This window comes from Halorubrum zhoui (assembly GCF_051194155.1).
In the GTDB taxonomy this organism is placed as follows: Archaea; Halobacteriota; Halobacteria; order Halobacteriales; family Haloferacaceae; genus Halorubrum.
This window is the reverse complement of the sequence record NZ_JBLZNJ010000006.1, coordinates 1-54,765: the sequence shown is the minus strand read 5'-3', so window position 1 is coordinate 54,765 and position 54,765 is coordinate 1. Positions and strand designations below refer to the sequence as shown.

The window sequence follows — 54,765 nt, the reverse complement described above, 5'->3', positions numbered from 1 at the left end:
GAACAGCGCGTCGAGGGTGTCGCCGGTCGCCGCGACGGCGACGTCGGCCGTGTGGTCGCAGAGTTCGTGCGGCACGACCGTTGCGTCGGCTCGCAGACGGCTTGGTCTTGTCGGGTTCGGCGCGGTGTCTGCGGACCGGGTCGTCGACCGAGCGACGCCTCCCGTGACCGCCGGCGGTGGCGTGCCGGTGGAGTTATATTCCGCAGACGTGTTACGTATTCGCAGTGAGCGTCGACGTACAGAAGCGAACGGATCCACCCGGGTCGGCGGACCACCTCCCCGAGGCCTGGGAGCTCAAACAACGTATCCAACGCACCGACGGGGTGCTCAGACAGCGACGAGGATTTTTTACCGACGCGTATCGCCGTTCGACGACGTACCTATTCGTGGCCGACGACGACGTGGTCGCGTTCGCCTCGGTCAGACGGGACGGGTACGTGCTGTTTCTCGCCGTCGACCCGGCTCACCGAGGACGGGGCTTCGGCGAGCGCCTGATCACGGACGTCGTCGCCGAGTACACCTCCGTCTCCTGTCACGCCCGCACGACGAACGAGCGCGCCCTCGGGTTCTACGAACACCTCGGCTTCGAGGTCGAACGCCGGATCGACGGCTACTACGAGGACGGCGGCGACGCCTACTACCTCACCCTCGGCACCGAGAGCCTTCGCGACCGACTCTCCGAGTTCGTGAGCCGGTGACTGCTCGTCTGCCAACACCGCTCCCCACCACGAGAATCGACACGCATTAGCACCCGCCACGACGAGACGGGCGCATGAGCGACTCCACACACGACGCCCTCCTCGCCCGCGTTCGAGACGGCGACCTCCGACTCCACGAACTGGAGGACCACGCGGACGCCGAGACGGCCGCGGCCGTGCGCCGGCAGGTCGTCGAGTCACGGTCCGGTGCCGACCTCGACGCCGTCGGAGACTACGGGTTCGACGCCGCGGCGGCCGCCCCCAACATCGACAACATGATCGGTGGGGTCGCGGTCCCGCTGGGCGTGGCGGGACCCGTGGCCGTCGACGGCGGCGCGTTCGCCGGCGACCGGTACCTCCCGCTGGCGACGACGGAGGGGGCGCTCGTCGCGTCCGTCAACCGCGGCTGCTCGGTGGTCGACGCCGCCGGCGGGGCGACCGCCCGGGTCACGAAGTCCGGGATGACCCGCGCGCCGGTGTTTCGGGTGGCCGACGTCGCCGAAGCAGAGGCGCTCGTGGAGTGGGTTCGCGCCAACGAGCCGTCGCTTCGGGAGGCCGCCGAAGCCACCACGAGCCACGGGACGCTCCTCGGTGTCACCCCGTACGTCGTCGGTAACAACGTCTACTTCCGGTTTCGATTCGACACGAAGGACGCGATGGGAATGAACATGGTCACCATCGCGACGCGTGCGGCCTGTGCGGTCGTCGAGGACGCGACGGACGCGACGCTCGTCGCGCTCTCGGGGAACCTTTGTTCGGACAAGAAGCCGGCCGCGATCAACGCGGTCGAGGGACGGGGGCGGTCGGTGACGGCCGATGTCGAGATCCCGCGCGAGGTCGTCGAAGACCGGCTCCACACCACCCCGGAGGCGATAGCCGAGATCAACACGCGCAAGAACCACGTCGGGGCCGCGAAGGCCGGTTCGCTCGGGTTCAACGCCCACGTCGCCAACGTGGTCGCCGCGATGTTCCTCGCCACCGGCCAGGACGAGGCGCAGGTGGTCGAGGGGGCCAACGCGATCACCACCGCCGAGACGACCGCCGACGGCGACCTCTACGTCTCGGTGTCACTCGCCAGCCTTGAGGTCGGCACCGTCGGCGGCGGCACGAAGCTCCCGACGCAGGCGGCCGGGCTCGACGTGCTCGGCGTTCGCGGCGGCGGCGATCCTCCGGGGACCAACGCCGACGCGCTGGCGGAGGCGATCGCGGTCGGCGCGCTCGCCGGCGAGCTCTCGTTGCTCGCGGCGCTCGGCTCACGTCACCTCGCGTCGGCACACGAAGCCCTCGGACGGTAGCAGACGCACGCGACCGCCCACGCTCTGAGTCCGACCATCCACCGTGGCGCGCGCCTCGCGCGGTCGCCGCCGGCGGCCTCGCGGGCGCGTGCGAGGGATGAGCGAGTCGCCGACGGCGACTCGCGAATCGGCTGGGGAGGGTGTGGCCAACTGGCGTCCGGCGGCCGCAGCGTTGCCGCGCCGATCACGCACCCACCACACGCGTATGTGAGCGAATCGCCTGGAGAGGGTGTGGCCAACTGGCGTCCGGCGGCCGCAGCGTCGCCGCGCCGATCACGCACCCACCACACACGTACGAGCGCGAATCGGATCGAAAGAACGTACCCACATACCGTTCGAGCGTCACAGCGTCGTCGTGCCGGCCACACACCGCGCCGACGAGTCACAGCGCTCGACGCGTCGGGTTCGAAGCCGTCCACCACACCCGTAGCTCGCCCTTACCTTGCCACCGGAGGTGGGCCCTGCCGGATTCGAACCGGCGATCAACTCGTTATGAGCGAGTCGCTTTAACCGGACTAAGCTAAGGGCCCGTACGACTACGTACCGGTTGTTTCCTCTTTAGGGTACCGGGTTCGAGCGCCACCGCTCGCGACGGTGACCCGACGAAATTGTCCGACGCCGAAGCCAGGACTCGAACCTGGGACCGCCTCGTTAACAGCGAGGCGCTCTACCAACTGAGCTACTTCGGCTCGACTCAGCGTACTCGGGACGATTTGATAGGGCTTTCGTTTCCGCCCGCCGGCGGCCCGTCAGCCGGTTTGACGAGCCTCGAACGCCCGCATGCACCACACACCGACCGACACGCTTTCGAGCGAACCAGGCGAACGGCGTCCATGGCCGACCTCGATTCGGTACTGTCGCACGTTCGCGACCGCGCCGTCCCGGACGACGCGGAGCGGGCACGGCTCCGAAGCGTGGCCGCCGAGCTGACGGCGCGTGCGCAGTCGGCGATCGCCGACCTCCCGGTCGACGCCGACGTCGTCCAGGTCGGGTCGACCGCTCGGGGGACGTGGGTCGCTGGCGACCGCGACGTCGACCTCTTCGTGCGGTTCCCCGCCGACCTCGGCCGCGAGGCGCTCGAAGAGTACGGACTCGCCGTCGGTCACGCGGTCCTCCCAGATGGCCACGAGGAGTACGCCGAACACCCGTACGTCAAGGGCGTGTACGACGGGTTCGACGTCGACCTCGTCCCCTGTCACGACGTCGACCGGGCGAGCGAGCTCGTCTCGGCGGTCGACCGCACTCCGTTTCACGACGCGTACCTCTCGGCTCGACTCGACGACGACCTCGCGACCGACGTCGTCCTCGCGAAGGCGTTCTTGAAAGGGATCGGCGCGTACGGGAGCGACCTCCGCACCGAGGGGTTCTCCGGCTATCTCACCGAGCTGCTCGTCGCGGAGTTCGGCGGCTTCGTCCCGCTCGTCGAGTCGGCACGGAGTTGGCACCCGCCGGTCGAGTTCGACCCCGAGGCGCACGCCACACAGACGTTCGACGACCCCCTCGTCGTCGTCGACCCCACCGACCCGACCCGCAACGTCGCCGCCGTGCTCTCGCCGGCGAACCTCGCCCGGTTCCAACACTACGCCCGCGATCTCCTCGACACCCCGCGCGTCGGGCTGTTCGAGCCAGAGACGCCGGCGCCGCTCGACGCGGCCGGGGTTCGCGACCACCTCGCGCGCCGCGAGACGACGCCGGTCGCGGTGGTGTTTCCCGCGCCGAACCTCGTCGACGACCAGCTGTGGCCGCAGCTCCGCCGCTCGCTCGATGGAGTCGTGCGCGGCCTCGACGACCGCGGGTTCGGTGTACTCCGTGCTCGCGCGATGGTCGAAGACGCGGCTACCACCGACGCGACTCCCACGCATACGACCACCACCGGCACGGCCACCACGCATACGACCACCACCGACGCAACGACCCCACGAATGGCGGCGCTCTACGCCGAACTCGAGACGGCGACGCGTCCGGCGGTCGAGCGCCACGAGGGGCCACCCGTCGCGGTGCGACAACACGCCGAGCGCTTCTACGAGACGTACGCCGACGACGTCGACCCAGAGACGTACGGACCGTTCATCGACGGCGACCGGTACGTCGTCGAACGCCAGCGCGAGTTCACCACCGTCCGCGAGTTCCTCGAGAGCGACGCCGCCAGTGACGTGGCACTCGGTGCCCAGGTGGAGGCGGCGTTCGCCGACCGCGACGTGCTCGTCGGCGAGGCGGTCGCGACGCTCGCGGACCGCTTCGGCTCGGCGCTCCGATCCTTCTACGAGCCCCACCCGTGAGTCCGGCCACGGCCGACTCTGCTCACCGCGACAGGCGGCCGAACCCCACGTAGACACCGACGAGCACCGCGACGACGACGGCGCTGAGCACGGTGAACAAGAGCGCGACCTGGGGAAACGCCAGCCACAACGCGACGTAAAACGAGAACGCGAAGGCGGTGAGCGCGGCGATCACGACCCCGCGCGTCGGATTCTGTGCGGCGGCGACGAACAGCCGCTGGAGCAGCGAGAGATCGGCGAAGTCGACGTCGCCGACCTCGCCTGGGGCGGCGTCGTTCGGGACCGCGTCGGCGTCGGGCACAGACGGTCCCGCTCCGTCGACGGAGACGTCTGCGCTCGCGTCGGCATCGGCGTCGGCGTCTGTCACGACTGCCGATACGCTCCGGTGGGTTCTGTACCTGTCGCTCCACCTGCGGTCACCACAGCACGAGGACGAACCGCGACCCGCCGACGGCACCGGCGACCGCGAGCAGCACGGTCCCGACGGCGAACCGCGCGGCGGTGCCCACGTCGCCGTCACCGGCGGTTCTGACGGCTTCGACCGCCAACGAGGAGAACGTGGTGAACGCCCCACAGAATCCCACGCCGGCGACGAGCACGAACGTGGGTCCGACCGGCGCGGCGAGAACGGCTCCGAGCGTGACGCTTCCGACGACGTCGACCGCGACCAGCGACCGCCGTCCGGTGAGCCGCAGTCCGACCGCGTGCCGGCAGACGGCGCCGGCCGCCCCGCCGCCGCCGACCGCGAGCGCCTGAAACAGCGGGGTGAGGCTCATCGACACCCGCCGACGGCGAGTCCGGCGGTCGCGGCGGCGAAGCCGAAGCCGTAGCTGAGAGCCACGTAGAGAGTCCCACCCGTCGCACCCAGCGCAACTGCGTCGGTCACGAACGTGCTGTACGTGGTGAACGACGCGATCAGGCCAGTTCCGACGAAGAGCCGCACCTGTGGCGTCGTCGTCCGTGCGACGAGCACCCCGAGCGCGAACGAACCGACGACGTTCACGCAGAGCGTCGCCACCCCGGCTACGTCCCCGAAGACGGCAGCGAGGCCGACGTCGACGGCGTACCGGCTCACCGCGCCGACGAACCCGCCGGCCGCGACGAGCGCGCCGCCCCGAATCGATCGATCCATACGGGGCAGACCGACCGGCGTCGCTTGGCGATTCCGGTGTCGTCGTGGCACGCGAGCGCGACGACTACCCGCCGGCCGCGTCGCTCGCCCGTGGGCTCCCGCCGCCGTGTGGCGTCCGTCGCTCGCGGATTCGGACGAGGTGAGCGGTCTCGCTGGCGTCGTCGACGACGAGCGCCTCGCCCGTCCCGCTCGGGAGTCGTGCGGCGAGGTCGCCGGTCAGGTACGTCGCCTCGGCGGCCGCGAGCGCCTCAACGTCCGGACCCGCCGTGAGCCGGTGGGCGATCAGCAGGTCCGCCTGTGAGACGGCGACGTCCGGCAGCGCGCTCGGTCGCTGTGTCGCACACACAAGCGAGACGCCAGGGGCGCGTCCGCGGGTCAATAGCGTCCGGAGCGCCGCGTCGGCCACCCCGCCGAAGAACGCGTGCGCCTCGTCGACGAGCAGCCACGGCAGCTGCGCTATCACCCCGGCCAGCCGCGCGTCGTAGAGCCCACGAGCGACGGCCCGAACGACTGCCCCGGCCGCCCGCTCGGGGACCCCTGCGAGATCGATCACGACCGGGTCGCCGTCGCGGACGAGCGCCGACATTGGCGGCGCCTTGGCGTCGAAGACCCCCCACGACGCCGCCAGCCGGAGGTGATTACAGACCGCCCGGCGCGTTCGGTCCGGGGCGTCTGCGGCCGCGACGCGGGCACCGATCGCCTCGAGAGACGGACATCGCCCCGCGTCCGGGCCGTCACCGACCGCGCCTGCACCGTCATCGACTGCGTCTGCGCCGTCACTAACCGCGTCAGCGACGGCACGCCACAGCAGGCTCCCCGGTCCGCTCGTCGGGTCGAGTCCCACGAGATCCGGCCACACAGACGGCGGGATCGCTGCCGGCCGCACCGCCGGGGCGACGACCCGGCCGCCGTCGTTGGTCACTCCCGTGAAGACGCCCATCGGGTCCACGATCACGGGGGCGACACCTGGCGCTGCCGCCAGCCCCTCGGCGAGGACGCCGAGGGTGTACGACTTCCCCGTCCCTCGCTTGCCGAAGACGACGCCTGCGTGCGGTGTGTCTGCGTCCACCCACACGGCCGCTCCGTCGCTGCCGTCGCGAGCGAGGAACGACCCCAGCCGCACCGCGCTCGGTGGCCGGTCCCGCCGCTCGATTCCGCCCCCGCCCGTCTCGGCTTCCGTCCGTTCGCGCGCCAACTCGCTGCCACGTTCCCGCCCGAGCACCTCCATACGCCGCGTGCCGCGCTCTCAGATAAAAACGGTCGCCGGACCCAACGTCGACCCCTGCCCGACAGGTTATATACGATGTCGCAGCCATCGGGTGTATGCCCGAGTCACGACCGCAGTCGCGTGTTCGCTCGTTTCTCGCCGACCGCCGCGCCATCGAGGGGCTCCCGGTCAGGCTGGTCATCGCCCTCGTCGTGGGCGTCGCCAGCCTGAGCGTGATGATGGGGATGATAAGCGACATCGACGGCCTCGCGGCGACCGAGGTCGACGTTCGGCCGGATCCGGAGGTGACGACGGCGGGAACACAGACGATCGAGGTGGCGGTCGTCGATCCCGACGGCAACCGCGTCTCGGACGCGACGGTGATCGTTCGTGGTGGGTCCGCAAGGCTCGACGGCATCGCTACCGGACGAACCGGTCCCGACGGCGTCGCTAGCGTCGAGGTCGAGCCGACGCTCGGCGCGAATCAGCTCGACGGCACGCTCACGATCGAGGTTAAGCCGCCGGCGGGGAGCACGTACGTCGACGAGCGCGGCAACACGGAGGTGCTCGTTGTGGCCGAGTGAACTACCCCTGCCTACTCGCCGCCTCCGGCGGCTCCTCGAGGAAGGGGGCTTAGCGCCTGAAATTAGCTAACGTTGGGCCTCCCAGTCGATCCACTCCTGTTCCCAGCCGTGGCGGGCACGCTGCCCCTGACGGGCCAACTCCGCGTCCTCACGACGGGTGCGGTTCCGCTCGACGCCGGCCTGCTCGCCGTCGACGAGCATCGGCCGCAGTCGGGCCGGCCCACCCGTCTCTACGGTGTGAAAGCCGTCCGGGGCCGACTCTTCGGCCGGTGCGCCCGCGTCCTCAGCCGGTGCGCCCGCACCCTCGGCCGGCCGTCGTTCGGCGTCCGTTCGGCGCTCGACGGCGACGATCGTCTGATCGCCGGCGCCGCGCGGATACACGAGCCGCCCGTCCGCCGCGAGCTGGTCGCCGCACAACGCCCGCGGGGGGGTTACCACGGCTGCCTCGAGCAGGATTCGGTCGTACGGGGCGTACTCCGGGACCCCCTGTGCGCCGTCACGACAGTCGACGAAGACGGCGTCGTAGCCGGCGTCTGCGAGGTTCGAGCGTGCGAGGTGAACGGCTCGTCGATCGATGTCGACCGCGTGTACGTGTCGCGCGCCGGTGATCTCTGCGAGCGCCGCGCTGGTGTACCCGACGCCCGCGCCGACGACGAGCACGTCGTCGCCGGCGGTGGCGTCGAGCACCGTGAGCAGCCGTGCGACCGTCGTCGGCGCGAGTGCTCGCGTTCCGACGGCCTCGCTCGCACGATCCGCGTACGGCGCGTCGTCGACGAACGCCTCCCGCGGGACCGTCTGGAGCGCGTTCAACACGGCTCCGCCGAGCGGCTCGCCGAGTCGGTGTTCGAGCCCCTCGATCATGTCTGCGCGCAGCGCCGCCTCGTCCATACGTGACGTCGGTGGCGCGGCGATTAAAACTGCACGCCTCGGCCGGCGTCACTCGACGTCGATCTGGTGGGTGTCGGCGGCGGCCCGCTTTGGCAGCGTGACGGTGAGCACGCCAGCGTCGTACGTGGCAGTCGCGCTCGTCGCATCGACGCCCGCGCCGACCGGCACACGTCGGGAGACGCTTCCACGGCGGCGCTCGCGGATCCGGTAGGTACGTTCGTCGCCCGACACCGACCCGTCGTCGTGGTCTGGCTCAGCGGTCCCGTGGTCCGGTTCGGCGTCGTCGCCGGTCGCCTCGCTCGTCTCCGGGCCGTCGACCGAGACGCCGCCGTCGGTCGGCGTCGCCGCGATCGTGAGCACGTCGTCGTCGAGTTCGACCGCGATCGACTCCTCCTCGTAGCCGGGGAGGTCGGCGGCTACGGTCACCGCTTCTGGACCGTCGACGACGTCGACCGGCGCTCGGTGGCTCCTGGGCAGCTCGAAGCCAGCGCCGAGCTTCCCGAGCTCTCGGTCGACGCGCTCGATCAACTCCTCTACGTCCGTGAACGGATCGCGTCGGTTCATATGGGTCAAAATTAGTGCCCGACCGACTTCAATATGTGGTCACCAGAGCCGCCAGTAGTACGGGCTGAGGAACCCTTCGATCACGGCCGCGACAGCCACGAGCACGCCGACGCCGACGATCACCCAGAACGCGTGCTCGAGGGCGTCCGCGAGCGCCGCTCGCCGAAGCTGACCGCGGTACGTGCGCCAGGCGACGACACCGAGACGGACGCCGACGGCACCGGACGCGACGATCGCGGGGATCTCGAGGAGTCCGTGTGGTACGACGAACGCGACGAGCGCCTGGCGGTTCACCTCCAGTGCGGCGACGCCGCCGAGGACGGCCCCGTTGAGTGCGATCGAAACCACCGTCGGGACGACGAGCGCGACCCCGCCGAACGCGGTCGTCGTCGCGACCGTCCAGTTGTTCCCGAAGAAGGCGGCTGCGGCGACCGGTGGCACGTGGCCGACGAGCCGCGCCTCGATCGACGTCGACACCGCGCCCGCGAACGGCTCCGCGGCGGTCCAGCCGACGACCCCGGCGCCGACGCCGATGCCGACGATGACGAGGTGGGTCACCGGCGTCCGCCACACGAAGCCGGTCAGCTCCGTCCAGCCGCGCCGGAGCCCGTCCGTGGCCTGCTCGACGAGCCCGGCAGGGGGCCCGTCCACGGGGTCGACCGCGCCGCGCTGGTCGCCGTAGAGTGCGGTCTTCACCAGGTCGAGTGCCGGCGCGGCGACCACGGCGCTTCCCAGTGCGACCAGCGCGCTTCCACCGACGTACACGGCACCGGAGGCCGCAGACGAGATGGCAACTAAGACGCCCGCGGCCACGACCAGATACGCGGCGGCGTCGACGGGATTCGCCCGGACGAACCCGCCGGCGCCGGATACGCCGTCGAAGACGCCGACGTCGTCGACGACGACGGCAGCGGGCGCGAACGCGAAGACGACCCGCACGAGCACCAGCGCGCCGCCCGCGACGAGGAGCACGCCGAGTCCGACGAGCGCTCCGGCGAACGGGCCGCCGACGAGACTGGTGACGCCGACGACGCCCCCGGCGAGCGCGACGATGCCGACCCAGAGGACCACCTCTGCGACGTACAACCCGAGGAACGTTCGCCACCGACGGCGACTCCCGGCGATCCCGGCCGTCCCGCCGCGATCACCCCGGAGCCGGGCGGCGACGGCGCTCATCTGTCCGGCCGACACCGCCGCGTACGCGAGGATCGCGACGAGCGCCGTGAGGAGGATTCCACCGGCGAGGAGCCCCACCGCGGTCGGTGATGCGAGCGGCTCGACGACTGGCTCGACGCCACGCGCCCACTGGGCTATCGCCTCCGGGTCTTCCGTAGACGGCGGCGTCAACTCCGTCCCCGCCAGTGCGTCGACGGCGGCGTCCAGTCGGCCGCTCCGCTCGACGTGGAGGTACGCACCCGCGAGCGCGAGCACGAGTCCAGTCCGAGCGATCGTCGGTACGGCCGTCCCGAGGAGGTAGAACGGGAGGAGGTCGGCCGGCCGCCGTCGGAGGGTCCTCACGGTGACGGCAACGGCCGTCGACAGGTCCATACCGGTGGTTCGGCCGTCTCACACTTAACTCCCGCTGAGCGCCGGTCACTCGTCGGGGTACTTGGGTTCGCGTCGCTCGGCCCGCGAGAGTGCGCGTTCGACGACCGTGTGGACGCGGTCCGGTCCGTCGGCGGCCCGGTAGACGTCGCCGTGGCCCGGATACATCGCCTCGATCGTGTCCGGGAGTCGCTCGAGGAGTCGCCGGAGACTGTCGATCAGCCGCTCGCGCGACTGTTCGGGGGCGTCGGTTCGGCCGAACGACCCGTCGTCGAACGCGCCGTCGGTGTAGACGACGACGTCGCCGGTATAGACCCGTGTGTCACCCACGAGCGAGACGTGGTCGGGGGCGTGACCCGGCGTCTCGACGACGGTGCACGTCTCGTCGCCGATACGCACCTCGTCGCCGCTGATGAGCGAGCCGTCCCGACGCGGATGGTCGCCAGCCGCGAGCAGCCGGGCGTCGAACCGGTCGAGCACCGCGTCGAGCTCGCCGACGTGGTCGCGGTGCTGGTGGGTCACGACCACCTGCTCGAGCGCGTCGACGTGCGCTGCGACCACGGCGTCTACACCGGGCATCGCTCCGGCGTCGACGAGCGTCGGCCGCTCGCCGGGGACGAGGTACGCGTTACAGGTGAACGACGTCGCGTCGGCGGTGACGCAGATCGGTTCCATACGCCCGATAGGCGCCGACCGAGTGAAAAGCTGCACGTGCGACCCGGCGAGGGATTTATTCCGTTTAGGCCAGTAGATGTACGTGCACATGGGCTTCGGGAGCTACGACGAGTCCGAACAGGAGAACCAGGACCTCGACGCGGACTTCGACGACGAAGACGGCGTCCGCGCTGCCCAGGAGACCCACGACGGATCCGTCGAGTACGAACCGGGTGCATCGAACGACGAACTCCTCGACCGACTCGAAGAGATCAAAGCCGAGGAGTGACCTCGCCGAGCCGCACGCTCGGCGTCGCCTTCTCTGACGGCGACCGCGTGAGCCGAATCGCAGGCGCCGTCTGTCGAGCCGACGGTACGCTCGATGGCCTCGCGTACGGCACGTGTACCGTCGGCGGAACCGACGCGACGCGGGCGGTTCGCTCACTCGTCGCCGACCTCGGCCGCGAGGACGTTCGTCACGTTTCACTCGCCGGCGTCGCCCCCGCGTGGTACAACGTAGTAGACTTGGCGACGCTTCAGGAGGCGGTCGACCGTCCCGTCACCGCGGTGAGCTACGAGGCGAGCGACGGCCTCGAGCCGGCACTGTGTGAGGCCTTCGAGGGGCAGGCGCTTGAAACCCGACTGTCAGCGTACCGGTCGCTTCCGCCGCGCCGCCGCGTCGAGGTGCCCGATACCACGTCGACGGCGTCCACAACCACTACCGACACCGACCGCGATCCCGCGCCGCTCTTCGTGCGGGCCGTCGGCATCGACGCCGACCGCGCTACGACGGTCGTCCGGTCGCTCGTCCGGGCGGGATTTCGCCGACCGGAGCCGCTTCGCGTCGCCGGGATCGCGGCGAGCGCGCACCGCGCGGCGACGCCCGACCGCATCACCTCCGTCTAGCGGTGCCCTGGCGACGCCGACTGCCACGACGAGCGTCGGCGACGGGACCCGTGTCTTGGTGTCGGTACATATAATCCACCGCCGGTCGATCCCACCGGTGTGACCGACAGCCGCTTCGCTGATCGTGCGACGATCGAGCGGACGCCGGCGCACGCGACCGCGCTCGACTGTCTCGCGGCCGGTATCGACGCTGCGCTCCCAGCCTCGGTCGTCGACGACGCCGTCGCGGTCGAGGACGACCGACTCTCGATCGCCGCCGTCGACGGGACGACCACGAGCGTGGACCTCGGCGCGTACGACCGGGTCGTCCTCCTCGGCGCGGGGAAGGCCGCGGACGCTCTCGCGTCTGCGCTCGCCAAGCGGCTCGGCGAGCGGGTCGACGGTGGGGCGGTCGTCACGACGGACCCGGCCGACGCGGCGGGTGAGCCGTTCGCGGTGCTCCCCGGCGACCACCCTCGGCCGACGGCTCGCGGAGCCGAGAGCGCGACACGAGTCCGCGAGGTCGCCGAAGCCGCGGGCGAGCAGGACCTCGTCCTCGTCGCGCTCACCGGCGGCGGAAGCGCGGTCCTCACGGCCCCAGCCGAGGGCATCTCGGTCGCGGGCGTGCGCGGACTCACCGACGAGTTGCTCGCGTCTGGCGCCGCAATCGAGGAGATGAACGCCGTCAGAAAACACTGCTCGGCGGTCAAAGGCGGCCGCCTCGCGGCACTCGCCGCTCCCGCACGGGTGGTGACGCTCGCCGTGAGCGACGTGGTCGGCGACGACCTGGCCGTGGTCGCGAGCGGGCCGACGACGCCCGACCCTACCACGTTCGCGGACGCCGTTGACGTCGCGGAGCGATACGACCTCGACCTCCCGTCGGCGGTCGACACACACCTCCGTGCGGGAGTCGCCGGCAAGCGTCCCGAGACGCCGACGGCTTCTCACCCGGCGTTCGACCGCGCGTCGGGGATCGTGCTCGCCAACGGCGAGACAGCGCTGACGGCGGCGGCTCGGACGGCCGAACGCCGGGGCTACGACGCCACGATCGTCGCGGCCGACGTCGAGGGTGACGCCGGCACGGCCGGTCGTGAGCACGCGGCACTCGCCGAGGAATGCGTCGACACCGGTGAGCCGGCGTCGCCACCCGTGGTGCTCCTCTCCGGCGGCGAGACGACGGTGCGGCTCTCCGAGCTGTCGACCGAACCGGGCGTCGGCGGCCCGAACGCCGAGTTCGTCGTGCGCGCGGGACTCGTACTCGATCACGACGGCGTCGTCGTCGCCGCCGTCGACACCGACGGCATCGACGGGGCGAGCGACGCGGCCGGCGGCATCGTCGACGCCGGGACGCTGACGGACGAAGCCGCCCGCGAGGCGCTCGCGCGACACGACGCCGCCTCCCTGCTGGCCGACGCGGACGCGCTGATTCGAACGGGTCCCACGGGCACGAACGTGAACGACCTCCGTGCCGTCGTCGTCGAGCCCGACGTCGTCGAGTCCGGTACCATCGGCGACGACCCGACTGACGCTCCCGGCCCGGACGTCGGGTGAGACCGACCGAACTTATGCCGCCGCCGGCCCGATCGACGCTATGACCGAAGACCAACCGCTACTCGACGACCACCTTGAGGTCGGGTCCTGCGAGCGGTGTCCGGCGCTCGTCGCGTCGCGCACGCAAATCGTCGAGGGCGTCGGGCCGATCGATGCAGACCTCCTGTTCGTCGGCGAGGGGCCAGGGGCGTCCGAAGACGAACGGGGCGAGCCGTTCGTCGGGCGGTCCGGCGACGTGCTCGACGAGGCGCTCCGCGACGCGGGACTCACACGAACGGATGTCCGGATCACCAACTGCGTGCGGTGTCGACCGCCGGACAACCGCGATCCGACCGCCGAGGAGCTCGCGAACTGTCGCGGCTACCTCGAGACGGAGATCGAACGGCTCGACCCGACGCTCGTCGTCACCCTCGGGAAGGTGCCGAGCGAACACCTGCTCGACCGATCGGTGGCGATAACCGGCGAATCGGGGGACGTCGCAGACGTCCGGATCGCCGGCGCGTCGCGGCGCGTCCTGCTCTCCGTCCACCCGGCGGCGACGCTGTACGACCGCAGTCAGCGCGACGGCTTCTTCGAGACGATCGCGACGGCGGCCGAGCTGACCGGGACTGGTAGCGTCGACGGGAGTGCGGGTGACGGGAGCAGGGGCGACGGCCAGTCGCGGCTCGGTGAGTTCTGAGTGGAGGCTGCTCAGTGCGGGCATCCACACCGTGCCACGATCTGCCGGCTCTCGGGGCGTACGTGTCGGTCTGTAAACCCGTACGTACGTCACATAGAAAACGATTAGTCGCCCGAGACGGTGGTACCCCGTGTATGTCCGACAACAGGTGGTCGGCGAATCGGCGAACGTTTCTCACGACAGCGGGCGCGGCCGGAGTCGCTGGGCTGGCCGGCTGCTCCGGTGGCGGTGGCTCCGCCGGCGACGAGGGGTCCAGCGGGGAGGGCGACACGTCGAGCGACGGCGAGACGACGGGGTCGACCGAGTCGACGCCGACGGCACAGTTCATCCTGAACCCCGCAGAGGCGGACGTCGAGATCGAACGACAGTACCAGCCGATGTTCGAGTACCTCGAGTCCGAGGTCGACGTCGCGATCGAACCGGATCGCGCGGCGAGCTACACGGCGACGCTGCAGGCGATGCGCAACGATCAGGGCGAGATCGCAGACATCTCGCCGTCTGCGGTGGTCGCCGGCGAGGGCGTCGTCGACATCGTCGGCGTCCGGATCGCCTACGGCGCGGCCCAGTACTTCTCGACTATCACCACCACGCCCGACTCGGGGATCGAGTCGCTGAGCGACCTCGAAGGCGAACTGATCTACATGGGCGACATCCTCTCCGTGTCGGGGACGCTCGTGCCGCTCACCGTGTTACAGGACGCCGGGCTCGACATCGGAAGTGCACCCGACGGCGACGCCGCCGACTTCGACGCGGAGTACTCCGATCACACCACGGCCCGCGAACAGATGGTCCAGCGCGACGACGTGATGGCGGCGACGACCGGCGCGTTCTCGTCTGCCCCGTTCGTTCCACAGGCGCAGTTCGAGTCGATGTCACAGGACTTCGTCGACATCTCTGCGGAGTACGAAGGCGCCGGCGACGAGATCGAGTCGTCCGGCACCGAGCTCCAGTTGCTCGCCGTCTCCGATCCGATCCCGCGGGCGCCGCTCGTCACCCGCAGCAACTGGGACTCCCCGGTGAAAGCGGAGATCGAGGAGGCGATACTGAACGTGACCGAGTCGGACCTCAGCCACGGCGACGACTACGACGGCGAGCCGCTCTGGTTCACCGGCGTCGAGGAGGGAGACTACGAGGATTACACCATGATCGCGACCGTGATGGACGAACTCGGTCTCGAGTTCGAGGACCTCTCGTAACGACACTCGACCACCACACACCACATGAGTCGCATCACGGTCGACGGCCTCACGAAGCGGTTCGGCGACACCGTCGCGCTCGACGACGTCTCCTTCGAGGTCCCCGGCGACGAGTTCGTCGTCGTCCTCGGCATCTCTGGCTCCGGGAAGTCGACGCTCTTGCGGTGTCTTAACGGTCTCGAGACGCCTACGGCGGGGACGGTACAGATCGACGGCGCACCGGTCACGGGTCCGCGCCACGACATCGCGATGATCTTCCAACAACACAACATCATCGGACAGATGACCGCGTACTCGAACGCGCTCACCGGTTCGCTCAACCGCAACTCGTTCGTTCGATCGCTGTTCCAGTTTCAGGACGCCGCGGACAAACTCCACGCGTTGGACGCACTGGAAACGGTGGGTCTCTTAGACGAAGCCCAACAGCGCGCCCGACAGATGTCCGGCGGCCAACAACAGCGGGTCGGGATCGCTCGAGCGCTGGTCCAGGACCCGAGCGTGCTGTTGGCTGACGAGCCGGTCGCGAGCCTCGATCCGGGCTCCGCACAGCAGGTGATGGGGTACCTCCGTACCGCCGCGCGCGACCGCGGCCTCGCCGCAATCATCAGTCTTCACCAGGTGAACCTCGCGCGAAAGTTCGGTGAGCGGTTCATCGGACTCCGTGACGGACAGAAGGTGTTCGACGGGTACCGCGACGCGTTCGACATGGACGTGATAGACGAGATATACGGCGACATCGACACCGAGGAGTTGTTCGCGCCCGAGGGCTCGACGAGCGGTGACGCCAACTCGGCCGGCGGCGCCGCGGACGATGGACCGACGGGTGATGCGACGGAGGCGGCGCCCGACGGGGGGAGTCGGCGGTGAGTCACTCCGACCGCGTCCGCGACCGGTACGCGGACATCGTCCTCGCGCGGAAGGTTCGAGCCGTGGTGCTCGTGGTCGGCGTCGTCGCCACGGCCGCGGCGTTCTACTACGCCCTCACGTCGGTCGGCTTCTTCGCGGCGAACATCCCGCGGTACCTCCCGAACTTCCTCGGTGCCCTCGGCGACTTCTTCCCATTTCTCACGCTCTCGTTCCCGTACGTCGACCCAGCCGGGTTCAGTGAGTACTGGACGTTCATCGAGGAGCGGAACCTGATATGGGGTGGGCTCGGCGGCGACACGCCGCTGCTCGGCGAGGCCGGCATCACGCTGGCGATGGGTTTCGCCGGCACCGTGATGGGCTTTCCGCTGGCACTGCTCTTCGGCGTCCTCGGCTCGGGGCGGGTCACGCCATTCCCGTTCAACTTCCTCTTTCGCGGGATCATGTCGTCTATCCGCGCGATCCCCGCACTGGTGTGGGCGCTGATCTTCATCCCGCTCGGCGGTATCGGTCCCGTGACGGCGACGCTCGCGATCGCGACGGACACGATCGGCAACCTCGGGCGGCTCTTTACCGACGAGCTCGAAGAGATCGAAGACGGCCCGATCGAGGCGATGGAGACGACCGGCGCGAACAAGCCACAGACGATCACCTTCGGGATGCTCTCGCAGGTGACGACGCCGTTCATCGCGTGGACGCTGTACATCTTCGAGATCAACGTTCGTATCGCCGTCTCACTCGGGATCATCGGCGGTGGCGGTCTCGGACAGGTGTTGAGCGTCCAGCAGGGGTTGTTCGCGTTCACCAACATGATGGCGACGATCCTCGTCATCCTGGTGTTGATCATCAGCGTCGAGGTCGTCTCACAGCGCGTTCGGTCGACGCTGCGCGCGGACGAAGAGACGCAGGGGCTCGTCTCACTCCTGCTCGGGTTCCCCCAGCGGATGGCCGAGTCGCTGCTGAAGTGACCCGACCGCGGCCGTTTTGTACGGACGCCGCGTACCGACCGTATGAACCCCACGGCGGTACTCCACGGTGGATTCGGGCTCATGGTGCTCGTCGGCTTTTTGATCTCAGATCCGACGCTTCGGATCGGGGCGTTCGGACTCGGCGTGATCCTCTTCGTCGCCGGTATCGTCGTCGCACGACGCGGCGATGAGTGACCGTTCGACGTCGCGATACCCGACTACCGCCTCCGTGGCCGACGCGATACGCCGGTGGCGACCGTGTGCACGGGTCGACTCGGCGGCGTGCGAGCACCGGTTGGATCACCGACTCCCGAGCCGGCCCCCCGTGCAACTGTGTTGTACACCGTGTGGCGGGACGCCTTCGTGACGTCCGAACACTAGTTGGCCGCCGCCTTCTGGGCCGATTCCGTACGTCTGTGACTGTGTGACCAAGGCGACTCCGCGACAGCCGGACACTACGTTGCCACGCCCTTCCCAGCCGATTCGCTCGCATACGGCACTCGTGAGGCTGCGACCGAGACGACCACACGACACCCGGACACTGTTTGGGCCACGCCCTTCCCAGCCGATTCGCTCGCATACGGCACTCGTGAGGCTGCGACCGAGACGACCACACGACACCCGGACACCGTTTGGGCCACGCCCTCCCCAGCCGATTCGCTCGTCGCCTCTGGCGACTCGCTCATCCCTCGCGCGCGCTCGCGAGGCCGCCTTCGGCGACCTCACGAGGCGCGCGCCATCGTGGATTGGGTGGATTCGTTCCGTGCGGCGGCTGGTCGCGGTTCGGGATCTGGCTCGTGCGGCTTTTTGCCGTCGGCCGAGTACGGCTTCCGTGGCAGTCATCAGTCTCCACGAGCCGAGCCATCGAGAGGTCCTCTGGGAGTTGGAGGCAGCGTTCGACCGTGGCGACGTGACGACCCTCTTCGGACGATGTACCGTCTCCTACGACGGGCGCGCCGCCTCGGACCTCGGCGTCGGCGACCGGCTCCTGCTGTTGAAACCCGACGGGACCGCGCTCGTCCACACCGACGAAGGGCGGACGCCGATCAACTGGCAACCCCCTGGCTCGACACATCAGGCCGCGGTCCGCGAGGGGCACCTTCGGGTCCGGTCGGTCCGCGAGAATCCGGACGAGACGCTCACCGTCCGGTTCGAGACGGTCGCACACGTCGCGTCGATGTCGGTCACCGGCGGACGCGACCTCGAACTCCACGGGAGCGAAGCCGACCTCCGAACCCGGATCCTGAGCCAGCCGTCGCTGATCGAGCCCGGCTTCGAGCCCCGTGAGACGGAGCGCCCGTCGAGTGCCGGTCCGATGGACGTCTTCGGCGTTGACGCCGACGGCACCCCGGTCGTCGTCGAACTGAAACGTCGCCGAGTCGGTCCGGACGCGGTGGGACAGCTCGCTAGGTACGTGCGTGCAGTCCGTGAAGAACTCGGCACAGACGACGGACCGACGCGTGTGGACGAGCCCTCCGAGGCGACGCCGGCCGTTCGCGGCGTGCTCGTCGCACCGAGCGTGACCGACCGCGCCGCCGAGCGCCTCTCTCGCCGGGGATTCGACCACGTGGCGCTCGACCCACCCACCGAGTGAGGGACGCGACGTGGAGCCACCCCGCCCGGTGCGGCTCGTTCGGCGTGGTATCGACGGGTTTATTCACGCAGCGGCGGCTACATCGGATAACTAACCATGTCCGACAAACCCGCCTCTATGTACCGGACGATCGACAAGCCGTCGTACACCCGTCGCGAATACATCACGGGCATCCCCGGCTCGAAGATCGCACAGCACAACATGGGCGACCTTTCTTCGGAGCCGGACGACTACCCGGTCCAGATCAGCCTGCGCGTCGAAGAGGAGGTCCAGATCCGCCACGGCTCGCTCGAGAGCGCCCGCCTCTCGGCGAACCGACACCTGATCAAAGAGCTCGGCGAAGGGACGTACAAGATGACGCTCCGGACGTTCCCCCACCAAGTTATCCGCGAGAACAAGCAGGCGACCGGGGCTGGAGCGGACCGCGTCTCCGACGGGATGCGCCAGGCGTTCGGCAAGCCCGTCGGCACCGCGGCACGCCTCAGCGCCGACACCGTCGTGTTCACGGCCTACTGTGACGTCGACCAGGCCCCGGCGGTCAAGGAGGCGTTCCGCCGCGCGTACAACAAGCTCTCGCCGCCGTGCCGGATCACCGTCGAGCGCGGCGAGAAGCTCCTCGTCGCCTGATCGTCGCGCCGTGACCGACGCGCAGTTCGTCCGAAGCCGAACCGCTGAAGTACTCGCTTCACCTACGCTCACGCAGTGTCAACGCAGCTTGCCGGCGTCGAGACGCTCTTTCTCCACGAGGCCCGCACCGACTACACTGTCGTCGCGACCCGCGACGGCAGCCGGGTGCTCCACGGCCGTCTCGAGTTGAAATCGACCGACGCCGGCCCACGGCCGGGGAAGTTCCGCGTCTACACCGATGGCACCGAGCAGCCGCGCCAGCCCGACGAGTTCGTGGAGCTCGCCCGCGCGGCCGACCGCATCCGACTCTCCCAACAGACCGCTCCGGCACAGCGCGAGCGACTCCAGGCGATGCTCGACGGCTACCAGCTCGAGGCAACGGCAGTTCGCACCTGTCGGCGGTGTGCGGCCGACGGCCGGTACGGTCCGCTCACGAGCGACACCGCCATCGAACACAACGACGAGCACATCTGTCCGTCCTGTGCGCGCCGTGAGCTCGACCGCGAGCTCTCGTACACCGGGGAGTTCACCGGGGCGGCCGAAGCACGGCTCGAAGAACTCCTGTACGACACCCAGGACCTCGACCGGATCCTCTCGCTGCTCTCGGGCGGGCTCGACCCCGACCTCACCAAGTACGACGAGGTCTCTGCGACCATCGACGACATCTCGCCGGTGGCGACCGCAGACCTCGACCTCCACCCGGCGCTCGCAGATCGGATCCAGAGTCGGTTCGACGAGCTGCTTCCGGTCCAGAGCCTCTCGGTGCGCAACGGGCTGTTGACGGGCGACGACCAGCTCGTGGTGAGTGCGACGGCGACCGGGAAGACGCTCGTCGGCGAGCTGGCCGGCATCGACCGTGCCATACGCGGGGAGGGAACGCTGTTGTTTCTCGTCCCACTCGTCGCACTCGCCAACCAGAAACACGAGGACTTCACCGACCGCTACGGCGACCGCCTCGACGTCTCGATTCGGGTCGGGTCGTCTCGCATCGCGGACGACGGCACCCGATTCGACCCGAGTGCGGACGTGATCGTCGGGACGTACGAGGGCATCGACCACGCCCTCCGAACCGGCAAGGACCTCGGAGCCGTCGGTACCGTCGTCATCGACGAGGTCCACACGCTGAAAGAAGGTGAACGCGGCCACCGTCTCGACGGGCTCATCTCGCGGCTGAAACACTACAGCGAGACGCGAATGGAGACCGACGCGGGCCACGACGGGACGCAGTTCGTCTACCTCTCGGCGACGGTCGGCAACCCCGAGTGGCTCGCAGAACGGCTTCGCGCGACGCTCATCGAGTTCGAAGAACGCCCGGTTCCGATCGAACGACACGTCACGTTCGCCGACGGCCGCGAGAAGACACAGATCGCGGACACGCTGGTCAAACGCGAGTTCGACACGAAGTCTTCGAAGGGGTATCGTGGGCAGACGATCGTCTTCACGAACTCCAGACGGCGGTGTCACGAGATCAGCCGGTCGCTGCGGTACGACTCGGCACCGTACCACGCGGGACTCGACTACGGCCGACGCAAGCAGGTCGAGCGACAGTTCGGCGAGCAAGAGCTGTCTGCGGTCGTGACGACCGCAGCACTCGCGGCCGGCGTCGACTTTCCGGCCTCACAGGTCATCTTCGACACGCTGGCGATGGGCATTGAGTGGCTCTCCGTACAGGAGTTCTCACAGATGCTCGGCCGGGCGGGTCGCCCAGATTACCACGACCGTGGTCGTGTGTACCTGCTCGTCGAGCCCGACGCGGTGTACCACAACTCGATGGACCGCACCGAAGACGAGGTGGCGTTCACGCTGTTGAAAGGCGAGATGGAAGACGTCACGACGCAGTACGACGAGACGGCAGCCGCCGAGGAGACGCTGGCAAACGTCGTTGTCGCCGGCAAACGAGCGAAACGGCTCAACGACCGGATGATCGGTACCGTGCCAACGACGCACGCGGTTGGAAAGCTGCTCGAGTGGGAGTTCATCGACGGGTTCTCGCCGACACCGCTCGGTCGAGCGGTGTGTCGCCACTTCCTCGCGCCCGACGAGGCGTTTTACATCCTCGACGCGGTTCGCCGTGGGACCGACCCGTACGACCTCGTCGCGGCGCTGGAGCTTCGCGACGACGAGTCGTGACGGTGTCGCCGCCGAACGAAACCCTTTAGCAGGTCTTGACGGTAGAGTAGGTGCGGGACCGTGGGTTAGTGGTATACTCCGGGCCTTGGGTGCCCGTGACCCCGGTTCGAATCCGGGCGGTCCCACTCCTGCGGCGCGAGCGACTCCGCGAGCGCCGCGGCCGTGGAGCGGATTCGAAGCAGGGAGCGGAGCGAGCAACGTGAGCGGAGCGACTGGGGTTCGAATCCGGGCGGTCCCACTCGCTGCTGTGAGTACCGTCACGAGCAGCAGCGATGGTGCGGATTCGAGCCCTGCGAGACGGACGAGTGCGTCTCGGTTCGGTTCGAATCCGGGCGGTCCCACTCGCTGCTGTGAGTACCGTCACGAGCAGCAGCGATGGTGCGGATTCGACTCGGAGCGTGACTCGACCGCCACGCCCAGTCGGCTTTTGTGTCGTCAGTTCGAACTGTTCATCCGCACGATGGTGAGCTACTACGACCGACTGCTCGTCGCGATCGCGGCGGCGGTCCTCGCCGGGGCGGCGAGCGGGCTCCACCCGGCGGTCGCTCCCCACGTTGGGCTCGCGGGCGGCAGCATCGTCTCGACCGTCTTCCTCTACGAGGCGCTCTTCCGGAACCCACCCACTCGGCCGACCCGGTCGACGACGGCGGCCTCGGTGGTCGTCGGCGTCGGGTGGGTCTCGACGGTCGTTCTCCTCGTATGACCCCGACGGCTGTCCCACCGCGCCCCGTCTCGTCGGTCGTTCGCGGTCGCTCGCGCAGCATTCTTCAGCGGCAGTCCCGTTGATACCCTAATGACTCACGCGAACGGCCTCGGGTTCCAGACCGCCGAATCGGAGTTCGAGGACGTCGTCCTCGAGGTCGACGGCGAGGTTCCATCGTGGCTCTCGGGTACGCTCGTCCGCAACGGCCCGGGGAAGTTCGAAGCCGGCGACACGCGTGTCACGCACTGGTTCGACGGACTCGCGATGCTTCGACGGTACGCGTTCGACGACGGGACGGTCCGCTACTCGAACCGGTTCCTCCGGTCCGAGGCGTACGCCGACGCGGTTGACGGCGAACTCACGGGACAGTTCGGGACCGACACCCGCGGATGGCGGCGGATATTCGACACGCTCTCGTCGGCCGGCCTGCCGGAGCCGACGGACAACGCTAACGTCCACGTCGCACGGGTCGGCGACGCGTACGTCGCGCTCACCGAGGCCCCACGTCGAGTCGCGTTCGACCCCGAAACGCTCGAAACCCGCGGCGAGTTCACCTTCGACGACGACGTCCCAGAGCACGTGACGGCCGCACACCTCGTTCGGGACCCCCACCACGACGAAACGGTCGGCTTCACGACGGAGTTCGGACTCACCCCACAGTACCACGTGTATCGGATCCCGACGGGATCGAACAGACGCGAACGGATCGCCTCCGTCGACGCGAACGGTCCCGCGTACATCCACGACTGTAGCGTCACCGACGACCACGTCGTCCTCGTCGAGTCGCCGCTCGTGTTGTCGGTGCGTCGGGCGCTCAACCCGTTCGCGTCGGGTGCGATGGACATGCTCGACTGGCAGCCGGACCGGCCGACCCGGGTGCTCGTACTCGACCGCGAGACGGGCGACCTCGTCGCCGACCCGACGCTCGACCCGGTGTTCAGCTTTCACCACGTCAACGCGTACGTCTCCGACAGTGGTGCCGTCGTCCTCGACCTCATCGAGTTTCCAGACGGCGACATCGTCGACTCGCTGTCGTTGGCCGAACTCGACGGGGCCGGCTTCCCCGCTGTCGACGACGGACGGTTGGTCCGATACCGCGTCGACCTCGCGGAGCGTACGGTCACCCGGTCGCACCTGTACGACGGTGGAATGGAGTTTCCTCGCGTCGTCGGCGACCGGACCGGCCGCAAGCACCGATACGCGTACGGCCAGGCGACCGACCGCGACGGGGCGAACGGACTCGTGAAGGTCGATTGCGTGACCGGCGAGGCCACCGAGTGGTGGGCGCGTTCGACGTACGTCGAAGAGCCGATCCCGATTCAGCGGCCGGGTGCCGACGCCGAAGACGACGGGGTCGTACTGGCCACCGCGCTTGACGTCGACCGCGAGCGGACGGTCCTCCTCGTGTTCGACGCGTCGACGCTCTCGGTGGTAGCCCGGGTTCCGCTTCCGCACGCCGAACCGTTCGGCTTTCACGGGCGCTTTTTCAGCTCGTAGTCGGCTGCCGTCTTTCGAAATCCTTTTGTCTCGAATCGGCTTTCTCTGACGTACGAGCCGCCTTAGCTCAGACTGGGAGAGCACTCGACTGAAGATCGAGCTGTCCCCGGTTCAAATCCGGGAGGCGGCATGTTCCAGCGAACGAAGTGAGCAGTGAAAATGCTCCTGACCGGATTTGAATCAGGGAGGTCGCGCACAGCGAAGCGAGCACGTCCGACCGTGGTTCACAATCCGGGAGGTGGCATCCCACTTCTACGCGGTTTCTGCCGCAAGCCGAGTTGTCCCCGTTCCCGCGAGCGAAGCGAGCGGGAAGTCGAAAGACGAGCAGAGCGAGTCTTTCGGAAGTTCAAATCCGGGAGGCGGCATGTTCCAGCGAACGAAGTGAGCAGTGAAAATGCTCTCGACCGGATTTGAATCAGGGAGGTCGCGCGCAGCGAAGCGAGCACGTCCGACCGTGGTTCACCAGAACGGTGTGAGGAGATCGTCGATCTCTGCGAGACTCCATAGCGACCAGTGGTCGTCGAGTTGATCTGCGAGTCCCTCAACGAACCCGCTTTTCGAGAACAGTGCGAAGCGCTCCTCCCGCTCATCTGGCCCCCATCTAACGTTCGCTGCTTTCGTCCGCAGATCCTCGACGAGCGCCGTCCCGACTGGATCCGACGTCCACTTGCACTCGGCGAACAGGATCCGGTCGTCGTTCGGTGCGAGCCCGACAATATCGATTTCGTCTTTGTTGTACCACCAGCGACCGACCTCCGAGTACGGTTCGAACTCACCGCGTCGAATTCCTTCCCACACGGCTTCTTTGCACACGTCCTCGAACGTGGTGGCGACGTGCATCGGGAGATCCGGAGCGATTGTTCCATCGTACACGATATCTGGTGCTTCCTCGATGCTGGAACGGTTCGGCTCGACGTACCGGAACCAGAATCGAAGGAACTCGTCAGCGACGCGGTACCGCGACCGCTTGGACTTCTTCGCGGACGCTGTCACAGGGACTTCCCGATCGATCAGTCGAAGTTGCCGCAACGTCTGCAAATACTTGGATAACGGACCGGCATCGATTCCCGCCGCCCCTGAAATCTCGTTCGGCGTTGTGTGTCCCATGGCAACCGCTTCGAGAATACTCATATACCGTGCGGGATTCCGGAGCTCCGTTCGGAGCAAGAACTCCGGCTCGTTGTACAACACCGCCGACGGCGATAGCACCTGCGACCGGACGTTCTCCGCGAGCGACCGCCCGTAATCGAACAGTGTGAGATACATTGGCGTTCCGCCGGTGACCGCGTAGGATCGAATCGCGCCTACCGTCTCGTAGTCGATGACCGCACGGGCCTGCTGAAACGAGAACGGCTGCACGTCGAGTTGCCCCGTGCGGCGACCGTACAACGGGCTCTTGTGGCCGAGTACCGCTGATTCCATTGTACTCACGCTTGATCCACAGAGAATCAGCATCGAATCGGTTTCCTGGAGTTGTTCGTCGACGAATCCCTGTACGTAGGATGGTACCGAGTCGTTCTCTGCGACGAGGTACGGGAACTCGTCGATGACGACCACAACTGCCTCGGACTGGAGTTTCTCTCCGAGGTAGTCGAAGGCCTCGTCCCACCCATCGATCCGTGGGGTGCGATCGTCGAAGAACGCTGCAACTTGGTCGATGAACTTCTCGCGCTGCCGGTGTTCGGCCTCCTGCGACGCGAGAAAGTACATATGCGGCCGATCAGTACAGAACTGCTTCAGTAACTCGGTTTTGCCGACACGTCGACGCCCGTAAACGACGAACACGTCCGAACCGGGCGATTCAAACGCGCCTGAAAGCGCAGCAAGCTCCTCTTCACGGTCATAGAACGTCATACTTTGAATAATGATTACTGCGATAATGATTTATGCGTTCTGGCGTGGCGCTTCAATTATGACAACGATGCTCATTGTTAGTTTACGAATTCTGCGTAGAATCGGTTGTCACTCGTGCGGGCGCTGTATCCCCGCCCTACTCGCTCGCTCGCTTCCGACTCGCTCCTTGAGGAGGGAGGCTTAGCACCCGCTTCTTTAGCTAACGGTACTTGTACGTTGGGGAGTCAGGTAGCTACTGTCGTGCGGTTGCGTCGTGCGTTGTCGATTTCCTCTCCGACCTACTCACTCGCTCTGCTCACTCCTCGAGGTCGGAGGCTCCCCCTCGAATCATTGAAGATCAGAAGGAATCACCTACCGGCTCCGCAGCCAGCTGACGCGCGCGTGGCCACCCGCAGTGTGATGCATTCCATGGGTGTCAATGGCAACATGTGCTCATTTGCGACGCATCGCGTACCTCGCTTCTCGACCGTCCGTCCACACGTCGGCGAAAGGACAGGACAGTCGTTGAGAAAGATTATAAGTACGGAAACCTTTCCGTACAGCATGTCAGAGGCACAATCCGTTCCGGAAGAGTCGACGACCGCCCACGAGCTGACCGCGTTTCAACAGAACATCCTCGTGATCCTCGCAGAGGAGCCACGGTACGGGCTCGCGGTGAAACGCGAGCTCGAGTCGTACTACGGCTCCGAGGTGAACCACGGTCGACTCTACCCGAACCTCGACGACCTCGTCGACCAGGGGTACATCGAGAAGAGCGAGCTCGACAAGCGGACGAACCAGTACGCGCTCACAGCGGCCGGCCACGACGTGGTGTTGGGCCAACTCGCGTGGGTTCTCGACCGATTCGTTACCGACGAGACCCGAGCCGACGAGGTTCGCGCGCTTCTCGAGTAGGCCGTCTCGGTCCGACCAGCGTCATTTTCACCGTGTGCTAGCCTCGCCACGGAGTCGCTACGTCACCGGCCGGCGTCGGCGGTCGGTTACGGCCCTGGGTCGTCCAGGGTCGCGGCGACCTCCGCAACCAGCTCGAGTGACGTACCGAGTGCGTCCACCTGTGCTGCCGTCGGCCACGCGTTCCGCGGGAAGTACTCATCGCGGAATTCCGCGCGCATCTCCGGTGTCACGTCGTCGACCGGTCGCACGTAGTGGTTACTCGCGAACGTCGCGAAACTTCGGGCGTTCTCGACGTGGACCTCGTCTGCGCGTTCGGCGACCGCCTCGACGACCGCCTCGTTGTACGCCGCGACGGCGCGATACCGATCGGCGTCGCCGGGCCCCGAGAGTGACACCTCGACCGCTCTGTCGGTGTCGTCGATCCGACCGAGCTGGACCTCCCCGGACTCGACCCACTCCGACGGGTACAACACGAGCGTGTCGTCCGTCTCACGCACTCGTGGTGTGTAGTCGTAGTCGGCGGCTACCTCCCGCCGGCGCGCTCGGTAGTGTTCGGCTTCGGCGTCGTCAGTCGCGTTGCGCGCCAGCCGCGTCAGCCGCTCTGCTTCGTCGACGGCGTCGGCCGGAATGTCGGGGACGTGCGCCTCTTCGTCTCCGGTACGGTGCATCTCACCCTCGGACTCGGCTGCCTCGAGCTCGCGTACGCGGTCTTTCGCCCACGCCGGTGGCTCGTCGTCTGTGTCACCCATCGAGTGCCTCGTTTGCCAGCTCGTCGGCTCGCTCGTTTATTTCTCGCGGCACGTGTGCGATCGACCACCGATCGAACCCGTCGAGCAACTCGCGCGCACGCACCCGCCGCTCGCGCAGCGTCGGATCGTTCGCGTTCCACTCGCCACGAACCTGTTTTACCACCAGCTCCGAGTCGCCACGAACGTCGATCGCGTCGAAGTCGTAGTCGCTCGCGGCTTCGAGCGCTCGAATCAGCGCCGCGTACTCGGCCTGATTGTTGGTCGCCCGGCCGATCCGTTCGTTTCCCTCGGCGACAATGCCGTCGGCAGTGACGAGACACCAACCGACGGCGCCCGGCCCGGGATTGCCGCGTGCTGCGCCGTCGAAGTAGACGTGTGCGCGGCCACCGCCGTCGGCGAGCAGGGCGCGCAGTCGCACCGGGTTGCTCCCTTGGATCACCACCGTGTCGTCGTATGCGACCGCTACCGCCCCATCACGCTCGGCCCGCCACCGTTCGTGTTCGGTGTTTCCAGCCCCTACCGTGACGCCGGCGCGTTCGAGTCGCTCACGCGCCGCCGCCGGATCGCACTCGATCGTCGGCATTCACCCGGATTCGGGGCTACCGACTCAAAGCGTTGTCTGTCGCCGTCGTCGAGGTGTCGCGAACGCTTAAGTGAATCCACGGGCGTAATATATAAATGCGATGACACGGCGCACCCGGCGACGGGATCACGACCGGCAGCGCGTGCGAGACGAGGACGTCGACCATGGATCGGTCGACGACGCCGACGCCGAAGCGGCCGACCCAGACGAGGTCGACCCGGACGACCTCGATCCGGAGTCGCTCACGCGGACGGCCGACGGCGAGCTGATACACGAGGAGACGGGACTCATCGTCGAAGAAGAGCAGATCGACCCCGGCCCCGAGTGGCGGGCGTTCACCCACTCGGAGCGACAGTCGAAGTCGCGCGTCGGCGCGCCGACGACGAAGACGATGCACGACAAGGGGCTGACGACGACCATCGACTGGAAGGACAAAGACGCCTACGGGCGCTCTATCTCCTCGAAGAAACGCTCACAGATGCACCGGCTGCGCAAGTGGCAAGAGCGGATCCGCACCAAGGACGCGGGCGAGCGCAACCTCCAGTTCGCGCTCTCCGAGGTCGACCGCATGGCGAGCGCGCTCGGCGTGCCTCAGTCCGTCCGCGAGGTCGCCTCGGTCATCTACCGTCGTGCGCTCAACGAGGACCTGATTCGCGGTCGGTCGATCGAGGGCGTCTCGACCGCCGCGCTGTACGCCGCCTGTCGAAAAGAGGGTATCCCCCGCTCACTCGAAGAGATATCCGAGGTCTCACGCGTCGAGCGAAAGGAGATCGGGCGAACGTATCGGTACATCTCACAGGAACTCGGCTTAGAGATGCGACCGGTCGACCCACAGAAGTACGTCCCACGGTTCTCCTCGGAGCTCGGTCTCGGCGAAGAGGTGCAGTCGAAGGCGAACGAGATCATCGAGACGACGGCCGACCAAGGACTGCTCTCGGGGAAGTCTCCGACCGGATACGCCGCGGCGGCGATCTACGCCGCATCGCTTTTGTGTAACGAAAAGAAGACGCAGCGAGAGGTGGCCGACGTCGCCCAGGTCACCGAGGTCACGATTCGGAACCGGTATCAAGAGCAGATCGAAGCGATGGGGATCCACGCCTAGCTCACGACGGGCGTCTTCGGCGACGCGGCTCGCCGGGTACACGCCGACACAAACGTTCAAGCCGGATCGCGACGGAGATCCCAGCCATGCGGCTGGACGAGTACGTGACGTTCGAGCGGAACGAACGGGCCGACCGTCGTCGGCTCGCCCGCGAGAAGGACTACGGCATCCTCGACCAGCTCGACGCCTTCGAACGGCGATTCGAGGCCGAGGTCTCCGGTGACGCGGTCGTCGGGAGCGTCTCGCCGTCGATCTTCGTTGGCCGCGCCAACTACCCGACCGTCTCGACGGGGCTGCTCTCGCCGGTGGGCCGCGAGGCGGACGCCGCGGCCTTCGAGACGTCCGGCGACTGGTACGACGAACGAGTCTCCATCACGGACGTCTTCGACCGCCGAACGAGCCTGCTGAACGCGAACCGCGGCGTCGACGTCACCGACGCTGGCGTCTCGTCGGCCGACGAGAGACCGCTCGTCCACGACGCGTGGGACGGCTGGCTCGGCGTCCAGCGTGAGGTCGCGATCGCTGACCGACCGGTCGACGTCGAGGTCGGACTGTCCAGTCGCCCAGCCCTCGACGTCGACGTCGGATCGACAGATGTACGCGCGCCGACCGGACCACGCGCCGCCGCCCGCGACGCGACGCTCGGAGAGAATCCGCACGTTCCCCGACCGGTACAAAAGACACTCGAAGACGACGACTGGCGGGCCGAAGGGGCGATGACCTACCTCTACCGGCGCGGCTTCGACGTCTACGACATCAACACGATCCTCTCTGCGGGGGCGCTCGGCCGCGGCGAGGACCGCCGGCTCGTCCCGACGCGGTGGTCGATCACCGCCGTCGACGACACGATCGGGCGGTACCTCCGCGGGTCGGTCCGGGACTACCCCTCGATCGACGCCGTCGAGATCCACCGCATCGAGTACCTCGGCAACGCCTTCTGGGTGGTCCTCGCACCCGGCGACTGGGAGTTCGAGCTCGTCGAGCTGAAGGCTTCTGGATCCATCTGGAATCCCGATCCGGCCGCCGGGGTCGCGGTCGCGGCCGACAGCGAGACCTGCGACGGGCGAACCCGGTACGTCGACGAGACGGCGGGGGCGTACTACGCGGCCCGTCTCGGCGTGCTCGAACACCTCGCCGACCGCGGCCGGCGGGCAACGGCACTCGTCTGTCGGCACGTCTCAGACGACTACTGGGGACCGGTGGGCGTCTGGCAGGTGCGAGAGTCGGTTCGGGACGCCTTCGGCGACGAGCACGGTACTGCGGAGACGTTCGCCGAGGCCGTCGCGGGCGTCACGGCACACCTGCCGATCGCACTCGACCGGCTCCGACGGACCTCGACGCTGGCCGCTGGGCTCCAGACGACCCTCTCGTCGTTCACCAACGCGTCGGCGTCCGAACGCGGCTGACGCGCGCGCTACGACGGCTCCGCTTCGAGCTGACCGAACACCGTAGCGACCAACTCACCGGTCTCTGCGAGAATCTCGTCCATCGCTGCCTCGTCCGTCGGCATTCCGAGCAGCCGCGCGATCTTCATGATCGAGACGTGGTGGACGACCTGCTCGCCGGGAGCGGTCTGTTCGATAACCATGTTACACGGAAATAGTGCGCCGATTCGCCCGTCAGTTGCGTCGAGCGCTCGGTTGGCTACCGACGGGTTACACGCCCCGAGGACGTAGTACGGCTCGCGATCGGCGTCGACCTTCTCGTTCAACAGTGCAGACGGAGAGAACTCGACGGGGACGCCGAATCCGGCGTCGAGACACACCGACCTGACGCGCTCGATCGCCGCCTCGTGGTCCATCTCGAGGGTCACGCGCTGCTCGCCAAAGTCGTCTCCCGTCAGCTCAGCTGGGTCGAATGGGACTGCCATACGACCTGTTGGCCCCCCGATGGCAAAAACGGTCCGCAGTCACCGCGACAGCGTCTCACTCCGTGGCGACCGGGCCGTCGCCGACCACGTCCGTGACGGCCGCCCGGAACTCGCTTCGGCTCTCGTACAGCGGGACGTCGGCCTCGTCGAGTACGTCGGTGAGTTGCGTGGGCCCGTCCGGCGTCCGAACGACCGCGTCGCCCTCCTGTGCGTTGATTTCACTCCTCGTGGCGGGCCACGTCAGCCGGGCGGCGACCCGAGCCACTGGCTCGCCGTCCACGGCCGGTCCATCGCCGAGTTCGACGGCAGGCTCGGCGTCGCCGTCCTCGTCGGTGTCGCTCATACGAGAGCGGTCCGGTCGCCCGAGAGTAAGCGTTTCGGTCCGTCCCGTCTCACCACTCCCACCCGCGGTCGGTCACGTCGGCCGCTCGCTCCCGTCGCCGTGACCGACGGCGAAGCGCTCGATCCGGCAGCCGAGTCGCTCTTCGTCGGCCCGAACCGCGTCGTTTTAGCCCCGTGGGCCGTCGAACTCGGACATGCGTTGGTCGTGCACGCGTGACGACGAGACGGTGACCGAGTGGGAGCGAAGCGACGGGTACGCCACCGTTCGGCTCCGCGAGCGGGCCGATGGCGGCTACGTGGCTCGACTCGACGTGATGGAGCAGGCCGCCGACGAACGGACGTACGACCGCCGGACCTTCGGCGACCGCGAGGCGGCCGAGGCGCAGGCGACCGCGTGGCGGACGGCGCGGACGCTCGAGTGAGGTCGCGCTCGATCGATCGACGAGACGTATCAGGAGAGGTCGACGTCGGCCGCGAGGAACGCCTGGCACTCGACCGTCCGACCGTCTGGATCCGTGCCGAAACACTGGTAGATATCGTACGTCGGGTTTTCGTGTGGTGGGTCGCGTGCGGCGTCACCAAGCCGGTCGTACGCCTCGTCGACGCCTGCCCGATCCGGATAGACGAACGTGCAGATCCCGCACGTTTCGGTCTCCTCGCGGGCACAGAATCCGAGCAAGAGGTTCCCGTGTTCGAGGATCGTACAGTCCGGCTGTTCGAGCCACACGTCCATCGCGAGACGCTCGCGGTAGAACGAGACGACCGCGTCGCGATTCTCGGTGCTGTAGAAGACGATTCCGGCCATATCGTCACCGAGACGGCGACGTTGTTAAGCGTTCGTGCTAGCGTTGCCCGCTCCACCGAGCCACGACGACCCGACCCACCAAATCCACCGTGGCGCGCGCCTCGCGGGCCGCCGAAGGCGGGTCCGCGAGCACGCGCGAGGGATGAGCGAGTCGCCAGAGGCGACGAGCGAATCGGCTGGGGAGGGTGTGGCGAAGTGGTGTCCGGGTGTCGTGCGGTCGTCTCGGTCACACGACCACCACACACGTACGAGAGCGAGTCGGCTGGGGAGGGTGTGGCGAAGTGGTGTCCGGGTGTCGTGCGGGCATCGCGGGGCCGTCTCGGTCACACGACCACCACACGCGGACGAGAGCGAATCGTCCGGAGTGCCCGCACGCTCCCGCCCTCCACCGGTCTCGCGCTCAGCGCTCGGGATGGACCGGGGCGTCGAACCCGCCACGGACGAGTGGCTTCGCCACGTGCCGCCGGGCGGTCGGTGGCACCTCGTACCAGCCCCGCTCGAGCTCGCGGTCGAGCGGCACCGTCACCTTCCCCGGGGCGGTCGTCGCACACGCTCGACAGCGATAGCCCTGATCACGCCCTGCCGAGGACATGGTTCGCTCACACGACGGACACGGTGGCGTCGTGCTCGTGGTTTCGACGAGGTCACGGACGGCGAGCTTCTCGAGTTTTAGCGTACCAGTCGGGTCCAACCGGTCCGTGCGCACCTCGTACTCGCCACACAGCGTCACGCGGTCACCGGGGCGAAGCGCCCGAACGTGGCCGCGAAACCGTCCCGTGGGTGCGAACGCGACGGCTCGCAGCACCGGCGTCGCTCCCGAGGCGGCCGCCACGTCGACATGGACGTGTCCCCCACGTCTCGACTCCGGCTCCCCTGTGACGACGCCGGACACCCGGTAACACGTCCCGTCGGCGAGGTCGCCGATCGTTCCGTCTCGGAGGTGGACGTCGGTCCCCTGGTTCGTGTGGAACGTCGCGGCGCGCTCGACGGGCTCGCTCTCGATCGCCGCAGCGACCCGCCGGCAGGCGGCCGGGTCGTCGCCACGGATCCCGTGAAGGATCGGCCCTGGTGCGTGCGGCACGCAGACGACCTCACCCGCCTCCCGGTCGACGGTATCCCAGACGACCGGGTACGCCGCGTTTGCAGCCGTAAAGACGCTCTCCGCGTCCACCGATCGCGGCGTACCACAGCGGTCGAGCGCGCGGTAGCTGATGTGCGCTGCGGTCCAGTCGTCGAACGCCGCCGCCGCCCCGATCGCCGCGAGCGCCCCGATACGCCCACGACCGGGCGCCTCGTCTCCGTCGGCACCGCCGGTCCCGAAGGCGGCGTGGGGGTAGCCCTGTCGGTCGGCGAGCGTGATGGCCGTCTCGAGTGACAGCCGTTCGTGGACCGCTTGCCGGGCGAATCGAACGACCGGCTCGGGGATCGCTGCGGTCACTGCCGACGGAATCGCCGGCGGCTTCGACGCCGCGGCCGAGGTGGCGACCATGCCGACGGGGACGTCCGCGACGACGACGCCGGGAGCGGTTCGTGGGTCCTCGACGGCCGCGAACTCGCGGACGGTCTCACCCGCGAGCGCGAACGCCTCGTCCACGTCGACGTCGGCGACGTGGAGCGCGACCGCGGCGTTCCCTCGCGTCTTGTGTTTGACTGCCGGGTTGAGCCGCACGAGGAGCCGCCGCCGAACCGTGCCGCCGGCCGCGGTCAGCCGTTCGGCGAGCCTGACGCCGACGTACGTGGTGCACATCCCCTGCTCGCGGGAGTCGGTGTCGTCAACGGCGACGATCGGCATGACTCGCCGTCTGGCGTCCGTGGTCAAACCGGTTTCGTCGCCAGCGTCCAGGTCGTCGTCGAAGCCAAGCGTGTGACGGTGCCACCCAACCGATATGTGATCGTATCGCCTCGTGTGCGCGCCAAACCGCCAGCGGGCACCGGGCTCTCCGAGTCTGTGCGGCACAACGTATATAAGCCGCGGGGCGCTTCTCACGGCTATGTCTCGGACGGCGCTGATCGAGAACGTCACCGCGATGTTGGAGGACGCGGGCTTCCTCGTCAGCGACCGGTGTGCGGTTCGGCCAAAGAGCTTCGATCTGGCCACCCGGCGCGGCGAGGACCTGCTCCTGCTCAAGATCCTGGGGAACGTCGACGCGCTCGATGCGGCGACCGGCGCGGAGATGCGCCGGCTCGGCGAGTACCTCGAGGCGACGCCGATGGTCATCGGGATCCGAACCCGCGACGAGGACCTCAAGCCGGGCGTCGTCTACTTCCGACACGGCGTTCCGGTGATCAACCCGGACACCGCCCTCGATCTGTTCGTCGAGGGGATGCCGCCGCTGATTTACGCGGCGCCGGGCGGGCTGTACGTCAGCCTCGACGGCGACCTGCTCGCCGACGAACGCGAGGCCCGCGGGTGGTCGCTCGGCCGACTCGCGTCCGAACTCGGCGTCTCTCGACGGACCGTCTCGAAGTACGAGGACGGGATGAACGCCTCGATCGACGTGGCGATCCAGCTCGAGGAGCTGTTCGACGAGCCCTTCTCGAGCCCGGTCGACGTGCTCGAGGGTGCCGACGACGTACGCGACGCCGATCCGACCCCCGACGCTCCGGAGGCGGACCCGGACGACGAGCCAATCGTGCACGTGCTGACCCGCGTCGGCTTCACCGTTCACCCCACCGCCCGTGCGCCGTTCAAGGCCGTTTCCGAGGACGACGACGCCCCGATCACGCGACTGCTCACCGGGCACTCGGCGTTCACCCCCGCGGCAAAAAAGCGCGCCCGAATCATGTCTTCGATCGGTGCGGTGGCACGCACCCGCTCCGTCTACTTCACCGAGGAGACCGAGCGACGAGAGTCGGTCGACGGCACAGCGATCGTCTCCCGGGCCGAGCTCGAAGACGTGACCGACCCCGAGGAGATCCGCGAGCTGATCCGCGATCGCGCCGAGGCGCCAGCCGAATCGTAGCCCGCCTCAGCGGCCGAAGAGCCGCGACAACAAGCCACCCCGTCCACTGTCGTCGTCTCCTTGTCCGCCAGACTCATCGTCGGGTGGGGCTCTCGCGTCCGTCGAACCGGTGAGTGCGGTCGACATCGGCCCGGATCCGTCGTCGTCCGGTCCAGCGCCGGGATTGCCGTCCGTCGGTGCACCACCGGCGTCGTCCATCGGCGCATCACTGGCGTCGAACGGCACCTCGTCCGAGCCGCCGTCACGAGGGTCGCTGGAGCGGTCGTCGACCGAGCGCTCGCGGCCATCGCTGTCAGCTGACGCTGCGGCTGGATCCGTCGTGTCCACCGACGCCGCTCCGTCGGTCGCCGATGCCGTCGGATTCGCTCCCGTCACCGCGCCAACCGGTTCCGTTTCAGCCGTCGAGGGTGTCGGGTCCGCCGACGGGCGTGCACTCAGCGGCTGTGAACCGGGCGATTCCGCCGCGACGGCGTCGCCCCGAGCGTCGGTTGTGTCCACCTCGCGTCCGGTCAGCGTCGCCGCCAACCGCTGGTACGCCCGGTTCGCTGTAGCAGATGGGTCGAACGTGAGTAACGACTCGCCGGCGGCGACTGCTGCCCCGACGGCCGGGTCCTCCGGTATCCGTTCGAGCACCGGCGTCTCAAGTCCGTCGACCTGCTCCGCCTCGGCCGCGTCGTCGACCTGCTCCGCCTCGGCCGCGTCGTCGACCCGCTTCATTTCGTTGCTTGCGCGGACGAGCACGACACCGGTGACGTGGCCGCCGAGCCGGGTCGTGAGCACCCGAGTCGTCTCGGTCGCGGTGACCGACCGGGGGTCGGGGGTGGTGACGAGCAGCGTCTCGTCGGCCAGTGCGAGCACCCTCGCGGTGGCGTGCGTGAGCCCCGCACTCGTGTCGACGACGACCGACGACGCGTCCTCGAACGCGGTCAGGACCGATTCGAGTCCGGTCGGGTCCGCAGCCGCGAACGCCTCGAGCGACGGATCGCCCGGCACCACGCGGAGGCCAGCGGGTCCGTCGACGACCGCGGTGGTCGGCGCTGCCCGCCCGGCCAACACGTCGTGAATCGTCGTCGCTCCCGGCTCCACGCCGAGCGTGGCGGCCAACGCGGGCGAGCCGACGTCGCCGTCGACGGCGACGACGGACTCGCCGGCAGCCGCGAGTGCCGTCGCGAGGCCGGCGGCGGTCGTCGTCTTCCCCACCCCTCCCTTCGCCGAAGCGACCGCGTACACCGTAGGCATACCTCAGGCGTCCCGCGACGACCACTTAAATCCAGCCGGGTACGACGGCCGGCGTCGAGACCGCCACGTGGTTCCGCAAACACCTTATACGTCGCTCGTAGACGTTGAGGCGATCAGTAGCATGGCGAGACCAGAGGTGCTCGACCGGATCAAAGCGGCTGAAACAGAGGCGGACGAGATCATCGCGGAGGCGGAAGCGGACGCCGACGAGCGCCTCGCCGAAGCGAGGGCGCGCGCCGACGAGATCCGTGCCGAGGCCGAAGAGGAGGCAGCGGCCGAGGCCGAGGCGCGACTCGCGGACGCCCGCGAGGAGATCGAGGACGCCCGCGAGGAGATCCTCGCCGAGGGACGTGCCGACCGCGAGGCGCTCGAATCGACCGCCCGCGAGCGCCTCGACGACGCCGTCGAGTACACGGTCGACCAGTTCGAGGCCGCCGTGATGGCCCACGCCACGGAGGAGTAGATGGGACTGAGACCAGAGCGCATGAGTAAGGTGTCGGTGACGGGCGCCAAACGCGTCATCGACGACGTCATCGAGGCGGCGTACGACCACCACTCGCTCCACGTCACCGACTACGACGGCCGATACGAGGGGTTCGAACCCGGCACGTCGCTCTCGGGCGCCGAGACGGTCAACGACCGACTCGTGACGGTCCGGTCGCTACAGAGCATCCTCGACGTCGACGACGACAGAGTCAGTGCCGCCGGCCGGCTCGACGACGAGACGCTGACGACAGAACTCGAGCGGGTGCGCGACCGCGTCAACGAGCTCACCGACCGTCGAGACGAGCTCCGCGCGTCGCTTCGCGACCAGCAGGAGGCGATCGACCGGGTCGAGCCGTTCGCCGACCTCGGCATCGCACTCGACCTCCTCGACGGGTACGACTCGCTCGAGGTCGTCGTCGGACGGGCGCGCGCTGACGCGGTCGAGACGGCCCTCGCGGCCGCCGACGACGTCGCCGCGTTCGACGTGTTCACCGGCGACGACGTCGTCGCCGCGTTCGCCGCCCAGACCGACGACGCGGGCGACGGCGCGCTTCAGGACGCGCTCGTCGGGGTCGACATCGCCGTCCTCGAGGTGCCGGACGCCGAGACAGATCCGGACGCGTACGTCGCCGAGCTCGAAGCCGAGCGCGACGAGCTGCGCGCCGAGATCGCGGGCGTCGACGAGGAGCTGGCGGCGCTTCGCGAGGAAGCGGCCGACTTCCTCGTGCGCGCCGAAGAACAGCTCGCGATCGAGGCCGAAAAGAAACAGGCACCGCTCTCGTTCGCGACCACCGAGAACGCGTTCGTCGCCGAGGGGTGGATGCCGACGGCCACGGTCGCCGACTTCGAAGCGGCCGTCGCCGACGCGGTCGGGGACCACGCTGAGGTGGAGGAGCTACACCAGGCCTCGTACGCCGCCGACGGTAGCCACCACACCGAACCCGTCGGAGCGAGTGCCGACGCGGACGCCGACCGCGAGGCGGCAACCGACGGTGGACACGCCACCGAGCCCACAGAGGAGCCGCCGGTCGTCCAGAACAACGGGGGTGCAGCAGGGCCCTTCGAACTGCTCGTGCAGGGGTTCGGTCGCCCGCGGTACTCGGAGTTCGACCCGACGTTGCTCGTGTTCTTGACGTTCCCGGCGATGTTCGGATTCATGATCGGCGACGCCGGCTACGGCGTCCTGTACGCCGTCATCGGGTACGTCCTCTACGCCCGATACGAGGGGACGCTCCGCGAGCTGGGCGCGGTCGCGATGTGGGCGGGCGGCTTCACGACCTTGTTCGGGATCTACTTCGGAATCGACGTCTTCGGGTACCACGCGTACCAGCTTCTGGGTATCCACTGGCCGATCGACGGCAAAGGTCTCTCGCCGGCCGACATCGACTGGGCCCTCTCGTGGCTCGTCGTCAGCGTGCTGTTCGGCGCGCTCCACCTGAACGTCGGGTACGTGCTCTCGTTCGTGGGGAACTACCAGCGGCACGACCTCGCTCACGCGGTGTACGAGAGCGCCTCGTGGCTGTTGTTGTTGAACGGCGCGTGGATCTGGATATTCAGCCGCCACGTCCTCGGTCCGAAGCCGGACTTCCTCTTCGAGTCGTTCTCGGTGCTCACGCTCGGCGCGGTGACGTTCTCGGGACTCCCGGCGGGCGTCGGCATCGCTGGCCTCGTCGCCGCCGGCGTCGGCTTCGTGTTGCTCGCCATCGGTGAGCCGGCCGAGCTGGCGGAGGTGCTCTCGCCCGTCGTGAACGTCATCTCGTACGCCCGGATCATGGCCGTGTTGCTCGCGAAGGGCGGAATGGCGCTGGCGGTGAACCTGCTCGCGTTCGGCGCGTACATCGACGACGGCGGCGAGGGGAGTTACCACTTCATCTTCTCGCCGGAGTACCTCACGTACATCCGCGACCACCCCGAGTCGTACGAACTCGTCTTCGCCGGGATGACGACCGCCTTCGAGCCGAGCCTCGTCGGCGTGCTCGCGCTCGTCGGTGGAATCGTGGTCGCGGTCGTCGGTCACATCGTGGTGTTGTTACTCGGCGTCTCCTCGGCCGGCATCCAGGCGGTGCGCCTCGAGTACGTCGAGTTCTTCGGAAAGTTCTACGACAGCGGTGGTGAGGCGTACACGCCACTCGGCCGTGAGCGGCAGTACACCACCGACGAGTAGGTCACAGGCGACCTGCGGTTCCGACTCGAGGCCGGCTTCGCTGCTGCACTGCAGACACCTCGGCTCCGGTCTCTTCGGCGCGTTGACGCCGTCTCTCGGCGGTTCCGGTCGGTCGTTTTGGGAAGCTTTATGTCGCTTCTAGGGGCAACTAGCAACTGTTCGGAGACGAGCAACCGCAACTACTACCAATGCTTGAAGCTACCAACGCACTCGGGAACGCCGTACTGTCCACCGGAGGAACGCTCACCGACCCCAGCGCAGCCGCTGCACTCGCCGTGGGGCTGGCCGCGCTCGCCGCGGGGTATGCCGAGCGAGGGATCGGATCGGCAGCCGTCGGCGCAATGGCGGAGGACGACGACCTGTTCGTCAACGGGCTCATCCTGACGGTTCTTCCCGAGACGATCGTGATTCTCGCGCTCGTCGTCGTGTTCATCGTCTAATCTGACTCACACACAATGAGTCTGGAAACCGTCGTTGAGGACGTTCGAGACGAAGCCCGCGCGCGTGCAACGGAAATTCGCGAGGCGGCCGAGGCCGAGGCGGAAGAAATACTCGCCGAGGCGGAAGCAGACGCCGAGCAACTCCGCGAAGCGCGGCTCGCCGAGGTCGATCGACAGATCGAACAAGAGCGCGAACAGGCCCTCTCGTCGGCCACGCTTGAGGCCAAACAGGAGCGACTCGGTGCCCGTCGCGACGTCCTCGAAGACGTGTACGACGCCGTCGAGGAGTCGATAGCTGACGTCGACGGCGACCGTCGCCGCGAGCTGACCGAGGCGCTGCTCGAGGCCACGCTCGCCGAGTTCGACGACGAGACGGTCACCGTCTCCACGCGCGCCGCGGACGTCGACCTCCTCGAGTCGCTGCTCGAGGGGCGGAACGCCGAGGTCGGCGAGCCCGTCGACTGTTTGGGTGGTGTCGTCGCAGAGAGCGACGCCTCTCGCGTCCGCGTGAACAACACGTTCGACTCGATCCTCGAATCGGTCTGGGATGACGAGTTGAAACAGGTCTCGGAGCGACTGTTCGACCAATGAGTGCCGTCGGCAGCTCGAACCCTGGATACGTCGTCGCGCGGGTTCGCGCCCGCCGCGGCCAGCTCTACGGGGACGAGGAGTACCGCAAGTTGGTCCGCATGTCGCCGGCCGAAATCGCCCGGTTCATGGAGGAGTCGACGTACGAGTCGGCCATAAACGCGCTCGGGAGTCGACACGGCGGCGTCGACCTCGTCGAGTACGCGCTGAACCAGAACCTCGCGGTGCAGTTCGAGGCGATCCTCGAGTGGAGCGAAGGGGAGCTGTACGACCTCGTCGCCCGATACCTCCGGAAGTTCGACGCGTGGAACCTGAAGACCGTGATTCGAGGGGTGTACACCGGTGCGGGCCGCGAGGCGGTCGAGGCGGACCTCATTCGTGCGGGTGAGTTCGACGACCGGCAGATCCGACGGCTGCTCGACGCTGACTCGATCGAAGCCGTCGTCGAAGCGGCCGAAGAGACGATCTACGACGAGCCGCTACGGGCGGCGTATCCGGCGTTCGAGGAGTCGGACGTGCTCGTCCCGCTGGAAAACGCCGTCGACCGCGCCTTCTACGACCGACTGTTGACCGGCCTGCCGGGCGGTGAGCCCGTCCGACAGTACGAGGCGTTTCTCGAAGCCGAGGTCGACTTCCGGAACGCGGCGAACGCCTTACGGCTCGCACGCTCCGGCGCGGAGATCGACCCGGCGGAGTACTTCATCGACGGCGGCCAGCTGTTCACCCGCACGTCGCTGGCCCGCCTCGCGCGGAACCTCGACGAGCTCGTCGAGTACGTTGCTGGAAGTCAGTACGCAGACGACCTCGGTCCGGCGCTGCGCGAGCTCGAGGAGGCAGACAGCCTGATCGCGTTCGAGCAGGCGACCGACGCGGCGCTGTTGGCGTACGCCGACAAGCTGGGGACGATCCACCCGGTGTCGGTGACGCCGGTGATCTCGTACATCCTCGCGAAAGAACGCGAGGTAGAGAACATCCGGGCGATCGCCCGCGGCAAGGAGGCCGGGCTCTCGGCCGACGCGATCGAGTCGGAGCTGGTGATAACATGAGCCAGGAGATCGCCGTCGTCGGCAGTCCGGAGTTCACCGCCGGGTTCCGGCTGGCCGGCGTCAGACGGTTCGAGAACGTGCCGGACGACGAAAAAGACGAGCGGCTCGACGACGCCGTCGAGCGCACGCTCGACGACGACGACACCGGCATCATCGTGATGCACGACGCGGACCTCGACCACCTCTCACGGGGCACCCGCGAGCGGGTCGAGGGGAGCATCGAGCCCGTACTCGTGACGCTCGGCGCCGGCGGCGCCGGCAGCGGCGGGCTCCGCGATCAGATCAAACGCGCCATCGGGATCGACCTGATGGACGAAGACGAGGACTAACATGAGCAAAGCAGAATCCACGGAGACCACCGGCGACGGTGTCATCCAGAGCGTGAGCGGTCCGGTCGTGAGCGCCCGCGATCTCGACGCCCGCATGAACGACGTCGTCTACGTTGGCGACGAAGGACTCATGGGGGAAGTGATCGAGATCGAGGGCAACGTCACGACCATTCAGGTGTACGAGGAGACCTCCGGGGTCGGCCCCGGCGAACCCGTCGAGAACACGGGCGAGCCGCTGTCGGTCGACCTCGGTCCGGGTATGCTGGACGCCATCTACGACGGTGTACAGCGTCCCCTGGACGTTTTGGAGGGCAAGATGGACAGCCCGTATCTCGACCGTGGGGTCGATGCACCGGGCATCGACCTCGAGACCGAGTGGGCGTTCGAGCCCACGGTCGAGGTCGGCGACGAGGTCGGCCGCGGCGACGTGGTCGGGGTCGTCGAAGAGACGGTCACCATCGACCACAAGGTCATGGTGCCACCGGACGCGCTCGGGCCCGACGAGACCGCCGAGGTCGTCGCCGTCGAGTCGGGGTCGTTCGACGTGACGGAGACCGTGGTCGAACTCGACACCGGCGTCGAGGTCTCGATGCACCAGGAGTGGCCGGTGCGTGAGCCGCGCCCCGCGGCGAGCAAGAAGACGCCCCGGACACCACTGGTGTCTGGCCAGCGCATCCTCGACGGCCTCTTCCCGATCGCGAAGGGCGGAACCGCCGCGATTCCCGGGCCGTTCGGGTCGGGCAAGACGGTTACCCAACACCAGCTCGCCAAGTACGCCGACGCCGACATCATCGTCTACGTCGGCTGTGGCGAGCGCGGCAACGAGATGACCGAGGTGATAGAAGACTTCCCCGAGCTCGAGGATCCGGCCAACGGCAACCCGCTTATGGCCCGCACCTCGCTCATCGCGAACACCTCGAACATGCCCGTCGCCGCGCGTGAGTCCTGTATCTACACGGGAATCACGATCGCCGAGTACTACCGCGATATGGGGTACGACGTGGCGCTGATGGCCGACTCCACCTCGCGGTGGGCAGAGGCGATGCGCGAGATCTCCTCGCGGCTCGAGGAGATGCCGGGCGAGGAGGGGTACCCGGCGTACCTCGCCGCCCGCCTCGCACAGTTCTACGAGCGCGCCGGCTCCTTCGAGAACGTGAACGGCACCGAGGGGTCAGTCTCGGCCATCGGTGCGGTGTCGCCGCCGGGGGGCGACTTCTCCGAGCCGGTCACCCAGAACACCCTGCGTATCGTCAAGACGTTCTGGGCGCTCGATGCGGACCTCGCCGAGCGGCGACACTTCCCATCGATCAACTGGAACGAGTCGTACTCGCTGTATCGCACCCAGCTCGACCCCTGGTTCCAAGAGCACGTGGCCGAAGACTGGCCCGACAAGCGGCAGTGGGCCGTCGACGTGCTCGACGAGGAGACCGAGCTCCAAGAGATCGTCCAGCTGGTCGGCAAGGACGCGCTGCCGGACGACCAACAGCTCACGCTCGAGGTCGCCCGCTACCTACGTGAAGCGTACCTCCAGCAGAACGCGTTCCACCCGGTCGACACCTACTGTCCACCGGAGAAGACGTACCTCCTGTTGACGGCGATCCAGACGTTCAACGACGAGGCGTTCGACGCGCTCGACGCCGGCGTGCCGGTCGACGAGATCGTCGCGATCGACGCCGCGCCGAAGATCAACCGGGTCGGCGTCCAAGAGGAGTACGAGACGTACATCGAGGAGCTGAAAGCCGACATCACAGATGAGCTCCGGAGTCTCTACTGAACATGAAAGAGTACCAAACAATCACCGAGATCAGCGGCCCCCTGGTGTACGCCGAGGTCGACGAGGCGATCGGGTACGACGAGATCGTCGAGATCGAGACGGCCCAGGGCGAGACGCTGCGCGGACAGGTGCTCGAATCCTCGGAGGGCGTCGTCGCCATCCAGGTGTTCGAGGGCACGTCCGGAATCGACCAGAACGCGTCCGTCCGCTTCCTGGGCGAGACGATGAAGATGCCCGTCACCGAGGACCTCCTCGGCCGGGTGCTCGACGGGTCGGGCCGGCCGATCGACGACGGGCCGGACATCGTCCCCGAGGAACGCCAAGACATCGTCGGCGCGGCGATCAACCCGTACTCGCGGGAGTACCCCGAGGAGTTCATCGAGACGGGCGTCTCCGCCATCGACGGCATGAACACGCTCGTTCGCGGCCAGAAGCTCCCGATCTTCTCGAGTTCGGGCCAGCCACACAGCGACCTGGCGATGCAGATCGCCAGGCAGGCGAGCGTGCCCGAAGAGGAGGGCGACGACGAGGACGGCTCCGAGTTCGCCGTCATCTTCGGTGCGATGGGGATCACCCAGGAGGAGGCGAACGAGTTCATGGAGGACTTCGAGCGAACGGGCGCCTTAGAGCGCTCTGTCGTCTTCATGAACCTCGCGGATGACCCTGCCGTCGAGCGGACGGTCACCCCGCGGATGGTGCTTACGACCGCCGAGTACCTTGCGTTCGAGAAGGACTACCACGTCCTCGTCATCCTCACCGACATGACGAACTACTGTGAGGCGCTGCGTGAGATCGGCGCGGCCCGCGAGGAGGTGCCCGGCCGGCGTGGGTACCCCGGGTACATGTACACCGACCTGGCACAGCTGTACGAGCGTGCCGGTCGGATCCAGGGCCGTGAGGGCTCGGTGACACAGATCCCGATCCTCACGATGCCTGGCGACGACGACACCCACCCGATCCCAGATCTGACCGGGTACATCACCGAGGGACAGATCTACGTCGACCCCGACCTGAACAGCCAGGGGCTCGAGCCACCGATCAACGTGCTCCCGAGCCTCTCACGGCTGATGGACGACGGGATCGGCGAGGGGCTCACTCGGGCCGACCACAGCGACGTCGCCAACCAGATGTACGCGGCGTACGCGGAGGGTGAGAACCTGCGTGATCTCGTGAACATCGTCGGCCGCGAGGCGCTCTCAGCGCGCGACAACAAGTACCTCGACTTCGCGGACGCCTTCGAGACGACGTTCGTCGACCAGGGGTTCGAGACGAACCGCGAGCTCGAAGACACGCTCGCGCTCGGGTGGGACCTCCTCTCGACGCTGCCCAAAGAGGAGCTCAACCGGATCGACGAGGAGTTCATCGAGACGTACTACCGCGAAGACGAGTCGGAGCGCGTCGCCGTCGAGGCCGACGACTGAGCCGGCAGCCTTTTTGAACCGTCGTCTCGACCCATCGAGCGACTGGTTCGTCTGGAAAGAATTAACCACGCCCGCCTGAAAGAGATCCGTAAGCGATGGCAACGGACGTCAAGCCGACCCGGAAGAACCTGATGGCGATAGAAGACCGGATCGAGCTCTCAGAGCGCGGCCACGACACGCTCGAACAGAAGCGTGACGGGCTCATCATGGAGTTCATGGACATCCTCGACCAGGCCCAAGACGTCCGCTCGGAGGTGGCAGACGACTACGAGACCGCCCAGCACACGATCGACATGGCGCGGGCCATGGAGGGCGACGTCGCCGTCCGTGGCGCGGCCGCGGCGCTGAAAGAACACCCCGAGATCACGACGCGCTCGAAGAACATCATGGGCGTCGTCGTCCCGCAGATCGAGTCTTCGAAGGTCAAAAAGAACCTCGACGAGCGCGGCTACGGCCTCCTCGGCTCCTCGGCGCGGATCGACGAGGCGGCCGACGCCTACGAGGAACTGTTAGAGTCGATCATCCTCGCCGCCGAGGTGGAGACGGCGATGAAAAAGATGCTCACGGAGATCGAGACCACGAAGCGCCGCGTGAACGCCCTCGAGTTCACGTTGTTGCCACAGCTGTACGAAAATCAGGAGTACATCGAACAGAAGCTCGAAGAACAAGAGCGCGAGGAGATCTTTCGGCTGAAGAAAATAAAAGATAAGAAAGAGGCCGAAGAGGCCGACGACGAGGCGGCCGAGGCTGAGGCGGACGCAGCCGACGAGGATGCGGACGCAGCCGACGACGAGGCCGCGGCGGAGTCCACAGAGCGGGCCGACTGACTGGGGCTCACGCCCACCGTTCACAATGGCGTGTCCACACTGTGGCTCGTCCGTCGTCGCGTTCGTCGTCCCTCCCCCGCTTCGCGTGCACGCGCCGGCCGAGGAGACGGCGATCTGCACGCACTGTCTCCGAACGAGCTCAACAGCAGCCGCCGACGCGACGGCAGTCGACGTCGAGACGGCCGACTTCGGGTCGGTCGACCGTGCGTTTCCCGCGGGTGAGCCCGGGGCCGCGCTCGCGCTCTGTTGTGGGCTCCTTGAGTCGCTCGCACACAACCGAGCCGCGGTCGAGACGCTCGTCGAACACGCCGAACGCGGCGGCGTCGACGTCTTCGGCTTCCTCGAGCGGCTCGACGCCGAGGCAGCCCCGTTCGACCTCGCCCGGCGTCGGGCTGCGCTCGCCGACCTGTTGTGAGGTCTCGCCGGCGGCTCACAGGTCGACGCCGGGCGGGTCGTTCCACTCGTCGTCGGCCGACTCCTCGTTCGTGGCCGCTCGGTCGGCCGTCTCATCACCGTCGGCCCGGTCGTCGGCACGTCTGCTGTTCGCACTCGGTCCGAGCGCAGGTTCCCCACGTCTCGAGTCGTGCACCTCGAAGACCGCACCGCGGGTGAACTCGTCGTCGGCCGGGTCGGCGTGTCGGTCTGACCGCTCGAAGAGGTACGCGAAGAAGCCGAACAGCGGCACGACGAACGCGATAACCGCCCACTTTCGTGGGTTCATGCCGTGGGTCGGTGCGTCGAGGTAGGCGTACGCCGCGAACGCGACGAGCCACGCGAGCGGGAGACCGATCAGGATGACGGCGACGAGCGGCTCCATACCGCCTCTTCGGGCGGACGCGTATAATCTTCTGGGTCGCGTCCGGAGCCAGCCGCTGGCCGCCGATTCCGGCGAACGCGCGCCCCTCCCGCAGAGTGATATACTCTGCGCGTGTGGGGTGTGACATGACGACGCTACCGGCTGCCACCGTGGGCGCGGCGTACACCGACTCGACCGCCTGGGAGCTCCTCGCCGAGCTCTCTGACCTCGGCGACCGGATGCCCGGTCACGAGGGCGAGCGGGCGGCCGCGGCGCTGATCGCCGACGCGCTCGAGACGGCGGGCTGTGCGTCGGTCACGGAGACCTCGTTTCCGATCCCCGGCTGGTGGCGTGAGTCGGCGGCGCTGGCCGTCGAGCACGCCGGACGCCAGACGACGTTCGACGGGAGCCACGAACTCGTCGCGCTCCCAGGGACGCCCTCCGGTGAGGTGACCGGCGAGCTCGTCGACGTGGGGTACGGCCTCCCGGAGGACTTCGAGGGCCTCGACCTGTCTGGGTGTATCGCGATGGCGTCGAGTCTCACGCCCGACGACTACGGCCGCTGGGTCCACCGCAGCGAGAAGTACGACTACGCCGCCGAGTCGGGGGCGGCGGGCTTCCTGTTTTACAACCACATCGAGGGAGCACTCCCGCCGACCGGCGACGTCGGACGGACGAACGGCCCGGGAGCGATCCCGGCGGTGGGGCTGAGCAAAGAGCTCGGTGCACGACTCACCCGCCACTGCGAGGCGAGCGACGACGGCGGCATCGACGCGACGCTCTCGGTGTCGGCCCGCAACGAGCCGGCGACGTCGACGACCGTCGAGGCGGTGCTCGGTCCCGACACCGACGAGGAGGTGTTGTACACCGCTCACCTCGACGCACACGACGTCGGCACGGGCGCGAACGACAACGGGTTCGGGGCCGCGCTCGTCGTCGGCGTCGCCCGCGTGCTCGCGTCGATCGACGCCGACCTGGAGACACGAGTGCGACTCGTCGTCTTCGGCGCCGAAGAGACCGGGCTGTACGGGTCGTACTACTGGTCACACACCCACGACCTCGAGTCGGTGAAGTGCGTGCTCAACGTCGACGGAGCGGGGTACTCGCGGAACTTGGAGGTGTACCCGCACGGCGCCGACGGCATGGGTGAGGCGTTCGAGGAGGTGAGCGACGCGTTCGACGTGCCGATCCGGGTCGAAGACGGGCTCCGCCCGCACAGTGACCACTGGCCGTTCGTCCAGCGCGGCGTCGCTGCCGGCCAAGGCCGCTCGACCGCCGACGGGAGCGGTCGCGGGTGGGGACACACCCACGGCGACACGTTCGACAAACTCGACGTGCGCGACCTTCGTGAGCTGACCGTGTTGTGTGCAGCGGGCGTGGCGAAGCTCGCCGAGGCCGACCGCGCGGTCGCTGGCCGCGACCCAGAGTCGGTCAGAGACGAGGCGATCGAGGGCGGGTACGACGTCGGGATGCGAGCGACCGGGACGTGGCCGTGGGGCGACGAGCGTCCCTGGCCGTGGGCGGACGAGCTGTCGTGAAGCGGCCACTCGCTGGGGCAGCGTCCCGAGGGCGACTGGGTCCGTTCGACCCCCTGGGTTGATGTCGTCGGGTCGCTATCTCACGCCCACCGTGTGCTCTCGATACCGACCTCGAAGCCGACCTGACGACCGGAGGGTGACGCGATGACGGCCGACGACGCACTGGTCGTCGGCACGGCCGTCGCCGAGCCGGGTGAGCGGGCGACCGGGTCACGTCACGTCGCCGAGCTGCCGGTCGGCGGTGACGTCCGTCTCCCGGTGATCGTGGTGAACGGCGCGGCGACCGGCCCGACGGTGTGGGTCACGGCCGGCATCCACGGCGACGAACCGACGGGGACGGTCGTCGCTCACGACGTCGTCGATCGGATCGACGTCGACGCGCTCGCGGGGCGGGTGGTGTGTCTTCCGGTGATGAACCCCGACGGGTTTCGGCGAAACCGTCGGACCGCCTCGTACCACGACGACGACCCCAACCGGTACTTCGGTCGCGAGCCGTCGCCGTCCGGGGATCCCCCACGCGTCCAACACCAGATCTGCGAGCGCATCTACGAGGACATCCGCGAGACGGCCGACGCGCTCGTCGCGCTGCACACCTCCTGGGTCGCGACGCACCCGTACACGATCCGGCCGCGGGTTCCGTACGGGACCGACCGGGACACCTCGGCGGCGATCGCGCTTCGCGACGACATCGCGGCGCTGACAGACGCGTTCGGACTGCCCGTTGTCACCCAGTTCGACGCGGCGACGACCGCCGCGCGCGAACTCGACTACGCGCTTGCCGGGGCGGCAGTCGCGGACGGCATCCCGGCGTTCACGCCCGAACTCGGTGGGCGGCTCGTCGTCGAGCGCGACGTCGCTGCGGCGGCCGTCGACGGGCTGTGGAACGTGTTTGCCGCCCTCGAGATGGTCGCCGAGCCGGTGACGCCAGCCGCGCGGTTCGAGCTTGCGCTTGAGACCGACCACAAGCGATTCGTCGGCCCGCACGCGCCCGTCGCGGGAATCGTGCGCTATCGCGTCACCGAGGGATCCCACCTCACGGCCGGTGACCCCGTCGCCGACGTGGTCGACGCCCACGGCGCGGTCCAGACGACGGTGACGGCGCCACACGATGGGGTCGTCCTCAGCCGCCGCGAGCGGGCGGCGGTGTACAGAAACGACCCGCTGTTCGACCTCGCGATCCCCGACGACGACCCGCTTCTCGTCGAGTTGACGTGAGCGCTTGGGGGCGTCACGCCGTCGGGTATTTACCACCCGCCAACGTTCGCTCGGGTCGTGCAGCTCCGTCACCGGTCGCCCGACGACGCCACGCCGTGTACGCTCGCTACCGAGGTCTCGGTCGCGCAGTCGCGACTCGCCCAGGCCCGCGGGCTGATGTTTCGACGCTCGATGCCGGCCGACTACGCGCTCGTGTTTCCGTTCGACGCGACCGACGTCCGGACGCTCCACATGCTGTTCGTCCCGTTCGCCATCGACGCCTTGTGGCTCGTCGACGACCGGGTGACGGCAGTACAGCGGCTCGCGCCGTTCGTCGGTATTGGTCGTGGAGAGGCGGACACGGTAGTCGAGCTTCCGGCCGGCGGGGCCGCCGACGTCGCCGTCGGCGACGAGGTTCGGCTCTCACGGTGAGCCGGCTCAGTCCGCGTTCGCCTGCCAGTCGCGGACGGTGTCGGCACCGACGCCGTCGACGTCGCCGGCGAGCTCGTCCGGATCTGCCGACTTCAGCTCTTCGACGCCGTCGATGCCGGCCGCCTCGAGCTTCTCGGCGGTCTTCTCGCCGATGCCGTCGATCGTCTGGAGCGTCGAGCCCGCCTCACGCGCCTGAAACTCGCGGTAGTTACAGATCGGACACCCGAGCTCCCAGGGCTCGTCACCGCTTCGAATCCGCAGGTGTGGCAGGTCGTGTTCCGCACAGCGCTCGTCTGTCACCTCGACCTCGCCGCGACGCGGTAACGGCAACGAGTACTCACACGCCGGGTAGCGGGTGCATCCGACGAGCCGCGAGCCCGACCGGAGCCGTTTGATCGCGAGCTCTCCGCCGGCCTCCTCGCCACACTCGGGACACGCGCCGATCACCCGGTCGTCGGTCTCGTCGGCCTCGTCAGCTTTACACCGCGGGCAGCCGTGCACGAACGTCTTCCGGCCGGCGAGCATCTTCACGCGGTGGAGGTCGTGTGTCGAACACGTCTCTTCGAGGATCAGCGGTTTCCCCGTCGAGGGGAGCGGCAGCGTGTACTCACACGCCGGGTAGCCGTCACAGCCGACGAAGTACGAGCCGCCCCGCGACTGCCGAACGAGCAGGTCGGCGCCGCACTCGGGACACGGTCCGAGCGTCTTGTCGGCTTTGAGTGAGCGCCGAAGCTGATCACCGATCGCCTCGCGGGAGTCGGTGAGGTCGTCGAAGACGGTCTCGAGCAGCTCCCGAGAGGCGGCGGTCACCTCGTCGTACGCCTTCTCGCCGGCGGCTATCGCCTGCATGTCCCGTTCGAGCTGTGCGGTCATCTCCTCGGAGACCACGTGTGCGGCGAAGTCCTCTGCGGCCTCGACGACGGCCTCCGCCAGCCGGGTCGGTCGCGGCGGGTCGCTCTCGACGTAGCCGCGGTCGTACAGCTTCTCGAGGGTCCGGTGGCGGGTCGCTTTCGTTCCCACTCCGCGGGCCTCCATCTCCTCTATCAGTCGCGACTGGCCGTAGCGGCGCGGGGGCTGGGTCTCCTTGGCGGCCGTGTGCCGTTCCGTTAGCGTCAGCGTCTCGCCTTCCGTCACGTCCGGGACGATCCGCTCGTCGCTGGAGCGGTACGGGTACACCGCGTGGTAGCCCGGCGCGAGCAGCCGCTTGCCGTTCGCCTTCAGCCGAAGTCCGCCGTCGGCAGCGAGCGAGGGCGTCCCGTCGGCCTCCTCGGGGGTCCGAAGCGCGTCGACCGGGTCCGCCGTCTCGGCTATCGCCGTCGCCTCGCCGTCTGCGAGCGCGACGACGCGCAGCCGCTCCCACTCGGCTGCCGGCGCACACGTCGCGAAAAACCGCCTGACGATCAGCTCGTACACGGTCCACTCGTCCTCAGAGAGGGCGCTCGCGCCCGGCAGGTCGCCGGTCGGGTGTATCGGCGGGTGGTCCGTCGTCTCCTCGTCGCCCGCGGTCGGCTCGATCGGCTCGGCGTCGAGCAGCGACGTGGCGTCGTCACCGAACCGCGAGGACGCGGCGAGCGACTCGAGCAGCTCGCGCGGGTCGAGGTCGTCCGGGTACACCGTGTTGTCGGTTCGCGGGTAGGTGACGTAGCCGGCAGTGTACAGGTCCTCGGCTATCGACATCGCGCGCTGGGCACCGTAGCCGAGCGAGCCGGCCGCACGGATGTACGCGGTGGTGTTGAACGGCGTCGGCGGCTCGTCCGTCTGCGTTCGTCGGCTGACGTCGTCGACGACGGCCTCGTCCGTGGCGGCGAACGCCTCGGTGAGCGTGTCCGCGACGGCCTCGTCCCAGACTCGGGTCGCCTCGGTCCCCCTGTCGGTCTTCAAGAAGTACTGTGCCTCGAACGGGTCACCGTCGGTCTTCGAGAGGGCTCCAGACAGCTCCCAGTACGACTCGGGGTCGAACGCGCGGATTTCGCGCTCTCGGTCGACGATCAGTTTGAGGGTCGGTCCCTGGACCCGCCCCACGGAGATGAAGTCGGTCCCGAGCTGGCGGGCCGAAAGCGAGAGAAACCGCGTGAGGGCGGCTCCCCACGTCAGGTCGATCACCTGTCTGGCCTCGCCGGCGGCGGCGAGGTCGAAGTCGAGGCCGTCTGGGTTGGCGAACGCGTCCGTCACCTCCCGCTCGGTGATAGACGAGAACCGCACCCGGTCTATCGGGGCGTCCTCGTTGACCTCGCGGACGAGTTCGTACGCCTCTTTGCCTATCAGTTCGCCCTCGCGGTCGTAGTCGGTGGCGATGGTGACCTGCGAGGCGTTTCGCGCGAGCGTCCGAAGCGCGGCGACGATCCCCTCCTGTGTCGGCGTCTTTTCGACCGGCGCGTCGATCAGTTCGACCGGCTCAACGTCGCGCCAGTCGCTGTACTCCGACGGGAAGTCGACGCCGACGACGTGTCCCGAGAGCCCGATACACCGGTTTCCGCCCCAGCGGTAGACGGTGACGCCGACGACCTGCTCGGTGGACGCGCTGCCGTCGCTCAGGATCTCGGCGATCCGCCGGGCGGCGTTGTCCTTCTCCGTGACGATGACCTCGGGACCGCGACTCATCGGAGAGGGGTACGCCGCTCTTCGGTCTAAAGCTTTCGCGCGGACCGAATCGACCGCCGGCGTCGCGATCGACGGGGACTCACTCGGCGTCGTCCGGGTCGGTTGCCACCCCACAGAGGGTCCCATTGTCGTCGAATCGCTTCGCCCGCAGGAACCGCGCCCGGAACCGGTTCGCCCCGTCTTTCACGTCGGCCTCGCGGATCTCGTCTGCTCGGCCGTCTGCGACCGCGTCGACTATGGTCTCGAGCTGTTCTTTCTCGCTCGGTGTGAGCTCGAAGGTGTACGAGCGCGGCTGTTCGCTCTCGAGGCGGGTCCACTTGCGCGCCGCCGAGACGACGAGCGAGCAGGGCTCCCGACACGGAAAGACGCCGTCGCCGCCGTCGACGTCGAGGTCGGTCTCTTCGTCGTACTCCCACTCGCGCCGTTTGAGACACTGTGAGTCGGCACAACACGACTCGGCGACCCAGTTGACGTGCTCGTATCCCTCGCCGCGGTCCCACGTCTTCACCACGCCGTAGATGCCCGACTGCCGCGCCATCGTCTCACGCCAGTGGCTCACGTCGAGGTCGCCCTCCCGCTCGCGGTGCCAGTTGGCCACGGTCGCTGGGTAGATCGTCTCCACCGTCTCGTACGCGTCGTGCGGCCCGAGGTCGGCGAAGACCCACCCGGCCGCGAGCGTCGGTGCAGTCTTGAGCGGGCGGTACCGCCCCGCCGCGTCGGTCGTCACCAGGTCGCGGGCGTCGAGCGGGTCGTCGTACCGGTCGAGGTCTCCGACCGGGGTTCCGGCGTCGTCGACGTGGCGCACGTCGTATCGCCGCGCGCCCCGGTCGGTGACCGTCGCCGTGATCCGTAGCTCGCCCCACGCGCGGGTGATCCCCTCGGCGAGCGCGGCGTAACGGGTCGCGACCGTCTCGCCGTCGGCGTCTTCGATCCAGCGGAGGAACGCCCGTCTCGGGCCGAACTCGCCGACGGCGCGCTCGAACGCGTACCAGTCCGTCACCGCCGGCGCGCGGGCGTCGAGCGCCTCGTGGAGTGCGGCCTCCGATAGACCGGTCTGCGGCTCGTCGCCGGCCGGGTCGAGCCGATACGTCGTCGCGTCGCCGTTGCTCGTCTCGGTCTCGACGGTGAACCCTTCGAACCGGAGCGGCTCGCCCGGGTCACGCGTCGCGAGCTCGTCGAGCACCGCATCGAACGCCTCGCTCGGGAGGTCGATCGCCGGGATCGACGTCGACGACGGTGTGGCGGTGTCGTCCACGACTCAGTCCCCCGTGGCGACGCGGGTGGTCTGGCGCACGTCCTCGAGGGCACTCCCGAGGTCGGCGCCCGCGTCGGCGGCGCGTTCGAGCACCACGTCGGCCATGAGCGGCTCGGTTCCGACCGCCCCCGCGTACCAGACGCGGGTGTCGTCGACGACCGTCGGCACGTCGTACCCGTCGGTGTAGTCCGCACAGAGCCCGACGTCCTCGGGGATGTCTTCTTGGGTGTGGTAGCCGTCGGCGATGAACAGCGGGACGAGCACGACGTCGTCGCTCTCGAAGAAGTCGGGGAGGTCGTCGACTTCGGGGTCTTCGTCCATGTAGAGCGCGCGGACCTCGTCGAACCGGTCGCGGTCGCGGATCCGGTCGGCGTGGTACTCGATCGCCTTCGCGGAGTTCTCGTTGCGTTCGGTGCCGTGTCCGACGACCGCGAGACCGACCCCCTCGCCGACGTCGGGGTCGCCGGTGACCGACTCGGCCCGGCGAACGATCACGTCGGTCATCGCCTCGTGGGTTCCCACCGGACCGCAGTAGTGGACCTCCCGCTCGATGTCTTCGGCGACGAGCGTGGCTTGGTCCGCCGAGAGGCCGTCGGAGTCCCACGCCGTGACGTCCCAGTCGTCGAGCCGCAGCTCGCGGGGGATCACCTGCTCGGTGAAGTATCCCTCCGAGACGAACAACGGGACGACGTACACGTCGTCGCCCTCGACGGTGCGGAGCACCTCGCGAAAGTGTGGCTCTTCTTTCCAGAAGCCGGTGCGCACCTCGTCGAACGCGCCGGCCGCGCGGATCGTGTCGGCGTGTGCGTACGTCGGCGCGCTCGAGTCGGGGTTCAGGTGTGAGCCGTGCGCGACGATGACGAGCGACTGCATACCGTTGTTCGGGCGGCGGCGCTTTTATCGACTTCGACAGGAGTCACACCCTGCGAACGTCTCGCCTTCCACCGCGACGCGCGGAGCGAAACGACCATTAGCGTCCCAGCCGCACCGGGGGGCATGTCGCTCGCAGCGGACACCCGCGAGGCGGTTCGTGCCCGGCCGTTTCTCCTCGACGCGCTCCGTGCAGGCGTGGTGAACTACGCCGCCGCCGCAGCGTGGCTCACCTCGACGGCCGGACTCGACGGCGACGAGGAGGCGGTCGCGGCCGCGCTCCGGCGCTTCCGGGACGACCTCCCCGCGTACGCGGCCGCCACGCACGAAGCGAGCGTCTCGATGCGGAGTGGCGTCGGCGTCGTCGACGGGCCCTCGGCCACGCCAGAAGACGCCGACGTCTTGCTCCGAGTCGGTACCGCCGCGATCGCGGACGCGGGCGACGACACCGCACTCCTCGTCACCGGCGACGTGGGTGCCCGAACGCTCGCGGCGATACTCGACGCGCTCGTCGCCGTCGACGTCTCCGTCGCGGCCGCGGGCGTCGCCGGAGACACCCTCCTCGTCGTGGTGTCTCGGCGAGACGGCGCGACCGCACTGCGAACTGTCGAGGCGACACTCGAGCGCGTCCCGACGGACGCGACGACGTAGCGCGCCCGACCGTCAGCCGTCTTCGGCCGGCGTCGCGGGCCGTCTGGGCTCGGTGCCGCCGAATGAATGAGACTTAATCGAGCGGAACCCCACCCGTTCACGGGTGGGTCTGAGCGGATGAATTGGCCACAACCGCCGACGATGGCCCGACCGGGGTCTCAATGGATGTAATACACTTATTTGTGTGGCACATCTATATACTGCCAATGCCTCGCGGGTATAGCAAAGAGCGGACCTCGGTCCACCGCTTGCACTACCACTTCATCTGGTGCCCGAAGTACCGCAAATCGGTACTCACTGGCGAGGCAAAGGACCGACTCGAAGCACTCATCCAAGAGAAAGCCGACGAACTCGGCCTCGAAGTACTGGCGCTTACGGTCCGTCCCGACCACGTACACCTGTTCATTGAAGC

Annotated in this window: 58 protein-coding genes and 4 tRNA genes (1 of these 62 only partly in view); 39 read left to right on the top strand and 23 right to left on the bottom strand. The window is 68.2% G+C overall.

The window, feature by feature from the left end; genetic code table 11:
• On the bottom strand, positions 1-75 hold the start of the coding sequence (locus ACNTAO_RS10040) for an archease (RefSeq protein WP_435161869.1). Its footprint begins 351 nt before the window's first position; only the first 75 of its 426 coding nucleotides appear in the window; it begins with the start codon at positions 73-75; its stop codon lies beyond the left edge, outside the window.
• 149 nt (positions 76-224) lie between these two features.
• Here ACNTAO_RS10040 and ACNTAO_RS10035 point away from each other — a divergent pair, with 149 nt between their 5' ends.
• The gene (locus ACNTAO_RS10035; protein WP_435161868.1) at positions 225-698 is read left to right on the top strand and encodes a GNAT family N-acetyltransferase; all 474 of its coding nucleotides are present in this window, start codon (positions 225-227) and stop codon (positions 696-698) included.
• A 74-nt stretch (positions 699-772) separates the two neighbouring features.
• On the top strand, positions 773-1,993 hold the full coding sequence (gene hmgA, locus ACNTAO_RS10030; protein ID WP_435161867.1) for a hydroxymethylglutaryl-CoA reductase (NADPH): 1,221 nt from the start codon (positions 773-775) through the stop codon (positions 1,991-1,993).
• A gap of 455 nt (positions 1,994-2,448) precedes the next feature.
• Here hmgA and ACNTAO_RS10025 read toward each other — a convergent pair.
• A tRNA-Ile gene (locus ACNTAO_RS10025) sits at positions 2,449-2,523 on the bottom strand.
• An 86-nt stretch (positions 2,524-2,609) separates the two neighbouring features.
• A tRNA-Asn gene (locus ACNTAO_RS10020) sits at positions 2,610-2,682 on the bottom strand.
• 144 nt (positions 2,683-2,826) lie between these two features.
• Here ACNTAO_RS10020 and cca point away from each other — a divergent pair.
• Positions 2,827-4,272, top strand: a complete 1,446-nt coding sequence (gene cca / locus ACNTAO_RS10015) for a CCA tRNA nucleotidyltransferase (RefSeq protein ID WP_435161866.1) — start codon at positions 2,827-2,829, stop codon at positions 4,270-4,272.
• Positions 4,273-4,294: 22 nt separating this feature from the next.
• Here the strand turns inward: cca and ACNTAO_RS10010 are convergent, their stop codons facing one another.
• The 4 genes from ACNTAO_RS10010 to ACNTAO_RS09995 all read right to left on the bottom strand — a co-directional run bounded on the left by ACNTAO_RS10010 (position 4,295) and on the right by ACNTAO_RS09995 (position 6,632).
• Positions 4,295-4,639: a hypothetical protein gene (locus ACNTAO_RS10010; RefSeq protein ID WP_435161865.1), complete on the bottom strand. Its 345-nt coding sequence runs from the start codon at positions 4,637-4,639 to the stop codon at positions 4,295-4,297.
• 49 nt (positions 4,640-4,688) lie between these two features.
• Positions 4,689-5,048, bottom strand: coding sequence for a fluoride efflux transporter FluC (locus tag ACNTAO_RS10005; RefSeq protein ID WP_435161864.1), 360 nt, complete (start codon positions 5,046-5,048; stop codon positions 4,689-4,691).
• On the bottom strand, positions 5,045-5,404 hold the full coding sequence (locus tag ACNTAO_RS10000; RefSeq protein ID WP_435161863.1) for a fluoride efflux transporter FluC: 360 nt from the start codon (positions 5,402-5,404) through the stop codon (positions 5,045-5,047). Before ACNTAO_RS10000 ends, ACNTAO_RS10005 begins: the two co-directional genes overlap by 4 nt.
• Before the next feature lie 64 nt (positions 5,405-5,468).
• Positions 5,469-6,632 (bottom strand): ATP-binding protein, encoded by a 1,164-nt coding sequence (locus tag ACNTAO_RS09995; protein ID WP_435161862.1) that lies wholly within the window; start codon positions 6,630-6,632, stop codon positions 5,469-5,471.
• Positions 6,633-6,727: 95 nt separating this feature from the next.
• Between ACNTAO_RS09995 and ACNTAO_RS09990 the strand changes: the two genes are divergently transcribed.
• Positions 6,728-7,195, top strand: coding sequence for a DUF7382 domain-containing protein (locus tag ACNTAO_RS09990; RefSeq protein ID WP_435161861.1), 468 nt, complete (start codon positions 6,728-6,730; stop codon positions 7,193-7,195).
• Positions 7,196-7,261: 66 nt separating this feature from the next.
• On the opposite strand, the gene ACNTAO_RS09985 is transcribed toward ACNTAO_RS09990, so the two are convergent.
• Genes ACNTAO_RS09985 through ACNTAO_RS09970 form a run of 4 tightly spaced genes read right to left on the bottom strand, consistent with a single transcriptional unit; the run spans position 7,262 to position 10,867 of the window.
• Positions 7,262-8,083 (bottom strand): protein-L-isoaspartate O-methyltransferase family protein, encoded by an 822-nt coding sequence (locus ACNTAO_RS09985; protein ID WP_435161860.1) that lies wholly within the window; start codon positions 8,081-8,083, stop codon positions 7,262-7,264.
• A gap of 48 nt (positions 8,084-8,131) precedes the next feature.
• Positions 8,132-8,647 carry an Hsp20/alpha crystallin family protein gene (locus tag ACNTAO_RS09980; protein ID WP_435161859.1) on the bottom strand — a complete coding sequence of 172 codons (516 nt, stop codon included), beginning with the start codon at positions 8,645-8,647 and terminating at the stop codon, positions 8,132-8,134.
• 39 nt (positions 8,648-8,686) lie between these two features.
• On the bottom strand, positions 8,687-10,195 hold the full coding sequence (locus ACNTAO_RS09975) for a stage II sporulation protein M (protein WP_435161858.1): 1,509 nt from the start codon (positions 10,193-10,195) through the stop codon (positions 8,687-8,689).
• Between the two features lie 45 nt (positions 10,196-10,240).
• Positions 10,241-10,867, bottom strand: a complete 627-nt coding sequence (locus tag ACNTAO_RS09970; RefSeq protein ID WP_435161857.1) for an MBL fold metallo-hydrolase — start codon at positions 10,865-10,867, stop codon at positions 10,241-10,243.
• Positions 10,868-10,955: 88 nt separating this feature from the next.
• On the opposite strand from ACNTAO_RS09970, the gene ACNTAO_RS09965 reads away from it, so the two are divergent.
• The 15 genes from ACNTAO_RS09965 to ACNTAO_RS09895 all read left to right on the top strand — a co-directional run bounded on the left by ACNTAO_RS09965 (position 10,956) and on the right by ACNTAO_RS09895 (position 23,670).
• Positions 10,956-11,135: a DUF5786 family protein gene (locus tag ACNTAO_RS09965; protein WP_435161985.1), complete on the top strand. Its 180-nt coding sequence runs from the start codon at positions 10,956-10,958 to the stop codon at positions 11,133-11,135.
• Complete coding sequence (locus ACNTAO_RS09960; RefSeq protein ID WP_435161856.1) at positions 11,132-11,752, top strand: endonuclease dU; 621 nt, start codon at positions 11,132-11,134, stop codon at positions 11,750-11,752. Before ACNTAO_RS09965 ends, ACNTAO_RS09960 begins: the two co-directional genes overlap by 4 nt.
• A 99-nt stretch (positions 11,753-11,851) precedes the next feature.
• Positions 11,852-13,282: a glycerate kinase type-2 family protein gene (locus ACNTAO_RS09955; RefSeq protein ID WP_435161855.1), complete on the top strand. Its 1,431-nt coding sequence runs from the start codon at positions 11,852-11,854 to the stop codon at positions 13,280-13,282.
• A 40-nt stretch (positions 13,283-13,322) separates the two neighbouring features.
• Entirely contained in the window at positions 13,323-13,961 is a 639-nt protein-coding gene (locus ACNTAO_RS09950; protein ID WP_435161854.1) for a uracil-DNA glycosylase, read from the top strand.
• Between the two features lie 134 nt (positions 13,962-14,095).
• Positions 14,096-15,157, top strand: coding sequence for a PhnD/SsuA/transferrin family substrate-binding protein (locus ACNTAO_RS09945; protein ID WP_435161853.1), 1,062 nt, complete (start codon positions 14,096-14,098; stop codon positions 15,155-15,157).
• Between the two features lie 24 nt (positions 15,158-15,181).
• Positions 15,182-16,024 (top strand): phosphonate ABC transporter ATP-binding protein, encoded by an 843-nt coding sequence (locus tag ACNTAO_RS09940; RefSeq protein WP_435161852.1) that lies wholly within the window; start codon positions 15,182-15,184, stop codon positions 16,022-16,024.
• Positions 16,021-16,989, top strand: a complete 969-nt coding sequence (gene phnE / locus ACNTAO_RS09935; RefSeq protein ID WP_435161851.1) for a phosphonate ABC transporter, permease protein PhnE — start codon at positions 16,021-16,023, stop codon at positions 16,987-16,989. Before ACNTAO_RS09940 ends, phnE begins: the two co-directional genes overlap by 4 nt.
• A gap of 42 nt (positions 16,990-17,031) precedes the next feature.
• Entirely contained in the window at positions 17,032-17,184 is a 153-nt protein-coding gene (locus tag ACNTAO_RS09930; RefSeq protein WP_435161850.1) for an FXYD domain-containing ion transport regulator, read from the top strand.
• A gap of 637 nt (positions 17,185-17,821) precedes the next feature.
• The gene (nucS, locus tag ACNTAO_RS09925) at positions 17,822-18,583 is read left to right on the top strand and encodes an endonuclease NucS (RefSeq protein ID WP_435161849.1); all 762 of its coding nucleotides are present in this window, start codon (positions 17,822-17,824) and stop codon (positions 18,581-18,583) included.
• Between the two features lie 96 nt (positions 18,584-18,679).
• Positions 18,680-19,210: a 50S ribosomal protein L16 gene (locus ACNTAO_RS09920; RefSeq protein ID WP_435161848.1), complete on the top strand. Its 531-nt coding sequence runs from the start codon at positions 18,680-18,682 to the stop codon at positions 19,208-19,210.
• A gap of 75 nt (positions 19,211-19,285) precedes the next feature.
• Positions 19,286-21,340 carry a DEAD/DEAH box helicase gene (locus ACNTAO_RS09915; protein WP_435161847.1) on the top strand — a complete coding sequence of 685 codons (2,055 nt, stop codon included), beginning with the start codon at positions 19,286-19,288 and terminating at the stop codon, positions 21,338-21,340.
• Between the two features lie 54 nt (positions 21,341-21,394).
• Positions 21,395-21,465, top strand: a tRNA-Pro gene (locus ACNTAO_RS09910).
• Between the two features lie 335 nt (positions 21,466-21,800).
• On the top strand, positions 21,801-22,043 hold the full coding sequence (locus ACNTAO_RS09905) for a DUF8015 family protein (RefSeq protein ID WP_435161846.1): 243 nt from the start codon (positions 21,801-21,803) through the stop codon (positions 22,041-22,043).
• A 90-nt stretch (positions 22,044-22,133) separates the two neighbouring features.
• Entirely contained in the window at positions 22,134-23,540 is a 1,407-nt protein-coding gene (locus tag ACNTAO_RS09900) for a carotenoid oxygenase family protein (RefSeq protein WP_435161845.1), read from the top strand.
• 56 nt (positions 23,541-23,596) lie between these two features.
• Positions 23,597-23,670 (top strand) — tRNA-Phe (locus tag ACNTAO_RS09895).
• A 329-nt stretch (positions 23,671-23,999) separates the two neighbouring features.
• Here the strand turns inward: ACNTAO_RS09895 and ACNTAO_RS09890 are convergent.
• Positions 24,000-25,394, bottom strand: a complete 1,395-nt coding sequence (locus ACNTAO_RS09890) for an ATP-binding protein (protein ID WP_435161844.1) — start codon at positions 25,392-25,394, stop codon at positions 24,000-24,002.
• Between the two features lie 543 nt (positions 25,395-25,937).
• Between ACNTAO_RS09890 and ACNTAO_RS09885 the strand changes: the two genes are divergently transcribed.
• The gene (locus ACNTAO_RS09885) at positions 25,938-26,288 is read left to right on the top strand and encodes a PadR family transcriptional regulator (RefSeq protein ID WP_435161843.1); all 351 of its coding nucleotides are present in this window, start codon (positions 25,938-25,940) and stop codon (positions 26,286-26,288) included.
• 86 nt (positions 26,289-26,374) lie between these two features.
• Here the strand turns inward: ACNTAO_RS09885 and ACNTAO_RS09880 are convergent, their stop codons facing one another.
• The gene (locus ACNTAO_RS09880) at positions 26,375-27,037 is read right to left on the bottom strand and encodes a DUF7108 domain-containing protein (protein WP_435161842.1); all 663 of its coding nucleotides are present in this window, start codon (positions 27,035-27,037) and stop codon (positions 26,375-26,377) included.
• Positions 27,030-27,620, bottom strand: coding sequence for a ribonuclease HI (rnhA, locus tag ACNTAO_RS09875; RefSeq protein ID WP_435161841.1), 591 nt, complete (start codon positions 27,618-27,620; stop codon positions 27,030-27,032). The genes ACNTAO_RS09880 and rnhA overlap by 8 nt, the downstream gene beginning before the upstream one ends.
• Positions 27,621-27,720: 100 nt before the next feature.
• Between rnhA and ACNTAO_RS09870 the strand changes: the two genes are divergently transcribed.
• A complete protein-coding gene (locus ACNTAO_RS09870; RefSeq protein ID WP_435161840.1) occupies positions 27,721-28,722 on the top strand; it encodes a transcription initiation factor IIB in 1,002 nt (333 codons plus the stop codon).
• A gap of 86 nt (positions 28,723-28,808) precedes the next feature.
• Positions 28,809-30,128, top strand: coding sequence for a DNA repair protein NreA (gene nreA / locus ACNTAO_RS09865; RefSeq protein WP_435161839.1), 1,320 nt, complete (start codon positions 28,809-28,811; stop codon positions 30,126-30,128).
• Positions 30,129-30,136: 8 nt separating this feature from the next.
• Here nreA and ACNTAO_RS09860 read toward each other — a convergent pair whose 3' ends face one another.
• Together ACNTAO_RS09860 and ACNTAO_RS09855 are read right to left on the bottom strand one after the other, a co-directional pair.
• A complete protein-coding gene (locus ACNTAO_RS09860; RefSeq protein WP_435161838.1) occupies positions 30,137-30,592 on the bottom strand; it encodes a DUF302 domain-containing protein in 456 nt (151 codons plus the stop codon).
• Positions 30,593-30,647: 55 nt separating this feature from the next.
• Positions 30,648-30,935: a DUF5789 family protein gene (locus ACNTAO_RS09855; RefSeq protein ID WP_435161837.1), complete on the bottom strand. Its 288-nt coding sequence runs from the start codon at positions 30,933-30,935 to the stop codon at positions 30,648-30,650.
• Positions 30,936-31,128: 193 nt separating this feature from the next.
• On the opposite strand from ACNTAO_RS09855, the gene ACNTAO_RS09850 reads away from it, so the two are divergent.
• Positions 31,129-31,356 carry a DUF7543 family protein gene (locus ACNTAO_RS09850; RefSeq protein ID WP_435161836.1) on the top strand — a complete coding sequence of 76 codons (228 nt, stop codon included), beginning with the start codon at positions 31,129-31,131 and terminating at the stop codon, positions 31,354-31,356.
• Positions 31,357-31,385: 29 nt separating this feature from the next.
• Here the strand turns inward: ACNTAO_RS09850 and ACNTAO_RS09845 are convergent, their stop codons facing one another.
• Both ACNTAO_RS09845 and ACNTAO_RS09840 read right to left on the bottom strand, forming a co-directional pair.
• Positions 31,386-31,739, bottom strand: coding sequence for a VOC family protein (locus ACNTAO_RS09845; RefSeq protein WP_435161835.1), 354 nt, complete (start codon positions 31,737-31,739; stop codon positions 31,386-31,388).
• Positions 31,740-32,139: 400 nt separating this feature from the next.
• Positions 32,140-33,531, bottom strand: a complete 1,392-nt coding sequence (locus tag ACNTAO_RS09840) for a TiaS agmantine-binding domain-containing protein (protein WP_435161834.1) — start codon at positions 33,529-33,531, stop codon at positions 32,140-32,142.
• 199 nt (positions 33,532-33,730) lie between these two features.
• Here ACNTAO_RS09840 and ACNTAO_RS09835 point away from each other — a divergent pair, with 199 nt between their 5' ends.
• Positions 33,731-34,702 (top strand): transcriptional regulator, encoded by a 972-nt coding sequence (locus ACNTAO_RS09835; protein ID WP_435161833.1) that lies wholly within the window; start codon positions 33,731-33,733, stop codon positions 34,700-34,702.
• A gap of 6 nt (positions 34,703-34,708) precedes the next feature.
• On the opposite strand, the gene ACNTAO_RS09830 is transcribed toward ACNTAO_RS09835, so the two are convergent.
• Positions 34,709-35,941, bottom strand: a complete 1,233-nt coding sequence (locus ACNTAO_RS09830; RefSeq protein WP_435161832.1) for a nucleotide-binding protein — start codon at positions 35,939-35,941, stop codon at positions 34,709-34,711.
• A 121-nt stretch (positions 35,942-36,062) separates the two neighbouring features.
• Here ACNTAO_RS09830 and ahaH point away from each other — a divergent pair, with 121 nt between their 5' ends.
• The 10 genes from ahaH to ACNTAO_RS09780 all read left to right on the top strand — a co-directional run bounded on the left by ahaH (position 36,063) and on the right by ACNTAO_RS09780 (position 45,431).
• A complete protein-coding gene (gene ahaH, locus ACNTAO_RS09825; RefSeq protein WP_435161831.1) occupies positions 36,063-36,404 on the top strand; it encodes an ATP synthase archaeal subunit H in 342 nt (113 codons plus the stop codon).
• 21 nt (positions 36,405-36,425) lie between these two features.
• Complete coding sequence (locus ACNTAO_RS09820; protein WP_435161984.1) at positions 36,426-38,591, top strand: V-type ATP synthase subunit I; 2,166 nt, start codon at positions 36,426-36,428, stop codon at positions 38,589-38,591.
• Positions 38,592-38,779: 188 nt separating this feature from the next.
• The gene (locus ACNTAO_RS09815) at positions 38,780-39,031 is read left to right on the top strand and encodes an ATP synthase subunit C-like protein (protein WP_435161830.1); all 252 of its coding nucleotides are present in this window, start codon (positions 38,780-38,782) and stop codon (positions 39,029-39,031) included.
• A 15-nt stretch (positions 39,032-39,046) separates the two neighbouring features.
• Positions 39,047-39,622: a V-type ATP synthase subunit E gene (locus tag ACNTAO_RS09810; protein ID WP_435161829.1), complete on the top strand. Its 576-nt coding sequence runs from the start codon at positions 39,047-39,049 to the stop codon at positions 39,620-39,622.
• On the top strand, positions 39,619-40,665 hold the full coding sequence (locus tag ACNTAO_RS09805) for a V-type ATP synthase subunit C (protein ID WP_435161828.1): 1,047 nt from the start codon (positions 39,619-39,621) through the stop codon (positions 40,663-40,665). The genes ACNTAO_RS09810 and ACNTAO_RS09805 overlap by 4 nt, the downstream gene beginning before the upstream one ends.
• Entirely contained in the window at positions 40,662-40,994 is a 333-nt protein-coding gene (locus tag ACNTAO_RS09800) for a V-type ATP synthase subunit F (protein ID WP_435161827.1), read from the top strand. Before ACNTAO_RS09805 ends, ACNTAO_RS09800 begins: the two co-directional genes overlap by 4 nt.
• A 1-nt stretch (position 40,995) precedes the next feature.
• Positions 40,996-42,768 carry a V-type ATP synthase subunit A gene (locus tag ACNTAO_RS09795; protein WP_435161826.1) on the top strand — a complete coding sequence of 591 codons (1,773 nt, stop codon included), beginning with the start codon at positions 40,996-40,998 and terminating at the stop codon, positions 42,766-42,768.
• A gap of 2 nt (positions 42,769-42,770) precedes the next feature.
• Positions 42,771-44,189: a V-type ATP synthase subunit B gene (locus ACNTAO_RS09790; RefSeq protein WP_435161825.1), complete on the top strand. Its 1,419-nt coding sequence runs from the start codon at positions 42,771-42,773 to the stop codon at positions 44,187-44,189.
• Between the two features lie 95 nt (positions 44,190-44,284).
• Positions 44,285-45,016, top strand: coding sequence for a V-type ATP synthase subunit D (locus ACNTAO_RS09785; RefSeq protein WP_435161824.1), 732 nt, complete (start codon positions 44,285-44,287; stop codon positions 45,014-45,016).
• Between the two features lie 25 nt (positions 45,017-45,041).
• Positions 45,042-45,431, top strand: coding sequence for a DUF6276 family protein (locus tag ACNTAO_RS09780; protein ID WP_435161823.1), 390 nt, complete (start codon positions 45,042-45,044; stop codon positions 45,429-45,431).
• A 15-nt stretch (positions 45,432-45,446) separates the two neighbouring features.
• Here ACNTAO_RS09780 and ACNTAO_RS09775 read toward each other — a convergent pair whose 3' ends face one another.
• A complete protein-coding gene (locus ACNTAO_RS09775) occupies positions 45,447-45,833 on the bottom strand; it encodes a PLD nuclease N-terminal domain-containing protein (protein ID WP_435161822.1) in 387 nt (128 codons plus the stop codon).
• A 125-nt stretch (positions 45,834-45,958) separates the two neighbouring features.
• On the opposite strand from ACNTAO_RS09775, the gene ACNTAO_RS09770 reads away from it, so the two are divergent.
• The 3 genes from ACNTAO_RS09770 (at position 45,959) to ACNTAO_RS09760 (ending at position 48,976) form a co-directional block, all read left to right on the top strand.
• On the top strand, positions 45,959-47,350 hold the full coding sequence (locus ACNTAO_RS09770; protein ID WP_435161821.1) for a M28 family peptidase: 1,392 nt from the start codon (positions 45,959-45,961) through the stop codon (positions 47,348-47,350).
• 144 nt (positions 47,351-47,494) lie between these two features.
• Positions 47,495-48,565: a succinylglutamate desuccinylase/aspartoacylase family protein gene (locus ACNTAO_RS09765; RefSeq protein ID WP_435161820.1), complete on the top strand. Its 1,071-nt coding sequence runs from the start codon at positions 47,495-47,497 to the stop codon at positions 48,563-48,565.
• A gap of 57 nt (positions 48,566-48,622) precedes the next feature.
• The gene (locus ACNTAO_RS09760; protein WP_435161819.1) at positions 48,623-48,976 is read left to right on the top strand and encodes a DUF192 domain-containing protein; all 354 of its coding nucleotides are present in this window, start codon (positions 48,623-48,625) and stop codon (positions 48,974-48,976) included.
• Between the two features lie 6 nt (positions 48,977-48,982).
• Here ACNTAO_RS09760 and ACNTAO_RS09755 read toward each other — a convergent pair whose 3' ends face one another.
• The 3 genes from ACNTAO_RS09755 to ACNTAO_RS09745 all read right to left on the bottom strand — a co-directional run bounded on the left by ACNTAO_RS09755 (position 48,983) and on the right by ACNTAO_RS09745 (position 53,705).
• Complete coding sequence (locus ACNTAO_RS09755; protein ID WP_435161818.1) at positions 48,983-51,577, bottom strand: DNA topoisomerase I; 2,595 nt, start codon at positions 51,575-51,577, stop codon at positions 48,983-48,985.
• Positions 51,578-51,656: 79 nt separating this feature from the next.
• A complete protein-coding gene (locus ACNTAO_RS09750) occupies positions 51,657-52,832 on the bottom strand; it encodes a DR2241 family protein (protein ID WP_435161817.1) in 1,176 nt (391 codons plus the stop codon).
• 3 nt (positions 52,833-52,835) lie between these two features.
• Entirely contained in the window at positions 52,836-53,705 is an 870-nt protein-coding gene (locus tag ACNTAO_RS09745; protein ID WP_435161816.1) for a CbiX/SirB N-terminal domain-containing protein, read from the bottom strand.
• 123 nt (positions 53,706-53,828) lie between these two features.
• Here ACNTAO_RS09745 and ACNTAO_RS09740 point away from each other — a divergent pair, with 123 nt between their 5' ends.
• Together ACNTAO_RS09740 and tnpA are read left to right on the top strand one after the other, a co-directional pair.
• On the top strand, positions 53,829-54,353 hold the full coding sequence (locus ACNTAO_RS09740) for a DUF7523 family protein (protein ID WP_435161815.1): 525 nt from the start codon (positions 53,829-53,831) through the stop codon (positions 54,351-54,353).
• A gap of 206 nt (positions 54,354-54,559) precedes the next feature.
• Positions 54,560-54,765 (top strand): IS200/IS605 family transposase (gene tnpA, locus ACNTAO_RS09735; protein WP_435161814.1); only part of this gene is annotated, 206 nt, incomplete at its 3' end.

Coding starts and splice junctions, on each gene's coding strand:
- ACNTAO_RS09765 (WP_435161820.1), top strand. CDS start 47,495: ATGACGGCCGACGACGCACTGGTCGTCGGCACGGCCGTCGCCGAGCCG.
- ACNTAO_RS09850 (WP_435161836.1), top strand. CDS start 31,129: ATGCGTTGGTCGTGCACGCGTGACGACGAGACGGTGACCGAGTGGGAG.
- ahaH (WP_435161831.1), top strand. CDS start 36,063: ATGGCGAGACCAGAGGTGCTCGACCGGATCAAAGCGGCTGAAACAGAG.
- ACNTAO_RS09970 (WP_435161857.1), bottom strand. CDS start 10,867: ATGGAACCGATCTGCGTCACCGCCGACGCGACGTCGTTCACCTGTAAC.
- ACNTAO_RS09815 (WP_435161830.1), top strand. CDS start 38,780: ATGCTTGAAGCTACCAACGCACTCGGGAACGCCGTACTGTCCACCGGA.
- ACNTAO_RS09945 (WP_435161853.1), top strand. CDS start 14,096: ATGTCCGACAACAGGTGGTCGGCGAATCGGCGAACGTTTCTCACGACA.
- ACNTAO_RS09820 (WP_435161984.1), top strand. CDS start 36,426: ATGAGTAAGGTGTCGGTGACGGGCGCCAAACGCGTCATCGACGACGTC.
- ACNTAO_RS09770 (WP_435161821.1), top strand. CDS start 45,959: ATGACGACGCTACCGGCTGCCACCGTGGGCGCGGCGTACACCGACTCG.
- ACNTAO_RS09900 (WP_435161845.1), top strand. CDS start 22,134: ATGACTCACGCGAACGGCCTCGGGTTCCAGACCGCCGAATCGGAGTTC.
- ACNTAO_RS09790 (WP_435161825.1), top strand. CDS start 42,771: ATGAAAGAGTACCAAACAATCACCGAGATCAGCGGCCCCCTGGTGTAC.
- ACNTAO_RS09950 (WP_435161854.1), top strand. CDS start 13,323: ATGACCGAAGACCAACCGCTACTCGACGACCACCTTGAGGTCGGGTCC.
- ACNTAO_RS09785 (WP_435161824.1), top strand. CDS start 44,285: ATGGCAACGGACGTCAAGCCGACCCGGAAGAACCTGATGGCGATAGAA.
- ACNTAO_RS09995 (WP_435161862.1), bottom strand. CDS start 6,632: ATGGAGGTGCTCGGGCGGGAACGTGGCAGCGAGTTGGCGCGCGAACGG.
- ACNTAO_RS09880 (WP_435161842.1), bottom strand. CDS start 27,037: ATGGGTGACACAGACGACGAGCCACCGGCGTGGGCGAAAGACCGCGTA.
- ACNTAO_RS09830 (WP_435161832.1), bottom strand. CDS start 35,941: ATGCCTACGGTGTACGCGGTCGCTTCGGCGAAGGGAGGGGTGGGGAAG.
- ACNTAO_RS09870 (WP_435161840.1), top strand. CDS start 27,721: ATGACACGGCGCACCCGGCGACGGGATCACGACCGGCAGCGCGTGCGA.
- ACNTAO_RS09855 (WP_435161837.1), bottom strand. CDS start 30,935: ATGAGCGACACCGACGAGGACGGCGACGCCGAGCCTGCCGTCGAACTC.
- ACNTAO_RS09835 (WP_435161833.1), top strand. CDS start 33,731: ATGTCTCGGACGGCGCTGATCGAGAACGTCACCGCGATGTTGGAGGAC.
- ACNTAO_RS09755 (WP_435161818.1), bottom strand. CDS start 51,577: ATGAGTCGCGGTCCCGAGGTCATCGTCACGGAGAAGGACAACGCCGCC.
- ACNTAO_RS09810 (WP_435161829.1), top strand. CDS start 39,047: ATGAGTCTGGAAACCGTCGTTGAGGACGTTCGAGACGAAGCCCGCGCG.
- ACNTAO_RS09845 (WP_435161835.1), bottom strand. CDS start 31,739: ATGGCCGGAATCGTCTTCTACAGCACCGAGAATCGCGACGCGGTCGTC.
- ACNTAO_RS09930 (WP_435161850.1), top strand. CDS start 17,032: ATGAACCCCACGGCGGTACTCCACGGTGGATTCGGGCTCATGGTGCTC.
- ACNTAO_RS09890 (WP_435161844.1), bottom strand. CDS start 25,394: ATGACGTTCTATGACCGTGAAGAGGAGCTTGCTGCGCTTTCAGGCGCG.
- rnhA (WP_435161841.1), bottom strand. CDS start 27,620: ATGCCGACGATCGAGTGCGATCCGGCGGCGGCGCGTGAGCGACTCGAA.
- ACNTAO_RS09775 (WP_435161822.1), bottom strand. CDS start 45,833: ATGGAGCCGCTCGTCGCCGTCATCCTGATCGGTCTCCCGCTCGCGTGG.
- cca (WP_435161866.1), top strand. CDS start 2,827: ATGGCCGACCTCGATTCGGTACTGTCGCACGTTCGCGACCGCGCCGTC.
- nreA (WP_435161839.1), top strand. CDS start 28,809: ATGCGGCTGGACGAGTACGTGACGTTCGAGCGGAACGAACGGGCCGAC.
- ACNTAO_RS10005 (WP_435161864.1), bottom strand. CDS start 5,048: ATGAGCCTCACCCCGCTGTTTCAGGCGCTCGCGGTCGGCGGCGGCGGG.
- hmgA (WP_435161867.1), top strand. CDS start 773: ATGAGCGACTCCACACACGACGCCCTCCTCGCCCGCGTTCGAGACGGC.
- ACNTAO_RS09920 (WP_435161848.1), top strand. CDS start 18,680: ATGTCCGACAAACCCGCCTCTATGTACCGGACGATCGACAAGCCGTCG.
- ACNTAO_RS09740 (WP_435161815.1), top strand. CDS start 53,829: ATGTCGCTCGCAGCGGACACCCGCGAGGCGGTTCGTGCCCGGCCGTTT.
- ACNTAO_RS09980 (WP_435161859.1), bottom strand. CDS start 8,647: ATGAACCGACGCGATCCGTTCACGGACGTAGAGGAGTTGATCGAGCGC.
- ACNTAO_RS09905 (WP_435161846.1), top strand. CDS start 21,801: ATGGTGAGCTACTACGACCGACTGCTCGTCGCGATCGCGGCGGCGGTC.
- ACNTAO_RS09975 (WP_435161858.1), bottom strand. CDS start 10,195: ATGGACCTGTCGACGGCCGTTGCCGTCACCGTGAGGACCCTCCGACGG.
- ACNTAO_RS09985 (WP_435161860.1), bottom strand. CDS start 8,083: ATGGACGAGGCGGCGCTGCGCGCAGACATGATCGAGGGGCTCGAACAC.
- ACNTAO_RS09780 (WP_435161823.1), top strand. CDS start 45,042: ATGGCGTGTCCACACTGTGGCTCGTCCGTCGTCGCGTTCGTCGTCCCT.
- ACNTAO_RS09965 (WP_435161985.1), top strand. CDS start 10,956: ATGGGCTTCGGGAGCTACGACGAGTCCGAACAGGAGAACCAGGACCTC.
- ACNTAO_RS09840 (WP_435161834.1), bottom strand. CDS start 33,531: ATGCCGATCGTCGCCGTTGACGACACCGACTCCCGCGAGCAGGGGATG.
- ACNTAO_RS09940 (WP_435161852.1), top strand. CDS start 15,182: ATGAGTCGCATCACGGTCGACGGCCTCACGAAGCGGTTCGGCGACACC.
- ACNTAO_RS09885 (WP_435161843.1), top strand. CDS start 25,938: ATGTCAGAGGCACAATCCGTTCCGGAAGAGTCGACGACCGCCCACGAG.
- ACNTAO_RS09860 (WP_435161838.1), bottom strand. CDS start 30,592: ATGGCAGTCCCATTCGACCCAGCTGAGCTGACGGGAGACGACTTTGGC.
- ACNTAO_RS09745 (WP_435161816.1), bottom strand. CDS start 53,705: ATGCAGTCGCTCGTCATCGTCGCGCACGGCTCACACCTGAACCCCGAC.
- ACNTAO_RS09795 (WP_435161826.1), top strand. CDS start 40,996: ATGAGCAAAGCAGAATCCACGGAGACCACCGGCGACGGTGTCATCCAG.
- ACNTAO_RS10000 (WP_435161863.1), bottom strand. CDS start 5,404: ATGGATCGATCGATTCGGGGCGGCGCGCTCGTCGCGGCCGGCGGGTTC.
- ACNTAO_RS09990 (WP_435161861.1), top strand. CDS start 6,728: ATGCCCGAGTCACGACCGCAGTCGCGTGTTCGCTCGTTTCTCGCCGAC.
- ACNTAO_RS09805 (WP_435161828.1), top strand. CDS start 39,619: ATGAGTGCCGTCGGCAGCTCGAACCCTGGATACGTCGTCGCGCGGGTT.
- ACNTAO_RS09800 (WP_435161827.1), top strand. CDS start 40,662: ATGAGCCAGGAGATCGCCGTCGTCGGCAGTCCGGAGTTCACCGCCGGG.